The 49,420-nt window shown below is 61.7% G+C and carries 60 protein-coding genes (1 of these 60 only partly in view); 27 read left to right on the forward strand and 33 right to left on the reverse strand.

Annotation, left to right across the window (positions count from 1 at the left end):
- The 5 genes from Q1A85_RS05515 to lgt all read right to left on the reverse strand — a co-directional run.
- Positions 1 to 313, reverse strand: partial view of a Hint domain-containing protein gene (locus Q1A85_RS05515; protein ID WP_299686203.1) — the beginning only. The gene continues 503 nt to the left of window position 1, outside the view; 313 of the gene's 816 nt are visible here — the first part of the coding sequence; it begins with the start codon at positions 311 to 313; the stop codon falls past the left edge of the window.
- Between the two features lie 165 nt (positions 314 to 478).
- Positions 479 to 628, reverse strand: coding sequence for a hypothetical protein (locus Q1A85_RS05520; RefSeq protein WP_299686205.1), 150 nt, complete (start codon positions 626 to 628; stop codon positions 479 to 481).
- Positions 629 to 847: 219 nt separating this feature from the next.
- Positions 848 to 1,603 carry a peptidoglycan editing factor PgeF gene (pgeF, locus tag Q1A85_RS05525; RefSeq protein ID WP_299686207.1) on the reverse strand — a complete coding sequence of 252 codons (756 nt, stop codon included), beginning with the start codon at positions 1,601 to 1,603 and terminating at the stop codon, positions 848 to 850.
- The gene (locus Q1A85_RS05530) at positions 1,600 to 2,661 is read right to left on the reverse strand and encodes an SAM-dependent methyltransferase (protein ID WP_299686209.1); all 1,062 of its coding nucleotides are present in this window, start codon (positions 2,659 to 2,661) and stop codon (positions 1,600 to 1,602) included. Before Q1A85_RS05530 ends, pgeF begins: the two co-directional genes overlap by 4 nt.
- Positions 2,658 to 3,557, reverse strand: a complete 900-nt coding sequence (gene lgt / locus Q1A85_RS05535) for a prolipoprotein diacylglyceryl transferase (RefSeq protein ID WP_299686211.1) — start codon at positions 3,555 to 3,557, stop codon at positions 2,658 to 2,660. Before lgt ends, Q1A85_RS05530 begins: the two co-directional genes overlap by 4 nt.
- A 95-nt stretch (positions 3,558 to 3,652) precedes the next feature.
- Here lgt and Q1A85_RS05540 point away from each other — a divergent pair, with 95 nt between their 5' ends.
- The 5 genes from Q1A85_RS05540 (at position 3,653) to Q1A85_RS05560 (ending at position 6,874) form a co-directional block, all read left to right on the forward strand.
- Complete coding sequence (locus Q1A85_RS05540; protein ID WP_299686213.1) at positions 3,653 to 3,895, forward strand: accessory factor UbiK family protein; 243 nt, start codon at positions 3,653 to 3,655, stop codon at positions 3,893 to 3,895.
- 353 nt (positions 3,896 to 4,248) lie between these two features.
- Complete coding sequence (locus Q1A85_RS05545) at positions 4,249 to 4,749, forward strand: YbjN domain-containing protein (protein WP_299686215.1); 501 nt, start codon at positions 4,249 to 4,251, stop codon at positions 4,747 to 4,749.
- Between the two features lie 31 nt (positions 4,750 to 4,780).
- Complete coding sequence (gene proC / locus Q1A85_RS05550; protein WP_299686217.1) at positions 4,781 to 5,590, forward strand: pyrroline-5-carboxylate reductase; 810 nt, start codon at positions 4,781 to 4,783, stop codon at positions 5,588 to 5,590.
- A complete protein-coding gene (locus Q1A85_RS05555; protein WP_299686219.1) occupies positions 5,583 to 5,921 on the forward strand; it encodes a tRNA-binding protein in 339 nt (112 codons plus the stop codon). The genes proC and Q1A85_RS05555 overlap by 8 nt, the downstream gene beginning before the upstream one ends.
- Positions 5,922 to 5,956: 35 nt before the next feature.
- Positions 5,957 to 6,874, forward strand: coding sequence for a D-glycerate dehydrogenase (locus Q1A85_RS05560; RefSeq protein ID WP_299686221.1), 918 nt, complete (start codon positions 5,957 to 5,959; stop codon positions 6,872 to 6,874).
- A gap of 12 nt (positions 6,875 to 6,886) precedes the next feature.
- On the opposite strand, the gene Q1A85_RS05565 is transcribed toward Q1A85_RS05560, so the two are convergent.
- Positions 6,887 to 7,468 carry a thymidine kinase gene (locus tag Q1A85_RS05565; protein ID WP_299686223.1) on the reverse strand — a complete coding sequence of 194 codons (582 nt, stop codon included), beginning with the start codon at positions 7,466 to 7,468 and terminating at the stop codon, positions 6,887 to 6,889.
- A 424-nt stretch (positions 7,469 to 7,892) separates the two neighbouring features.
- On the opposite strand from Q1A85_RS05565, the gene Q1A85_RS05570 reads away from it, so the two are divergent.
- The 3 genes from Q1A85_RS05570 to Q1A85_RS05580 all read left to right on the forward strand — a co-directional run bounded on the left by Q1A85_RS05570 (position 7,893) and on the right by Q1A85_RS05580 (position 11,044).
- Complete coding sequence (locus Q1A85_RS05570; RefSeq protein ID WP_299686225.1) at positions 7,893 to 8,351, forward strand: hypothetical protein; 459 nt, start codon at positions 7,893 to 7,895, stop codon at positions 8,349 to 8,351.
- A complete protein-coding gene (gene arsH, locus Q1A85_RS05575) occupies positions 8,338 to 9,069 on the forward strand; it encodes an arsenical resistance protein ArsH (protein ID WP_299686227.1) in 732 nt (243 codons plus the stop codon). The genes Q1A85_RS05570 and arsH overlap by 14 nt, the downstream gene beginning before the upstream one ends.
- A gap of 82 nt (positions 9,070 to 9,151) precedes the next feature.
- Positions 9,152 to 11,044 (forward strand): patatin-like phospholipase family protein, encoded by a 1,893-nt coding sequence (locus Q1A85_RS05580; RefSeq protein ID WP_299686229.1) that lies wholly within the window; start codon positions 9,152 to 9,154, stop codon positions 11,042 to 11,044.
- Here Q1A85_RS05580 and Q1A85_RS05585 read toward each other — a convergent pair.
- The 6 genes from Q1A85_RS05585 to Q1A85_RS05610 all read right to left on the reverse strand — a co-directional run bounded on the left by Q1A85_RS05585 (position 11,041) and on the right by Q1A85_RS05610 (position 18,549).
- On the reverse strand, positions 11,041 to 12,168 hold the full coding sequence (locus Q1A85_RS05585; RefSeq protein ID WP_299686231.1) for a beta-ketoacyl-ACP synthase III: 1,128 nt from the start codon (positions 12,166 to 12,168) through the stop codon (positions 11,041 to 11,043). The genes Q1A85_RS05580 and Q1A85_RS05585 overlap by 4 nt on opposite strands.
- Before the next feature lie 65 nt (positions 12,169 to 12,233).
- Positions 12,234 to 13,286, reverse strand: a complete 1,053-nt coding sequence (locus Q1A85_RS05590; RefSeq protein WP_299686233.1) for an ABC transporter ATP-binding protein — start codon at positions 13,284 to 13,286, stop codon at positions 12,234 to 12,236.
- A gap of 3 nt (positions 13,287 to 13,289) precedes the next feature.
- Positions 13,290 to 14,555, reverse strand: coding sequence for a hypothetical protein (locus Q1A85_RS05595; protein ID WP_299686235.1), 1,266 nt, complete (start codon positions 14,553 to 14,555; stop codon positions 13,290 to 13,292).
- Positions 14,552 to 15,766, reverse strand: coding sequence for a carbohydrate ABC transporter permease (locus Q1A85_RS05600; RefSeq protein ID WP_299686237.1), 1,215 nt, complete (start codon positions 15,764 to 15,766; stop codon positions 14,552 to 14,554). The genes Q1A85_RS05595 and Q1A85_RS05600 overlap by 4 nt, the downstream gene beginning before the upstream one ends.
- 117 nt (positions 15,767 to 15,883) lie before the next feature.
- Positions 15,884 to 17,116, reverse strand: coding sequence for a sugar ABC transporter permease (locus Q1A85_RS05605; protein WP_299686239.1), 1,233 nt, complete (start codon positions 17,114 to 17,116; stop codon positions 15,884 to 15,886).
- Positions 17,117 to 17,190: 74 nt separating this feature from the next.
- Positions 17,191 to 18,549, reverse strand: a complete 1,359-nt coding sequence (locus Q1A85_RS05610; RefSeq protein ID WP_299686240.1) for an extracellular solute-binding protein — start codon at positions 18,547 to 18,549, stop codon at positions 17,191 to 17,193.
- Positions 18,550 to 18,825: 276 nt separating this feature from the next.
- Here Q1A85_RS05610 and Q1A85_RS05615 point away from each other — a divergent pair, with 276 nt between their 5' ends.
- Positions 18,826 to 19,839: a LacI family transcriptional regulator gene (locus tag Q1A85_RS05615; protein WP_299686242.1), complete on the forward strand. Its 1,014-nt coding sequence runs from the start codon at positions 18,826 to 18,828 to the stop codon at positions 19,837 to 19,839.
- On the opposite strand, the gene Q1A85_RS05620 is transcribed toward Q1A85_RS05615, so the two are convergent.
- The gene (locus Q1A85_RS05620; protein ID WP_299686244.1) at positions 19,840 to 20,856 is read right to left on the reverse strand and encodes a Gfo/Idh/MocA family oxidoreductase; all 1,017 of its coding nucleotides are present in this window, start codon (positions 20,854 to 20,856) and stop codon (positions 19,840 to 19,842) included.
- 81 nt (positions 20,857 to 20,937) lie between these two features.
- Here Q1A85_RS05620 and Q1A85_RS05625 point away from each other — a divergent pair, with 81 nt between their 5' ends.
- From Q1A85_RS05625 to Q1A85_RS05645, 5 genes are all read left to right on the forward strand, one after another.
- Entirely contained in the window at positions 20,938 to 21,240 is a 303-nt protein-coding gene (locus Q1A85_RS05625; RefSeq protein WP_299686246.1) for a putative quinol monooxygenase, read from the forward strand.
- Positions 21,241 to 21,437: 197 nt separating this feature from the next.
- Positions 21,438 to 22,214, forward strand: coding sequence for a 3-hydroxybutyrate dehydrogenase (locus Q1A85_RS05630; protein WP_299686248.1), 777 nt, complete (start codon positions 21,438 to 21,440; stop codon positions 22,212 to 22,214).
- A 29-nt stretch (positions 22,215 to 22,243) separates the two neighbouring features.
- The gene (locus tag Q1A85_RS05635; RefSeq protein WP_299686250.1) at positions 22,244 to 23,338 is read left to right on the forward strand and encodes a patatin-like phospholipase family protein; all 1,095 of its coding nucleotides are present in this window, start codon (positions 22,244 to 22,246) and stop codon (positions 23,336 to 23,338) included.
- 4 nt (positions 23,339 to 23,342) lie between these two features.
- Positions 23,343 to 24,218, forward strand: coding sequence for a cupin domain-containing protein (locus Q1A85_RS05640; protein WP_299686252.1), 876 nt, complete (start codon positions 23,343 to 23,345; stop codon positions 24,216 to 24,218).
- Between the two features lie 4 nt (positions 24,219 to 24,222).
- Entirely contained in the window at positions 24,223 to 25,437 is a 1,215-nt protein-coding gene (locus Q1A85_RS05645) for an MFS transporter (RefSeq protein ID WP_299686255.1), read from the forward strand.
- Here Q1A85_RS05645 and Q1A85_RS05650 read toward each other — a convergent pair.
- Genes Q1A85_RS05650 through Q1A85_RS05660 form a run of 3 tightly spaced genes read right to left on the reverse strand, consistent with a single transcriptional unit; the run spans position 25,434 to position 26,835 of the window.
- The gene (locus Q1A85_RS05650; protein ID WP_299686257.1) at positions 25,434 to 26,195 is read right to left on the reverse strand and encodes a hypothetical protein; all 762 of its coding nucleotides are present in this window, start codon (positions 26,193 to 26,195) and stop codon (positions 25,434 to 25,436) included. The two genes, Q1A85_RS05645 and Q1A85_RS05650, sit on opposite strands and share 4 nt — an antisense overlap.
- Before the next feature lie 3 nt (positions 26,196 to 26,198).
- Positions 26,199 to 26,705 (reverse strand): ribosome maturation factor RimM, encoded by a 507-nt coding sequence (gene rimM, locus Q1A85_RS05655; RefSeq protein ID WP_299686259.1) that lies wholly within the window; start codon positions 26,703 to 26,705, stop codon positions 26,199 to 26,201.
- Positions 26,698 to 26,835 carry a hypothetical protein gene (locus Q1A85_RS05660; protein ID WP_299686261.1) on the reverse strand — a complete coding sequence of 46 codons (138 nt, stop codon included), beginning with the start codon at positions 26,833 to 26,835 and terminating at the stop codon, positions 26,698 to 26,700. Before Q1A85_RS05660 ends, rimM begins: the two co-directional genes overlap by 8 nt.
- Positions 26,836 to 27,109: 274 nt before the next feature.
- Between Q1A85_RS05660 and Q1A85_RS05665 the strand changes: the two genes are divergently transcribed.
- Positions 27,110 to 27,571 (forward strand): GNAT family N-acetyltransferase, encoded by a 462-nt coding sequence (locus Q1A85_RS05665; protein WP_299686263.1) that lies wholly within the window; start codon positions 27,110 to 27,112, stop codon positions 27,569 to 27,571.
- Between the two features lie 74 nt (positions 27,572 to 27,645).
- Here the strand turns inward: Q1A85_RS05665 and rpsP are convergent, their stop codons facing one another.
- From rpsP to Q1A85_RS05720, 11 genes are all read right to left on the reverse strand, one after another.
- Positions 27,646 to 28,053 carry a 30S ribosomal protein S16 gene (gene rpsP / locus Q1A85_RS05670; protein ID WP_299686265.1) on the reverse strand — a complete coding sequence of 136 codons (408 nt, stop codon included), beginning with the start codon at positions 28,051 to 28,053 and terminating at the stop codon, positions 27,646 to 27,648.
- Between the two features lie 48 nt (positions 28,054 to 28,101).
- Positions 28,102 to 28,398 carry a chorismate mutase gene (locus tag Q1A85_RS05675; RefSeq protein ID WP_299686267.1) on the reverse strand — a complete coding sequence of 99 codons (297 nt, stop codon included), beginning with the start codon at positions 28,396 to 28,398 and terminating at the stop codon, positions 28,102 to 28,104.
- A gap of 96 nt (positions 28,399 to 28,494) precedes the next feature.
- On the reverse strand, positions 28,495 to 29,097 hold the full coding sequence (locus tag Q1A85_RS05680; protein ID WP_299686356.1) for a GNAT family N-acetyltransferase: 603 nt from the start codon (positions 29,095 to 29,097) through the stop codon (positions 28,495 to 28,497).
- 238 nt (positions 29,098 to 29,335) lie between these two features.
- The gene (locus Q1A85_RS05685; RefSeq protein ID WP_299686269.1) at positions 29,336 to 29,863 is read right to left on the reverse strand and encodes a GNAT family N-acetyltransferase; all 528 of its coding nucleotides are present in this window, start codon (positions 29,861 to 29,863) and stop codon (positions 29,336 to 29,338) included.
- Positions 29,860 to 30,021: a hypothetical protein gene (locus Q1A85_RS05690; protein ID WP_299686271.1), complete on the reverse strand. Its 162-nt coding sequence runs from the start codon at positions 30,019 to 30,021 to the stop codon at positions 29,860 to 29,862. The genes Q1A85_RS05685 and Q1A85_RS05690 overlap by 4 nt, the downstream gene beginning before the upstream one ends.
- A complete protein-coding gene (locus Q1A85_RS05695) occupies positions 30,018 to 30,539 on the reverse strand; it encodes a GNAT family N-acetyltransferase (protein ID WP_299686273.1) in 522 nt (173 codons plus the stop codon). The genes Q1A85_RS05690 and Q1A85_RS05695 overlap by 4 nt, the downstream gene beginning before the upstream one ends.
- Positions 30,536 to 31,054, reverse strand: coding sequence for a GNAT family N-acetyltransferase (locus Q1A85_RS05700; protein ID WP_299686275.1), 519 nt, complete (start codon positions 31,052 to 31,054; stop codon positions 30,536 to 30,538). Before Q1A85_RS05700 ends, Q1A85_RS05695 begins: the two co-directional genes overlap by 4 nt.
- The gene (locus tag Q1A85_RS05705; RefSeq protein ID WP_299686277.1) at positions 31,051 to 31,383 is read right to left on the reverse strand and encodes an NIPSNAP family protein; all 333 of its coding nucleotides are present in this window, start codon (positions 31,381 to 31,383) and stop codon (positions 31,051 to 31,053) included. The genes Q1A85_RS05700 and Q1A85_RS05705 overlap by 4 nt, the downstream gene beginning before the upstream one ends.
- Positions 31,380 to 32,876 carry a signal recognition particle protein gene (gene ffh, locus Q1A85_RS05710; protein WP_299686279.1) on the reverse strand — a complete coding sequence of 499 codons (1,497 nt, stop codon included), beginning with the start codon at positions 32,874 to 32,876 and terminating at the stop codon, positions 31,380 to 31,382. Before ffh ends, Q1A85_RS05705 begins: the two co-directional genes overlap by 4 nt.
- A 216-nt stretch (positions 32,877 to 33,092) precedes the next feature.
- Positions 33,093 to 36,230 (reverse strand): efflux RND transporter permease subunit, encoded by a 3,138-nt coding sequence (locus Q1A85_RS05715; RefSeq protein ID WP_299686281.1) that lies wholly within the window; start codon positions 36,228 to 36,230, stop codon positions 33,093 to 33,095.
- Positions 36,231 to 36,242: 12 nt separating this feature from the next.
- Positions 36,243 to 37,325 (reverse strand): efflux RND transporter periplasmic adaptor subunit, encoded by a 1,083-nt coding sequence (locus Q1A85_RS05720; RefSeq protein ID WP_299686282.1) that lies wholly within the window; start codon positions 37,323 to 37,325, stop codon positions 36,243 to 36,245.
- A gap of 138 nt (positions 37,326 to 37,463) precedes the next feature.
- Here Q1A85_RS05720 and Q1A85_RS05725 point away from each other — a divergent pair, with 138 nt between their 5' ends.
- Positions 37,464 to 38,069: a TetR/AcrR family transcriptional regulator gene (locus tag Q1A85_RS05725; RefSeq protein WP_299686284.1), complete on the forward strand. Its 606-nt coding sequence runs from the start codon at positions 37,464 to 37,466 to the stop codon at positions 38,067 to 38,069.
- On the opposite strand, the gene Q1A85_RS05730 is transcribed toward Q1A85_RS05725, so the two are convergent.
- The 3 genes from Q1A85_RS05730 to Q1A85_RS05740 all read right to left on the reverse strand — a co-directional run bounded on the left by Q1A85_RS05730 (position 38,066) and on the right by Q1A85_RS05740 (position 39,724).
- Positions 38,066 to 38,572, reverse strand: coding sequence for a hypothetical protein (locus Q1A85_RS05730; RefSeq protein WP_299686286.1), 507 nt, complete (start codon positions 38,570 to 38,572; stop codon positions 38,066 to 38,068). The genes Q1A85_RS05725 and Q1A85_RS05730 overlap by 4 nt on opposite strands.
- Positions 38,569 to 39,039 carry a hypothetical protein gene (locus Q1A85_RS05735; RefSeq protein WP_299686288.1) on the reverse strand — a complete coding sequence of 157 codons (471 nt, stop codon included), beginning with the start codon at positions 39,037 to 39,039 and terminating at the stop codon, positions 38,569 to 38,571. Before Q1A85_RS05735 ends, Q1A85_RS05730 begins: the two co-directional genes overlap by 4 nt.
- Before the next feature lie 112 nt (positions 39,040 to 39,151).
- Complete coding sequence (locus Q1A85_RS05740; protein WP_299686290.1) at positions 39,152 to 39,724, reverse strand: NAD(P)H-dependent oxidoreductase; 573 nt, start codon at positions 39,722 to 39,724, stop codon at positions 39,152 to 39,154.
- Positions 39,725 to 39,847: 123 nt separating this feature from the next.
- On the opposite strand from Q1A85_RS05740, the gene Q1A85_RS05745 reads away from it, so the two are divergent.
- Positions 39,848 to 40,732: a LysR family transcriptional regulator gene (locus Q1A85_RS05745; RefSeq protein ID WP_299686292.1), complete on the forward strand. Its 885-nt coding sequence runs from the start codon at positions 39,848 to 39,850 to the stop codon at positions 40,730 to 40,732.
- Positions 40,729 to 41,607 carry a DMT family transporter gene (locus Q1A85_RS05750; protein WP_299686294.1) on the forward strand — a complete coding sequence of 293 codons (879 nt, stop codon included), beginning with the start codon at positions 40,729 to 40,731 and terminating at the stop codon, positions 41,605 to 41,607. The genes Q1A85_RS05745 and Q1A85_RS05750 overlap by 4 nt, the downstream gene beginning before the upstream one ends.
- A gap of 64 nt (positions 41,608 to 41,671) precedes the next feature.
- On the opposite strand, the gene Q1A85_RS05755 is transcribed toward Q1A85_RS05750, so the two are convergent.
- A complete protein-coding gene (locus Q1A85_RS05755; RefSeq protein ID WP_299686296.1) occupies positions 41,672 to 42,001 on the reverse strand; it encodes a metalloregulator ArsR/SmtB family transcription factor in 330 nt (109 codons plus the stop codon).
- Positions 42,002 to 42,027: 26 nt separating this feature from the next.
- Positions 42,028 to 42,237: a hypothetical protein gene (locus tag Q1A85_RS05760; protein WP_299686298.1), complete on the reverse strand. Its 210-nt coding sequence runs from the start codon at positions 42,235 to 42,237 to the stop codon at positions 42,028 to 42,030.
- A gap of 105 nt (positions 42,238 to 42,342) precedes the next feature.
- Between Q1A85_RS05760 and Q1A85_RS05765 the strand changes: the two genes are divergently transcribed.
- From Q1A85_RS05765 to Q1A85_RS05790, 6 genes are all read left to right on the forward strand, one after another.
- Positions 42,343 to 43,224, forward strand: a complete 882-nt coding sequence (locus Q1A85_RS05765) for a LysR family transcriptional regulator (RefSeq protein ID WP_299686300.1) — start codon at positions 42,343 to 42,345, stop codon at positions 43,222 to 43,224.
- A gap of 427 nt (positions 43,225 to 43,651) precedes the next feature.
- Positions 43,652 to 43,993: an AtpZ/AtpI family protein gene (locus Q1A85_RS05770; protein WP_299686302.1), complete on the forward strand. Its 342-nt coding sequence runs from the start codon at positions 43,652 to 43,654 to the stop codon at positions 43,991 to 43,993.
- Between the two features lie 13 nt (positions 43,994 to 44,006).
- The gene (locus tag Q1A85_RS05775) at positions 44,007 to 44,756 is read left to right on the forward strand and encodes a F0F1 ATP synthase subunit A (RefSeq protein WP_299686304.1); all 750 of its coding nucleotides are present in this window, start codon (positions 44,007 to 44,009) and stop codon (positions 44,754 to 44,756) included.
- Between the two features lie 56 nt (positions 44,757 to 44,812).
- The gene (locus Q1A85_RS05780; protein WP_015496525.1) at positions 44,813 to 45,037 is read left to right on the forward strand and encodes a F0F1 ATP synthase subunit C; all 225 of its coding nucleotides are present in this window, start codon (positions 44,813 to 44,815) and stop codon (positions 45,035 to 45,037) included.
- A gap of 114 nt (positions 45,038 to 45,151) precedes the next feature.
- Positions 45,152 to 45,679 carry a F0F1 ATP synthase subunit B' gene (locus tag Q1A85_RS05785; protein ID WP_299686306.1) on the forward strand — a complete coding sequence of 176 codons (528 nt, stop codon included), beginning with the start codon at positions 45,152 to 45,154 and terminating at the stop codon, positions 45,677 to 45,679.
- Between the two features lie 4 nt (positions 45,680 to 45,683).
- Positions 45,684 to 46,259 carry a F0F1 ATP synthase subunit B gene (locus Q1A85_RS05790; RefSeq protein WP_299686308.1) on the forward strand — a complete coding sequence of 192 codons (576 nt, stop codon included), beginning with the start codon at positions 45,684 to 45,686 and terminating at the stop codon, positions 46,257 to 46,259.
- Positions 46,260 to 46,327: 68 nt separating this feature from the next.
- On the opposite strand, the gene Q1A85_RS05795 is transcribed toward Q1A85_RS05790, so the two are convergent.
- The gene (locus tag Q1A85_RS05795; protein WP_299686310.1) at positions 46,328 to 47,692 is read right to left on the reverse strand and encodes a cytochrome P450; all 1,365 of its coding nucleotides are present in this window, start codon (positions 47,690 to 47,692) and stop codon (positions 46,328 to 46,330) included.
- 111 nt (positions 47,693 to 47,803) lie between these two features.
- Here Q1A85_RS05795 and Q1A85_RS05800 point away from each other — a divergent pair, with 111 nt between their 5' ends.
- From Q1A85_RS05800 to Q1A85_RS05810, 3 genes are all read left to right on the forward strand, one after another.
- Complete coding sequence (locus tag Q1A85_RS05800; protein WP_299686312.1) at positions 47,804 to 48,400, forward strand: hypothetical protein; 597 nt, start codon at positions 47,804 to 47,806, stop codon at positions 48,398 to 48,400.
- Between the two features lie 61 nt (positions 48,401 to 48,461).
- On the forward strand, positions 48,462 to 48,965 hold the full coding sequence (locus Q1A85_RS05805) for a hypothetical protein (protein WP_299686313.1): 504 nt from the start codon (positions 48,462 to 48,464) through the stop codon (positions 48,963 to 48,965).
- 84 nt (positions 48,966 to 49,049) lie between these two features.
- The coding region (locus tag Q1A85_RS05810) for a GTP-binding protein (RefSeq protein ID WP_299686315.1) at positions 49,050 to 49,420 on the forward strand (371 nt) is incomplete at its 3' end.

The raw sequence follows: 49,420 nt of genomic DNA on the forward strand, positions 1-49,420 counted from the left end.
GCAAATCCTCGACCGCGATGTCTCCATCCGGTGCTGACAGAACCGCGCCGCGGCTGAACGCGGAAAAGGCGGATTCGAACAGTGGCAGGGCCGGGGCCTTGAATGTTGAGATGCTGCGCGAACCATCCGCGCGCATCGCCGCCACTTCGAATGTACGAAACGGTGCGGTGCCGGGGTCCGAAATTGGCGCAGCGTAAGATGTCTGGTCGATGCGCGGCGTGCGCATGGCAGCAGCAGGTGTCATGTGTAACCTCGTCAGTCCGGTCACATCCGCGTCGGCCCCCACCGACGACGACAGATGGATCATCTCCATGTGTCATAGTTCTGCCATCATAATTCGTGGATTTGCCGCAAATTGTCAAAAACTGCTAGACATTCAGCGAAAAAGGCGCACCAATGGCGCGCCTTTCGGGGGATTGTTGAACTGGTTTACGCCAGTTCGCCACAATTTGATTCTGTTTTGTCGCGTATCGGAGGCTCAGGCGGCCTTGGCGACGACGAATTCAGGTTTGGCCGGTGTGCGTTTGGCGATGAACGCGGCGCGACGGGCGCCGCGGGCCCACGGCATCTGCGGCGTTTCCTCGGCGGCGGTTGCGACCACGGACTTGATAAAGCGTTGCTTGGCCATGTCTTGGCTCCCTTTGCCCTGTCTGTCAGAGCGGTTGCGTTTCGTTAACCAAGGTATGACGTGCCATTCGGGCAGGTTTAGGGCCGCGCGCAAGATTTTTTGTGGATCAATCCCGCATATGTCGCGCGGAATATGGCAACGGAGCGGCCTTGTTTTTATGACCGCATCACGGAGCTGCGGCAGATTGGAGGCATTGTCCGCCCCATTTGTGCCCTGATCTCAGAGTGTGATGGCTGCGATCAGGCGACCGTAGTCGGGGTCGCGGTCATGTACGGAGCGGCGGTAGGAGTAGAACCGTTGGGGATCGTAATAGGTGCAGTGACGTGTCCATTCGGCGTGGCCCACCCCCGCTGCGCGCAATCGGGACAAGCCGTAGCCCGGCAGGTCGAAATGCATCCGGTCCCCGTCGCCACCGGCGAAAAAGCGGGCGGTTTCGGGGTCTTCGTCCAAAAAGCTCTCGAAAAACTCCGGGCCGACCTCGTAGGCGCGTTGACTGATAGACGGACCAATCACCGCGTGGATGCCGTCACGCGGTGCTCCTAGTGCGACCATGGCGTCAACGGTTGCTTCCAACACGCCGGCCTGCGCACCTTTCCAACCAGCATGGGCGGCGCCGATCACACCTGCATCCGGCGCGGCAAAAAGAACCGGCATACAGTCTGCGGTCAGAACGGACAGCGCCAGACCGGATGTCGCGGTCACCACCGCGTCCGCCTTGGGTTTCGGGTCGAGCGGGCCAGCGGCTGTCACGACATGGGCAGAGTGGATCTGGTGGACGCCGACAAGGTGGTCGTGCGCAACCTCCATGGCGTCGGCCACGCGGGTGCGGTTAATGGCGACGATCTCGGATTGATCCGAACTGCCTGTGCCGCAATTGAGCCCGGAAAAGATACCCGAGGACGCGCCACCTTTGCGGCTAAAGAACCCGTGGCGCAGCGGGCTGAGGCTGTCGGCGGTTAGAATTTCCAAGGTCATGCAGACAATCCGGGCGGTGGGGCAGCGGTGGCGGGGTAAAGGCCCAGCACCTTAAACAGGTTTCCCATTTCGTCCGGATGCGTCAACCGCCGATGCGCGGCGATGTGCAATTTCAATGCCTCGCCCTCCAATGTGCCGGCCAACGCTTGGGCGCGCTGCGTGATGCCCAAGCGTTCGAGGAACACGCCTTGGGGTGTCAGGCGCGTGTGGGCGGCTGGGGCTGCGGATGCGGCGAGCGCTTCGAAATCCACGTGGGCGGTCAGGTCGGCGGTGCCGGGCGCATCAAGCACGCCAACCGGTTGATGATCGCGCACCGCTTGCAACGTGTCGCCCAGCGACCGCCAGTCGCCGTAGTCGATAATCAGGCCAATGCCGCCATGGGTGTCGATGCGCTGCGCCAGTTCCGACAGGATTGCATCTGCGGCAGGGCAGGTTTCGACCAGATCGCCATCGGCTGTATCCGCAAGCCGGTTGTCAAGGCGCGGTTGCGGGCCCTGCGGGGCAAGGCCAAAGCCAAGCATATCCTGTTGTACGCCGACGCATCGTTCGCGCCAGCTTTTGCCGTCACGGATGAACTGGCGGATGGGCAGCGCATCGAAGAATTCGTTTGCGACGCACCATAACGGACCATCGGGCAGGTCAGCGGCGCTGTCGATCCACGTAACCTCGTAGCCCTCAAGCGTCTCGGCCTGTCTGTCGCGCAGTGTTGGCGATACTTCGACCAGAACGATCTGCGCTGCGGCCAGAAACCCCGGAACCCGTGCCGTCGCGCGCAACGCGTCGGCCATCAGCGTGCCGCGTCCCGGCCCCAATTCGGCCAGCGTAAAGGTCGAGGGCGCGCCCTGATCCATCCACGATTGCGCAAGGCAGAGACCAATCACCTCACCGAACATCTGGCTCATTTCCGGGGCGGTGATGAAATCGCCTTTGGTGCCGAAGGGGGTGCGGGTGGTATAGTAGCCATATTCGGGATTTAGCAGCGCCTCGGCCATGTAGTCGGCAACGGTGAGCGGGCCACCGGTTGCAATCCTGTCCAGCAGGCGCGCCTTCAGGCTCATGCCGATTGCACCGCCCCACGGCGGCGGGCGCGGGTGATCAGCCAAAGGCCCAACAGGATCATCGGCAGGGACAGAATCTGCCCCATGGTCAGGCCGTATCCGCCCACATGCCACGCAAGACCCAGCGGATTGCCGGGCGAGATAAACTGCGCATCAGGCTGGCGCACAAATTCGATCAAAAAGCGGCCAACGCCATAAAAGGCAAAGAAAGTGCCGCAGGTCAGCCCGGGCCGTTTCAGGGCGTCACGCCGCCAAACCATCCACAAAAGGACGATCATCAGCACCAGACCTTCGAGGGCCGCCTCATAAAGCTGTGACGGATGGCGGGCACAGATACCTACGATATCTGGACAGAACTGCGCCGCCTCACCGGGAAAGGCCACGCCCCACGGCAGTTCGGTCGGTCGGCCCCACAATTCGGCATTGATAAAATTGGACATGCGACCCAACAGAATGCCGGGCGGTGTACCCAGTACGATGGCGTCGGCAACGCTGAATTGGTCATAACCGCGCCGGGTATAGAGATACGCGGCCAGAACTACCCCCAAAAGGCCGCCATGGAAGGACATGCCGCCCTGCCAGATATAAAGGATTTCGACCGGGTTTTGCAGGTAGTAGTCCGGCTGGTAGAAGGCAACATAGCCCAGGCGCCCGCCAAGGATCACGCCAAGGATGATCCATGTCAGCATGTCTTCGATCTGCTGGGGCGTCATGGTGGGCGTGTTGTTTGGCCACAGACGCGGTGTCTTGGCCGCCATGACCACCATCCGCCAGCCGATCACGATCCCGGCGATATAGGCCACGGCGTACCAGCGCAGAGCGAGGTCCATGCCAAAAAGCGTAACCGAGAAAATTTCGGGCGAAATGTCGGGAAATGGGATCATGAGGGGTGTCATCTGCGTCTGAATGCCTCTGGCTGTCCGGGACTGTCAACCTTGCGGCGCACCCTGTTGAGGCCCATATAAGGCATTAGCGAAGGAGTGACGACACCATGCAGGCCCGAGGCAAGATTTTCGACGATATCTCGCAATTGATGACGAACGCGATGGGCGTGGCCCAAGGCGCGCGCGAAGAGGCCGAGACGGCAATGAAGTCGATGGTGGACCGCTGGCTGGCGGATCGCGATTTCGTCACCCGCGAAGAATTCGACGCGGTGCGCGCCATGGCACAAAAAGCCCGTGAGGAGAACGAAGCGCTCAGAGCCCGGCTCGACGCGCTTGACGCCAAGGACTGATCCAGCGGCGGCGCTGCCGCGCCATTCCAGATTTTGCCAGTGTTTCGTGATCGCCCGGTTTTCGGGCGGTGCGCGTGTTGCGACGTAGAAGGGGGCTCTGCCCCCGGCTGCGCCTCCCCCGGGATTTTTTGGGGACAGAGACTGGGACCGTTTGCGTGATGCTTTATTTTGCGCGACGTGCAGCTTTGTCCCCAACTTATTGCGGTTATCCCCAAATAAAGGGTTGCCAGATGGTAGTGGCCCGGTCACCATATCTGGTAGAGGCACGGGGGATAGCCCCGGCTTCTAGAGCAGGCACCGAGCGCTAGGGGCGCTGCCAGCCCCCTTCGCCAGAGCGAATAAGAGGTGGCACCATGGCACTTTCCGAGCAGTATCTGGAAGACGACATTCATCCGATCGACATTGTCGAACATCTGGCGGCCCATCACGAATGGGATTTTGACCGGATCGCGGATGATCAGATCGCTATGGCGGTCGAGGGGCAGTGGCGCACCTATTCCATCACGCTGGCGTGGTCCGGGTATGACGAGACGCTGCGCATGGTGTGCACCTTTGAGATGGAGCCGCCCGCAGAACGTATGTCCGCCCTTTATGAACTGCTGAATATGGTCAACGATCAGTGCTGGGCCGGGGCCTTTACCTACTGGCCCGAGCAGAAGCTGATGGTGTACCGCTATGGCCTTGTGCTGGCGGGTGGGCAGGTGGCTTGCCCGGATCAGATCGACACGATGATCGGGGCGGCCGTGATGAGCGCAGAGCGCTATTACCCTGCTTTGCAGCTGTTGATCTGGGGCGACCGGACACCTGCGGATGCGTTGCAGGTGGCCATTGCAGAGGCCTACGGGCGCGCATAACCTCAGCCCCCGAAGCCAAGGGGGGCAAATCATGAATGACAGTCGGATCGCGGCTCGGGGCATTGTCCTTTTGGGTTGCGGAAAGATGGGGTCGGCAATGCTGCGCGGCTGGCTGGCGCAGGGATTGCCCGATGCCTCGGTCTGGGTCGTGGACCCGGTGCCCTCGGATTGGGTGTTGTCGACCTGTGTCCACATCAATGCAGATTTGCCGGATGATCCGGCTGTGGTTCTCATTGCGGTAAAGCCGCAGATGATGACGCACGCCCTGCCGGGCATTGCGGACCTTGGGGTAGATGACACGGTTTTTGTGTCGATCGCAGCGGGCACGCCGATTGCGGCCTTTGAGGCAACGCTGGGTGCGCGGGCGATTGTGCGGGCGATGCCGAACACCCCTGCCGCCATCGGGCAGGGGATCACAGCGATGTGCGCCAACGGCAAAGGTCAGGCGTTTCTGGGCGAAGCGGAGGCGCTGCTGTCTGCGATCGGAGCGGTTGTGCGCGTGGACGACGAGGGCCAGATGGATGCCGTGACCGGCGTCAGCGGGTCAGGGCCTGCTTATGTGTTCCATTTGATCGAGACATTGGCGGCTGCGGGCGTCGCGCAAGGACTGCCAGAGGCGTTGGCCTTGCAGTTGGCCAAGGCGACGGTCGCCGGTGCGGGCGCGCTGGCGCAGCAGTCGGAAGAAACGCCTGGGCAGTTGCGGGTCAACGTGACCAGCCCAAACGGCACGACGCAAGCGGCACTTGATGTGTTGATGAACGAGGCGCGGGGGTTTCCTGCGCTGCTGAATGAGGCCGTGGCAGCGGCGACAGAACGGTCAAGGGAGTTGGCGCGTGGATGAGATCAGCTTTGACGACTTTATGAAGGTCGACATTCGTTCGGGCCGGATCGTGCGGGCGGAGCCCTTTCCCGAAGCCCGAAAGCCCGCCGTCAAACTGTGGATCGATTTTGGTCCCGAGATCGGAGAGAAGAAAAGCTCGGCCCAGATCACGGTGCATTATGATCCCGAAACGCTTGTGGGTCAGCAGGTAATGGCAGTGGTAAATTTCCCGCCGCGGCAGATCGGACCGGTGCGGTCGGAGGTTCTTGTGCTTGGCTTTCCGGATGAAGACGGCGCGATTGTGCTCGCGCGGCCGGACAAGAACGTGCCCGACGGGGGGCGGCTGCATTGACGCGGGTCTGGATCACGCGGCCTTTGCCCGGCCCGGTGTTGGACGCCGCCCGGGCATTGGATGCAGAGGTGGTGGTGCGCGAAGAGACCGGGCCGCTGGCGGATGCGGAGTTGCGCCGCGCATTGCGCGACTTTGACATTGTGCTGCCGACGCTGGGCGACATGTTTTCAGCGCAGGTGTTTGCGGATGTCGGCGGCGCACGTTGCCGGTTGCTGGCGAATTTCGGGGTTGGGTACAATCACATCGACGTTGCTGCGGCACACGCCGCTGGTATCGCAGTGACCAACACACCCGGCGCAGTGACCGACGCCACGGCGGACATCGCACTGATGCTGATGCTGATGAGCGCGCGGCGCGCGGGTGAAGGAGAACGTATGGTGCGGGCGGGGCAATGGCCCGGCTGGCATCCGACGCAGATGCTTGGCCTGCACATGTCCGGCAAGCGTGTCGGCATTGTGGGGCTGGGCCGGATTGGTCAGGCCATTGCACATCGCTGCCATTATGGGTTCGGGATGGAGGTGCACTATACCAGCCGTTCCGAAAAGAATGTGCCGTTTCCGGCCGTGCGCGCACCCGACCTGATGGCCTTGGCGGAAGGGGTCGATTTTCTGGTGATCGCGGTGCCGGGCGGTGCAGAAACGCATCATCTGATCGGGGAAGATGTGTTTAACGCGATGGCGCCGCATGGGCATCTGGTCAACATATCGCGTGGCGACGTGGTGGACGAGGCAGCACTTGCATCGGCTTTGACCGAAGGCAAGATTGCAGGCGCCGGGTTGGACGTTTACGAATTCGAACCGCAGGTGTCTGAGGCTTTGCTGGGAATGGAACAGGTCACGCTGTTGCCGCATCTGGGGACGGCCGCGTTGGAAGTGCGGACGGATATGGGTCGCATGGCGGTGGCAAACATCGCCGCCTTCCTGAACGGAGAGACGTTGCCCAACCCGGTGTGAGTGGATCTGGACTCAACCAGTTTCCATCGCGGCGCGCCAGTGCCGACGACACAGCGATACATAGGTTTCGTTGCCACCGATCTGCACTTGAGCACCGTCCTGAAGAACACGGCCCTCGGCATCTTGGCGCACGACCATTGTCGCCTTCTTGCCGCAATGGCAGATTGTGCGCACCTCGCGCATCTCATCGGCAAGGGCCAGCAAAGTGGCGGAACCGGGAAACAGCTTGCCCTGAAAGTCGACACGCAGACCGTAGCACATCACCGGAACGCCCAGATCATCCACCGCGCGGGCCAGTTGCCAGACCTGTGCGTCGCTCAGAAATTGCGCCTCGTCGACAAAGACGCAGGCGACCGGGCCGCGTGCCATCCGGTTGCGGATCGTCTCGAACAGATCATCAGACGGGCTGAACGTGTCGGCCTCTGCCTCGATGCCGATGCGGGACGCGATCTGGCCTGCGCCTGCACGGTCGTCAAACCCGGCGGTCAGCAGGTAAGGTTCCATGCCCCGCTCACGGTAGTTGTATGCGGCCTGAAGCAGCACCGTCGATTTACCGGCGTTCATGGTGGAGAAGTGAAAGTAGAGTTTTGCCATGCGCGCGTTCCTAAGCGGCGGTGCAATGAGGAGCAAGATGGCAGCGCCGGGCAAAGGCGGGCCTGGCGATGGCAAACTCAACGACAAGTCCATCGCCAGGCCGAAGTTGGGTTCTCGTTAACTGGCCGCGTTCGGGATGTTTGGGTCACCCCGTTGGGGATGGCACACGGCCCACCGCTTGTTATGTCCAACTGGATCACGGCACCGACTGCAGCTTGCGCCGCCTGCCTTACCCCCGGTTGGGCAGAAGTGCCTTGTGATCCTCACCTGCACCGATGCTGGGGGCACCGGTTACTCTTGAAGCCCCGAAAACCGTTGGGACGATTAACCAATGACATTTGCAGCGGGGCCAATTAATGGGAAAAGACCGTGCAGGTTCCCCAAACCTTGGGTTGTAATGGTGACAGGCAAAGAGGGCGCAACAATGGCGGCGACTGGCAGCTATCTGAAGAAACACACCGAGGCGTTGGTCAAGGATGTGGGCATCGAACCGGCCTGCGTGCTGACCGGCAAATCCAAGGCGACGCTGGGCCGATACTATTCGGACAACCCCGAACACGCAGACCGGTTTATGCCCGTCGATGCCGTTGTGGCGCTGGAGAAGGCGGCGAAGTACCCGCATGTCACAAGCGCCTTGGCAGAGTTGCAGGGCATCACGCTCAGCCACGATGATCGTCGCCCCAACTCGGATCGGTCGGGCGGCGTGAACTCGGACGTTATCGCGCTGAGCCAGCGCTTTGCCATGTTGATGACCGAATACCAGCAGTCGATCGAAGACGGTGTGATCACCGTGAACGAGGCCAAGCGGCTGCTCAAGGAAACGACGCTGCTGCAACAGGTGTTGATCGACATGAAACTTCATCTGGAGGATGAAAGTGGCTGACACACCCGGCGAAGACATCCCGGCGCTGCGCTTGGAGGCCTTGCCCGGGATTGACGTGGAGGCGCTGCGCGCGCCGGATGATCCGGGCCACCCACCTCGTATTTTGCTGCTTTATGGCTCATTGCGCGAGGCCAGTTTTTCGCGCCGGTCGGTCGAGGAAGCCGGGCGTATCCTGCGCCATTTGGGCTGCGAGACGCGGATTTTTGACCCCAAGGGTCTGCCGCTGGTGGACGGTGATGAGGCCAGCCACCCCAAGGTGCAGGAACTGCGCGATTTGGCGATCTGGTCCGAAGGCATGGTGTGGTCCAGCCCAGAGCGTCACGGGGCCATGACCGGCCTGATGAAAACGCAAATTGACTGGCTGCCGCTGTCGTTGCAGGGGGGCATTCGTCCGACCCAAGGCAAGACACTGGCGCTGATGCAAGTGTGCGGCGGCTCGCAAAGTTTCAATGCGGTCAACCAGATGCGAATCCTTGGCCGCTGGATGCGCATGGTCACCATCCCCAATCAGTCGAGCATCGCCAAGGCGTGGCTGGAATTTGACGGCGCGCGCCTGCCCGAGGGTCCGTTTTACCGACGTGTGGTTGATGTGATGGAAGAACTGGTCAAGTTCACGTGGATGGTGCGCGGGCGGGCGCCGTATCTGGTGAACCGCTATTCAGAGCGCATCGAAAGCGTTTCTGACGTGCACGCGCGGGTGTCGAGCAAAGACAGCTAGGGTGCAAATTCACGTGACGTAGCCGGTGGCACGGGCTTGCGAGCCCCGCTTTGTCGATGCACTCTCTGGTTGGGAGTATGGTATGAACCGGCTGGATCGTAACAGTGATTTGCTACAGATGCTGCGCGCCGTCGATGGCTTTGCCGCGCTGGATACTGATGTCCTTCAACACGCCTTGGAACTGGCTGATGTGGAACATATCCCGCGTGGCGCGGCGCTGATCCGCGAAGGCGATGCCGCCAATCGCCTGTTCCTTGTCATCAGTGGCCGGTTCACCGTGTTTTCGGGCGCGCTGGCCATTGCCGAAATACGCCCCGGTGAGCCGGTGGGCGAACTTGCCTTCTTTGCGGGGGGCACACGCACGGCGAGCGTGATTGCAGCGCGTGACAGTTCCGTTTTGTGCCTGACACGCGAGGCCTATGACACGTTGTCCGCTCAGACCCCCGCATTGGCCAACGGTATTCTCGCCGCGCTCAGCCAGCGGCTGGCGCGTACCGTGCGGGGCAGTCCCGCCCTGCGCCCAAGTGCCGGGCAGGTCTGTGCGGTGTTGCCGGGGGCCAATCGCCCGCTGGCGGCGGCCTTTGTGCAGGGGCTGCGCAGGGCCTTTGCCGCAGCGCCGAACTGGAAGGTGCTGGACGAGACCTCGCGCCCCGACGCGCTGCGCCACGACCTTGAAGAAACAGGACGCTGGGTACGGTCGATGGAGGCCGCGCACGATACGCTTATTCTGCTCTGTACGGATGCGGATGGTGATCCGGTCTGGCGCAAAGCGGTGACCAACAACGCCGACACAATCGTCGTTGCACTGCCAAAAGGGGCGCAGTTCGGACCACTGGACGCGCCATCCGCGCTTGAACGGCAGGTCTATCAGGCCAAGATGGAGGCCAACGTGCAGTTGGTTCTGTATCGCGACACCGAAACGGACAGCCGCGCGCAGACAGTCAAATGGCTGAATGACCGGATGGTCGGGTTGCATCATCACGTGGCGCTGGACCAGCCGAAGGATTTTGACCGGTTGGGCCGCTTTGTGCGCGGCGAGGCGGTGGGGCTTGTGCTCTGCGGTGGTGGGTCGTTTGGCACCGCCCATCTGGGGGGCATCAAGTACCTGCAGGAACACGGCTATAGCTTTGACTTTGTCGGGGGCACCAGTGTCGGGTCCGCTATGGCGGGCGCTTTGGCCATGGGTCTGGACCCCGATCACGTGATGGAGCAGTGCGAAGATATCTTCATCCGATCCAAGGCGATGTCGAAGATCACGTTGCCCCGCTATTCGCTGCTGGATCACCACACGCTCGATGATGCATTCCTGCGCCATTACGGCACGCAAGACATTGAGGATCTGCCGCTCAACTTCTTTGCTGTGGCAACCAGCCTGACGGACAATGACGTGCGCGTCATGCGCACCGGTCCGCTGTGGCGGGCCATTCGCGCCTCAACCGCGATCCCCGGTATTTTCCCGCCGATGCTGAACCCTGATGGGGAGGTGCTGATTGACGGCAGCCTGATCGACAATGTGCCCATCGAGGCGATGCGCCAGTTGAAACCGGGGCCGAACATCATCCTGAACTTCCTGCCCGACAAGGCATGGCGGGTGATGGCGAAATACGAGGACTTGCCAAACCGTGCGCAGGTTGTCGCCAGCCTGTTGCGCCGCCCCAAGAAGGACGCGCCGCGCCACCCCAGTGCCTTTGCCATTTTGGCCCGGTCGATGGTGGTGAACGCCCGCAAATTGCTGACCGAGATCGACGTCGAGGATGATGTGCTGCTGAATTTGTCGGTGCTCAAGGGTATGAGCTTTCTCGACTGGAAACGGGGGCGCGAGCTGTTCGAGGCGGCTTACAAGCAGATGGACATGGCGATGGTACGCGCTGACGAGGTGTCTGGGGGTGGCGATGCAGGTTGCATCGAGCGTCTCAAATCAGCGGCAGACCACATCAACGAAGTGGGCGATGGGTTGGGTCTGACGACCCGCTAGCCTTTGCGTTCCACGACGACCGAACCCACCGAATACCCCGCACCAAACGAACAGATGACGCCCACATCCCCCGGTGCCATATCGTCCGAGTATTTGGAAAACGCGATGATAGACCCGGCAGAGGATGTGTTGGCGTAATCCTGAAGGATGTTGGGCTGTTCGCTTGGTGCCGGATCACGGCCCAGAACCTTTTTGCCGATAAAGTCATTCATCGACTTGTTGGCCTGATGCAGCCACAACCGTTTGATATCGTTGGCCTCCAGCGCCTCATCGCTCATGTGGTCGCCGATATGTTTGGCCACGAGCGGGAGCACTTCTTTGAACACCTTGCGCCCGTTCTGCATGAACTGCATGTCGCGCCGGTCCTTGACCCCATCGGGGCGCGAGCGGCGCAGAAAGCCATTGTTGTTGCGGATGTTGTTGGAAAACACCGTGGCGCAGCGGGTGGAGCGGATCGCGAAATGTGGTCCCGTGGCGTCCTCTTCGCGTTCGACCAAAGTTGCCGTGGCCACATCGCCAAAAATGAAGTGACAGTCGCGGTCGCGCCATTCCAGATGCGCCGAGCAAATCTCGGGGTTCACCACCAGCGCCGAGCGGATGGAACCGGACCGCACCATGTCCGCTGCCGCCTGCAAGCCGAACGTCGCTGACGAACACGCCACGTTCATGTCAAAGGCAAAGCCGTCGATGCCCAGCAGATCCTGAATCTCAATGGCGATCGCAGGATAGGCGCGTTCATGGTTTGACGCCGCACAGATCACCGCATCCACATCCGCCGCCGTTTTGCCCGCCTGAGCGAGCGCCTTGTTGGCGGCGTCCACCGCCATTTCGGCCATGATCCCCGGCTCATCGTCGCTGCGCTGACGCAGCAGGGGGTGCATCACCTCCGGGTCCAGCACACCCGATTTGTCCATCACATAGCGCCGTTCGATGCCGGACGCCTTGAGGATGAATTCTTCGGACGAATGGTCCTTTGCTTCCAGCGTCCCCGCCGCAATCTCGTCTGCGTGAACTGCGTTGTAGCGGTCGGCATAGGCGTTGAACGCTTTGACAAGCTCTGCGTTGGAGATCGACTGTTCGGGCGTAAAAACGCCGGTGCCGGTGATAACGGGAGAGAATGCCACGCGCGTGCCCCTTCAGGCTTATTGAGGTTCGGGCAACGTAAATGCGCGTGGGCGTCCCCGCAAGCCTAAGCCGTCACCGTCACACAGTCCGCGTCAAAGAAATGCGTTTGGTCTGCGTCAAAGCTGAGCCCGTGCGTGTCGCCCACGGTCAGGGCCGCATCCCCAGAGATGCGCACGTTGATCGGCCCCGCCGCACCGCAATCAAAAAGGACAAACGTGTCCGCGCCCAGGAACTCGACCACGTCGACCACGCCGTCGACCTCTCCGGTGCCTGCGGCACCGGTGGTGATGTGTTCGGGGCGGATGCCCATCTGTGTGGCGGGTCTGCCAAGGCCATAACTGCCGCCGCGCCCACCCGCCACGCTGTAGGTGTTTGTATCGGTCGTGCAGGGAAATACGTTCATCTTGGGGCTGCCGATGAACTGCGCCACAAAGACGTTGCCCGGGTGGTTATAGAGCTCGCGCGGCGTGCCGACCTGAATGATGCGCCCTGCATCCAGAACCACAATCCGGTCGGCCAGCGTCATCGCCTCCACCTGATCATGTGTGACGTAGATCATCGTGGCATCAAGGCTCTGGTGCAGCTTGGAAATTTCGTGCCGCATCTCGACCCGCAGGGCGGCATCGAGGTTCGACAGCGGCTCGTCAAACAGGAACGCGGTGGGATCACGCACAATCGACCGCCCAATCGCCACCCGTTGGCGCTGGCCACCTGACAGGTCCTTGGGCCGCCGGTCGAGGTACTGGTCCAGCTTCAACGTATCCGCCGCAGCGTTCACCTTGGTGTCGATCTCGACCTTGGGCGCCCCCGCGGTCTTGAGCGAGAAGCCCATGTTGTCGCGCACGGACATGTGCGGATACAGCGCGTAGGACTGGAACACCATACTGAGCCCACGTTTCGACGGCGGCTGGTCCGTCACGTCCGTGCCGTCGATATCCAGCGAGCCACGGCTGATATCCTCAAGCCCGCCGATCATCCGCAGCAACGTGGACTTGCCGCAACCGGATGGGCCCACAAAGACGACAAATTCACCATTCTGGATGGCAAGGTCCACGCCTTTGATGACCTGCACCTCGCCAAACCACTTTTCGACAGCATTGAGGGTGATCGCGCCCATGTCTCACGCGCCTCCTGCATTCGGGGACGCCCAGCCCAGCCACACGGCCGCCGTCCAGGTAAACGTGCCACCGCCCGCTGGTGCGCCGGTGAGCGGGTCAAAATATTCGGCAAACCCGTGTTCAGCGATCATATCGCCGGTCAGCACACGCAAATCCTCGCCCAAACCATAGCCCCGCTCGGTCAGGCCAAGGCCAATCATCATGTTCATGATCGCCCAGACCGGCCCGCGCCAGTATCGCTTGGCGTCGAACCTGTCATCACTGGGGGCGAGCGACGGCACTCCGTACTTGGCCATGCCCAGCACATCTGCCAATCGTTCCGCCATTTCGGGCCGGTCTACGCCCGCATACCAGCACAGGAACGACGCATTGCTGAGCGCGCCGGACCAGGTGCCGCCAACCACATCGCGGGAATCATATGCGCCCAGCTTTGGGTTCCACAGGCTCTGCGCGCCCTCTTCGAGGGTCGCGATCCAGCTCTGCAATTCCGACACGTCCCTGCCCATGTCGCGGCCCATCGCCTCCAGATCGCGGGTCGCCCGCAGCAGGATAAAGGTCATGGTCGGGTCCGCCACCCGGAACGGCGTGTCCCTGAGCATCGCCGCCTCGTCCCAGCCCGCCGCAGCACCCCGCTGAACCAACCAAAGGTAACGGTCATAGTCGTATTTTGTAGGCCGCATGGCACTGTCCACATGGGTCGTGTCGCGCCGGACGTATGTGCCAACGCCGTCTGGCGTGATGGCGGCCATCGCGGCGTCCCAATCCGGTGCGTTGTCCCGACCGGCCTCCCACGGGTGCGTGATGCACACGGCCCCTTTGTCCAGCCGCCAATCCATGAACCAGCGATGCCAGCCCACCATCTTGTCATAAAGCGCGGCTATCCGCGCAGCGCCGCGCTTCGGGTCCTTGGCGAGGATCAGCCGCGCCATGGTTGCCGCCACCGGCGGCTGGCTGATGCCCGAAGACGGGATCGGCCCCACGCCCTGCCACACATCCGGGCCGGGAAAATACCCGTCATCCTGCGCGTGAAACAAGATATGTGGGACCATGCCCCCCGCCCACTGCCCGGCAAAGAGCGTCTCCAGCTCGGTCCATGCGCGGTCCACGTCGAATGCTGCAAACCCCATGGCGGCAAAGGCGCTGTCCCAGTTCCACTGGTAGGGGTACAGACCCGCAGTGGGGATCGTGTACCCGCCCCGGTCATTGCGCGCGAGGATGCCTCGTGCCTCTTCGTCACGTGCGTCGGTGGTGCTTGCGTCCAGCATCATCCCTTTACTGACCCTGCGGTCAGCCCCTTGGTCATGAACCGCTCCAGCCCCAGAAACAGGGCCATGATCGGTATGGTGGCAATAACCGCACCCGCCATCAGGTGCTGGCGCGGAATCTCCGAGGAGTTGAGCATCGCAACCCCCCGTGTGAGCGTGAAAATGGACGGATCATCCAGCAGCATGAACGCCAGCAGAAACTCGTTCCACGCGATCATAAAGACATAAAGCGACACCGACACCATCGCGGGCAACGACAGGGGCAGGGTGATCTTGAGGATCACCTGCAACCGGCTCAGCCCGTCCATCAGGCCCGCTTCTTCGACCTCGACCGGCAGACCGCGGAAATAGCCCTGCAACATATAAAGCGCGACAGGGATCGTGGTGACCGGGTAGATCAGGATCAGGCCGGGGATGGTGTTGCGCAGGCCCGTCATCGAAAAGGCGATGTAGATCGGCAGCGCCAGCACGATCATCGGCACCATGTAGATCAACAGGATCGACCGCGAAAACGCCGCCCGCCCCTTGAACCGCAGCCGCGCCACGGCATAGGCGCCCGGCACGGAAAAGGCGAGCGTGATCAGCACGGTCAGCACCGACACGTAAAAGCTGGTCCACAGGTAGCTGCCAAACCCGAACTGGCCGAAAAGCTCGGTATAGCTCGTAAACAGGTCCCAGCCCCGGCTCAGTTCAATGGAAAAATCCAGCGGATTGCGCAGCAGCGCCTGTTGCGACTTCAGGCTGGTCATCACCATCACGTAAAACGGGATCAGCACGATCGCGGTAAAGATGATGTATCCAAAACCGGTCAGAAACCGGATCACCGCATCTTCGAATGCGTGCCGGGTCAGCGTGCCGGGATGGGCCTCCACCAGCATGACCTTTAGCGGCCAGATGCTGAACACGCCAAAGGATATGGCAGCCGCAAGCCGCCACTGCATCGGTACATCTTCACCAAAGACAAGCGGCGTAACAGGTGTGAACAGCAGCGCCACAGCAACCAGAACAAAGCCGGCAAACAGCACCAGACGGTCCCGCACATAAAGCGCCGCCAATCCCCCGCTCAGACCCAGTATCAGGCACCCGATCCCGCCGGGCCGAAACCCCAGACCCGAGGCAAAGGACAGCGTGACGGACACCGTGATTGCCATCACAAAGGCCCAGACAATCCCGATCAGACCAGCCGTCACATGACCCTCACGCAACATGTGCATGTGCGTCCCCTTCTTCTCTTGGACAAATACTCTGGGGTGAGGCCGCAGGCCGAGGGGCAACGCCCCTGTCGCCGCCCGCCGCAGGCGCGACGCAAACTTGTTTTGCGTCTCCCCCGCTCACAACCCTTCCTCCTGGCTGATGTATTTGAAAAAGAACACGCTGAACAAAAGCAGCGTGGCAAAGATCACCACGGCCACGGCCGCACCTGCGCCGATATTCGACACGGCAAAGGCCTGTTCATAGACGTTCACCGTCAGGGTCCGCGTGCCCGCATTGCCCCCTGTCAGCAGGAAAATGTCGTCGAATTTATTGAACGTCCAGATAAAGCGCAGCAGGAACAGAACCGACAGAATGCCCAGCAACATCGGCAGCGACAGATACCAGAACTTCTGAAACGGGCTCGCCCCGTCCATGTCCGCGGCCTCGTACATATCCGTGTCTATCGACTGCATCCGCGCGAGGATGAACAGGAACGACAGCGGGAAATAGCGCCAGATTTCGAACACGGTCACCATGATCAGCGCCAATGGCCGCTGACCAAAGAAATTGATCGGCCCCGCTGTTACGCCCATCTGGATCAGGAGCGCGTTGAGCGATCCTGAAAAGGGATCCAGCAACGTCACCCAAGTGAACGCAACCGCGATGATGGGTGAGACGTAAGGAAACAGGTAAAGACCACGCAGCACGCCCTTGCCTCGGAACGACTTGTTCAGCAGCATCGCGGCGAACAACCCGACAACCAGCGCCCCCACGGTGCCGAACACTGTGTAAAAGATCGTGGCCCACAACACCGACAGGAATTCATCTCCGTCAAAGATGCGGGCGAAGTTCTCCAGCGTGAATTCGGTATTGGTCAGAATATTGTCGCCGGTGCCGTAGCCTGCTGGCGCGGACCCTTCGACGATCTCTTCGAGTGCCTCCGCGTCTCCGTCCAGCGCCACCGGGATACGCACCCGTTCGTTGAACCCGCCGGGCACATCACCAAATTCGCACCGCAGTTGCAGCCCATCAACGGCACAGAACTCGGGCAACTCCAGAATTGCGACGCCGTCGTGCAGCGTATCCGTAAAGCCCAGCCCGGTGATCTCTTTCTGCTGGGACGAATTGCGCACCCGGTATTCAACCACCATCTGCCCCGACCGTTCGCGCAGGCTTTCCCGGATCATGGGCGCAACAGGGCGCAGATCGGCAAGGCCCACAGGCTTGAAGCTGATCCAGAAGATCGACAGCAACGGCAGGATGATCACGAGGCTCACGATAAGGATCGTGGGCAGCAGCAGGCTCCAGGCCAGCCGCGCCTCGCGACGCTCAAGCGCACCGCGTGTCGTGGGTGGGGTGGGGGACGTCATGGGCGTCTCGGATGCAAAGAGGAGGAGGAGAGAGGGCAGGCGCACCCGCCCTCTCTTGTTTGCCGCGTTTGCGTTTAGTTGATCGCGGCCAGTTCGGTGTTCATGGCTGCAATCGCCGCCGCCGCATCGATCTCATCATCGATGTACTGGCGCACGATGCGGTTGATCGCTTGGCTGTTGATCATCTTGGACGCCAGCGCGAGCTGGTTTTCCGCGACACCCCAACGCTGGGCCACTTTCAGACCACCCACAATCTCATCCAGCATTTCCGCTGCATAAAGATCCTTCATCGGGGCCTTGCGATCTACGCCCACAGGAATTTCTGACCACGCAGCGGAAAACTTGCCCGGCTCATCCGCAGTGCCGGTTCGCACGGGGAACTTGCCTTCGGCGGCGATGGAAAGAGTCTGCATATAGCCGTCATTCATCGAATATTCGACAAAGGCCTGCGCGGTGTCCGTGTCCGCGTCCGATGTAATGCCGAAATACCGAACGTCACCCCATGCCGCTCCGTCGGGGTTCGACGGGCCGGCAAAGTTGGTCACGATGCCAGTGGCCGCCGCCAATTCGCGCGTGGTCGGGTCATCGTTGATTGTGGGGGCCGCGCTGTCGCGCAGACCGGCCAGCTCATCAAGGATAAAGGGCGACCAGATGATCATCGCAGCCTGACCTGCAAAATACAGTTCGCGCGATTGTTTCCAGTACAGCTCACCCGGAGGCGACGCCTTGGCGATGGCCTTGTAGAAATCCAGAACCTCGGTGGTTGCCTCAACGTCCAGTTCCTGCGCCCCATCCGCACCCACGGGCGACACGCCGTTGGCGAGGAATACGTGTTCGAGCACTTGGCTCATAAAGTTCTCGTCCACCTTGGTCGCGGCCACAAAGCCGTACATGGATGGCGGGTTGTGCAGCGCATCCAGCGCGGCCTGCACATTTGCAAATGTGTTTGGCGGCTCAAGGCCCTTTTCGGCAAAGAGGTCGGCACGATAGACCACCATCTGCGTCCAGCCGTCCACTGGCACGGACGCGATGTCGCCGTCATAGGCGGCCATGGACAGCGGACCCACGGCGAACGTGTCACGGCCAAGGCTGTCGACCACTTCGGTGGCCGCTTCGGTGTCGAGAATGCCCGCCTCGGCCCAAGGAAGTGCGTATTGCAACGGATGGTAAATCACGTCCGGCAGATCACCGGCGGCAAACGCGGCTGTCGTGCGCGTGCCCAGATCGGTTTCGGAGACGGGGATAACCTGAACGGCATTGCCGGTGGCCTTTTCGAACGCAGCCGCCATTTCTTGTTGTTTGGCCAGCCGCTCGGGCTGTTCTTCCGTGGTCCAAAAGCGGATGTCGTCGGCCATTGCGGCGGACGCGGTCAGCACAAGGCCAACCGCCGTGCCCAAAAGCAAACGCCCTGCAGGGGCTTTGGTGAATGTCATGAGTCTCTCCTCCCTCACGTAATCTATTGGATGTCCGACGGCGCCGGTCACTGCCGGATCTAAAGACATCCATATCGTGCGCTGAATAATTGCAACGATGCAACAAATTTTTGGATAAGACGAAAACCACCATAAATCCCCTATTATATGGATATTTCTGCGATGCAGCGAATCCGAAACTCAGCAGGATTGCAACGATACAATTGATTCGCTCTTGTGCCGGAAAGTGTGGCATGTACCATCTGCACATCCTGAAACCGGACCCGTTACGCGCACATGGCCGATCAACGCCGCAAGCCCCCGACGCTCAAGACGATCGCGGAACTGACAGGCCTGAGTCTGTCGACCGTATCGCTGTCACTGCGTGACGGCAGCCGGTTGAAAAAGGAGACGCGGGACAAGATCGCGGCAGCCGCAGCAGAGGTTGGGTACGTGCCAAACCGTGCGGGCGTGCGCTTGCGCACAGGGCAGACCAATGTGCTGACCTTGATCCAGTCCCCCGCCAACAACACCATTGATTACACCCGGCAAATGATCGAAGGCATCGGCGCGCATCTGAGCGATACGCGCTTTCACCTCAATGTCATACCCGAGCTTGACCCGGCCAACCCCGAGGCGTCTGTGCGCTATGTCTTGCAGAACCGCACGGCGGATGGGCTGATCCTTACCCATACAACGGCACGTGACCCGCGTGTCCAATTGCTGACGGATGCGGGCTTTCCCTTTGTGTGCCACGGACGGACGGAGTTCTACACGCCCCACGCCTATCACGATTTCCATGTGGAGCGGTTTGTCGAACTGGCGGTACAGCGTTTGCACGAAAAGGGGCGGCGGCGGTTCCTGTTGGTGGCCGAGGATGACGGAACCACCAATTTTGCCAAAATATCCGGTGGTTTCCACCGGGCTGTGGCGCGCTGCGGCAACCTAGGAGAGGTCGCGACCGACACAGGTATTCTTGTGTCGCCCAACACGGCGCGCGCCTTTGGTCAAAGCCTTGCAGCGCGGCCAGACCGGTTCGACGCAATCATCAGCAACAACGAATTGGCCACGCTCGCGCTGATGGGCGGGATGGCGGATGAGGGGCTGCGGCTGGGTCGCGATTACGAGCTGATTTGCCGTCAAACGACCGAATTGCTGCCGCTTCTTTATCCCCAGATTGATACGTTGGGAGAGGACCTCGTGGCGACGGGTCAGGAACTGGCGCGGCTCTTGATCGCGCGGGTGTCCGGCGCGCCAGTCGAAACATTGCAGACCTTGCATGAACCCAAACCCGTCTGGCGCAGCGGGTGATCAGGCGGTGACAGTCACACGCTGGCCTGCGTCGGTAGAGCGATAGATGGCGTCCTTGACCGCAATCACCGACAGGTAGTCGCGCGCGAGATTCTCGACCGTGCCCGCGCCCTGCATGGCTGCAACCACATGGGTGTTGAGCGCATGGACGCAATCGCCGCCAAATCCATCCCATGTGTCCGGGGCCAGCACCTCGACCGTCTTGCTGCCGCCAAAAGCACGGCGCATCACCTGTCCATCGCCAGTCAGGGTGAGCACTCCGCCCGTCCCTTCGATCAGCGCCTCACCCATGGTACGGCGCGTGTTATCGGCGGCGTGATCCAGCAAGCGGTTGCCATCAAAAAGCGCCCGTACCCCCGAACCGTGATCGAAAATGACGTGACCTGCGTCTTCGCCTGCGATCACCGGGTTGATGCGACGCAGATCGGCATAGACACTGTCCGTCGGCCCAAAAAGGTATTGGAAGGTGTCGATCCAGTGCACCGCAGTCTCATGGATCAAAAAACGCGGCATCTGCTGGAAATAGGGCTGCCGGTCCAGATAGGCGCGTGGGCCTTGCCCGTCGCCGGGCCGCAGACGAAAGGTCGCATTCAAGACCTTGCCAACAGCGCCTGTGTCAATCTCGGCCTTGATGGCGCGATACCACGGTTGAAAGCGAAAGTTCTCGTGAATGACAAGCGTCGCACCTGCCGCCTCGGCTTCTGCTGTGATGACCTGCGCTTGCGCCATGTCCGTACAAAACGGTTTCTGGCAGATGATCCACTTGATGCCCGCAGCAAGGGCGGCGCGGACAGTTTCGGCATGGGCGGGCGGCGGCAGGATGATGTCGAGCAGATCAGGCGTTGTCGAATCCAGCATCGTGCCCAAGTCCCCAAATGCGGGCACGCCGGTGGCCGCGGCGCGTTCAATGTTTTGATCACAGGCACCCACAACTGCGACATTCTTCATCCGCGCCCAACTGCCAAAGTGAAACTGGCTGAAATAGCCTGCGCCGACGCAGGCAACGCGAATGGTCATGGCATGGTCCAAATCGTGGATTGAGGTGCTGCCCGTCTCCTATACGGTGGCGTGGGACAAAGCGCAAAACGGGGGAAAACCATGGCCTATGTGGTGACAGTGACGTTTCGGATCGTGCCGGGGCAGATGCAGGCGTTTTTACCCCTCATGCGTAACAATGCCCTTGCCTCTGTTCGGGACGAGCCGGGATGTTTGCAATTCGACGTCTGCACGGATGGCGATCAACCCGATACTGTATTTTTGTATGAGATTTACACCGACCGCGCGGCCTTTGATGCCCACTTGAAGACGCCGCATTTCAAAGCACTGGATGCGGCAACACCCCAGATGGTGGTTGGAAAAACGCTCGTGACCTTTGATCAGGTGGACCGGAACCCGGCATGATCTTGTAACAAAGACCACCCAACGGGCCACAAACCGGAGGATTTCCGCCGGATTCGGGCAAGAATGCTGAAACAAGTGTCGTTGATCCTCACGTGCAGGCGATTTGCGGCGGTGCAGCATTGTGGCCGTTACCTTCAGGCTCTACCTCTGGTCACACGCAGCCCGCGTTGCTGCGATCAAGACAAGAGGGAAAGACCATGACACGCACCGCCATTATCACTGGCTCCACCAGTGGCATCGGGCTCGGCATCGCCGAAGCCTACGCGGCCCAAGGGTTCAACGTGACGCTGAACGGGTTTGGCGACGCGGACGAGATCGAGGCGACGCGCGCAGAACTAGACGCCAAGGCGGAGGGAACTGTGGCCTATCACGGCGCCGATATGACCAAGCCTGACCAGATTGCTGACCTTGTGGCGCAGACCGAGACGGATCTGGGCGCAGTGGACGTGCTGGTGAATAACGCAGGCATTCAGTTCGTATCGCCCATCGAAGAGTTTCCAATCGAAAAATGGGATGCGATCATCGCGATCAACCTCAGTTCTTCCTTTCACACCATCCGCGCCGCCCTGCCGGGCATGAAGGCGCGCGGATTTGGCCGGATCATCAACGTGTCCTCGGCACACGGTCTTGTCGCGTCGCCATTCAAATCGGCTTACGTGGCGGCCAAACACGGCATTGTCGGCCTGACCAAGACCATCGCACTGGAGGCCGCACAACACGGCGTGACCGTGAACGCGGTCTGCCCCGGCTACGTCCTGACGCCGCTGGTCGAGGGGCAGATCCCCGACACAGCCAAAGCGCGCGGCATCACCGAGGAAGAGGTGAAGCGCGACGTGTTGCTGGCCGCACAGCCGACCAAGGAATTTGTCACAACAGAACAGCTGGGCGCGCTTTGCGTCTTTTTGGCAAGCGACGCAGCAGCATCCATCACCGGCACGTCTTTGCCGGTGGATGGCGGCTGGACCGCGCAGTAGCCGCAATACACACAGCCAGGAGAGCACACATGTCCAAGGCAGAAGGCCGTGGCAAACGCCACGAGAAATCAGTGAACCTCGCCCTGCAGGGCGGGGGCTCGCACGGGGCCTTCACTTGGGGCGTGCTCGACCGGATGTTCGAAGAGGACCGGCTGTGGATCGAGGCGATCAGCGGCACCTCTGCTGGGGCCATGAATGCCGTTGTCGCCACGCAAGGCATGTATGATGGCGGGGCCGCTGGCGCGCGGCTCGCGCTCAAGGACTTTTGGAACGCGGTCAGCATCGCAGGGCAGGCCAGCCCGATCAAACGCACGCCTTTGGACAAGTGGGCGGGGTCTTGGTCACTGGACGCGTCACCCGCGTACCTGATGTCCGACCTGCTCAGCCGCATGGCATCGCCCTACGACCTGAACCCTCTGGGCTTTAACCCGTTGCGCGATGTTGTCTGCGAGTTCATCGACTTTGACAAGGTCGCGGGATGCAGCGACATGGGCCTTTATATCTCGGCCACCAACGTAGAGACCGGACGCGCCCGCGTGTTCCACCGCGAGGAAGTGACGCTGGACGTCGTCATGGCCTCGGCTTGCTTGCCCACGATGTTCAAGGCGGTGGAAATCGACGGCGTACCCTATTGGGACGGCGGGTTCATGGGCAATCCGGTGTTGTTTCCCTTCATCGACCACTCGCCGTCCGCCGATATCGTGATCGTGCAGATCAACCCGCTGTTGCGCCAGGGCACACCGCGCCGTGCGCGTGACATTCAGAACCGAGTGAACGAGATCACGTTCAACGGTTCATTGCTGCGCGATTTGCGCACCATCGACCTGATCCACCGGCTGATCGATGACGGGGCGCTGTCGGATCAGGAATACCGTGTGATGAACCTGCATATGATCGACGGGTGTGACGACATGCTGGCGCTGGATGCATCGTCCAAGCTGAATTCGGAATGGGCGTTCCTTGAACACCTCCGCGACTTGGGCCGCGATCATGCAGACCGTTGGCTGACCCAGAATTTCGACAAGATCGAAGAAGAAAGCACGCTTGATCTGCGTGCGATGTTTGATGACTTCGGCGCGCCGCACAAGGCCAACGTCGTCGAGTTGAAATCCAGAAAGGGATGATCCCATGAACATTCGGACCGTCGCACTCGGGCTCGCTATCGCGGCGCTCGGAACGACCGCTATTGCCTTTGAACTGAGCGATGTAAAAACCCGCGTTCTGAACGGGCTGGAGGGACCTTCGGGGGCCAACAATATCTCGAACGTTGCGATCGCCAATGCGCCCCTGGCCGACGAAGGGCTGGGCCAGATTGCAGGCTACAACCTGCGCACCCGGTCATGGACCATTTCGGGCGATATGGGGATCGTGCCGATCCACAGCCACGCAGACCGCCCTGCCATCGTATTTACCCTGACGGGTGAGATTTACGAATATCGCAGTGACGCGGACGACCGCTTGCTGCACAGCGCAGGCGGTCTGAGCCTCGAAGAAGGCGATGTGACCCACTGGTGGCTGAACGAGGGGCCCGAAGATGTGCGTCTGATCGCCTTTGACGTGTTCAAGGCGCGCGGCACACCGGAGGTGGCCAAAACGCCGATCCCGCAAACCTTTGACCAGCCAGCGCAAAAGGGTGCGGTTCTGGAATTGCTGGGTGTCGTCGACATTGAGGCGCATTATGGTGGCGAAAAGGGCGATGGCCTCGCCCTTTCCACGTACCGCGCCGTGATCGAACCGGGCGGTGTCCTGCCCAGCTTTGTTGCGGCGGGCGAGCCGTTGCAGGTCTGGGTCTGGAAGGGTGCCGTGTCCGAGCATCGGTCAGACGCCGATGCGCCGGTTACACTGGCCGCAGAAAACGGCGCGCATCTGGGCGGTGGCGCGCAGGCCTATTGGGAGAACACAGGTAAAGTTCCTGCCGAATTGTTCTTTGGCGTTGTAGAACCTCTGAGTGAGACCGAAGGCGTGACGCAGGTCGGTGTTCTGGCGCATCACAGCGGAGACTAGGCCCATGTCCACCGCAGCGCAGATGACCGGAATGGCCCGGGAACTGGCCGAAAAATCGCCCGAGGATCGCCAAATGGTGATCCGCCGGTCAAGCATGATCGCGCTGATTGCATTCCTGACTCTGATCGATTTGTTTGGCTCGCAGGCACTGCTGCCCACATTGGTCGAAACCTACGGCGTGACGCCTGCGGCGATGGGGTTTGCCGTGAATGCCTCGACCATTGGAATGGCCTTTGCCAGCCTCGTCGTTGCCATCTTCGCGCGCAAGATCGACCGCAAACGCGGCATATGGATGTGTCTTGCGCTGCTCTGTATTCCCACGATCCTGCTGGCGCATACGGATGATCTGACAACCTTTACGCTGTTACGGGTGGCGCAGGGCGTATGCATGTCGGCGGCATTCACGCTCACACTGACTTACCTGAGCGAAGAATGTTCCATCACGGCTGTGGGGGGGGCCATGGCGGCCTATATTACGGGCAACGTCGCCTCGAACCTCTTTGGCCGTTTGCTCGCATCGGAACTGGCGGGCAATCTGGGGCTTGCAGAAAGCTTTTATGGCTTTGCCGCGTTGAACCTTGCCGGAGCCGTGGCGGCGTATCTCTACATCGGGGCGCGGGACAGTCATGGGCGGCAGCCCAAGGACGCAGGGTCCGTCATCGAAGCATGGAAGGATCACCTGACCAATCCGCGCCTTGTGGCGATGGTGGGCATCGGGTTCATCTTGCTCTTCGTTTTTGTGGCGACATTTACCTATGCCAATTTCATCCTGAGCGAAGCCCCCTTTGCCCTGCCGCAGACGATGATCGGATTGGTGTACTTTGTGTTTGCCCCGGCGATCCTGACCACGCCGCTTGCTGCGGCATCGGTCAAACGGTTCGGCGCGCGGGTCAGCTTTCACGGGTCGATTGCCGTGTCCCTGCTGGGTTTGCTGCTGCTTTTGACGCACAGCCTTGTGCCTTTTCTCGCGGGTCTGGCGATGGTCGGGGCGGGGCTGTTTTTCGCTCAATCCGTGGCCACTGGGTACGTGGGCCGCACAGCGACCCATGATCACGCCGCCGCCAACGGCCTATACCTTGCCAGCTATTACCTTGGCGGCATTGCCGGGGCATTTGTCATCGGACAGGTGTTTTCGATGGCCGGGTGGGGCGCTGCGGTCTGGGCGTTGGTGGCGCTGACCGGGCTCGCCGGGCTGCTGTCGCTCAAGATGCAGCGCTAGGTCAGCCGGGATTTCCGCTCGCGCAGTTCGGTGTCGGTCAAGGTCGACTGGTTCAGCGCCAGAAGGGCGTCCCGCTGCCTGCGCGACAGCCCCCGGTTTGCCCGTGCAACCGGGGTAAGGGTGGCGCGCTGATCGGCAGGCACACCAGCACAGGCCAGCAATGCGTCTGCGGGACCAAGCCGGGCACCGCCGGTATCCTCAAGCGCAAAATGGCGCACATTCACATCCGGCAGCGCGCCCTGCACCTGCGCCACGATACCCGTCAGATCCGCCGACCCCGCATAGACGAGCGCATAATGATCCGCTGCAATGGTGATGCGCGTCGCACGCAGGTGCTGTGCATAGCAACTGGCCAGCCATGGGCCCGCATCACGTGTGGTGTAGGCAAAACTGACCTCAACCCCCGGCAGCGCTGCGTCCCATGCCTCTGTCATGGCGGCGGCAAGGGCGGGGGCCGCGTCATAGGCTTTCAGATTGTGCCGCCCCGGCATGTGACCGCTGAGATCCTCGGAACTGAGCAGGATCGTATCGCGGCGCATCGTCTCTGCGAGCAGGGCGGCCTCATATTGGACAAAGCCCAGGTCGACGGCATCCCGGCTGACCGAATAGGCGCGCGCCGCTTCGCACAGGCCAATCATGTGCGGACGCAGGATGATCTGCATGTCCGGCAGGGCGTTGCGGTTGCGCTTGAGCAGTCGCTGGATCGACGTCGTGCCGGTCTTGTGAAAGCCCGCATGGACGATCAACCGGCGCGGCATTGGTCAGAAAAGGCCTTCGGGCGGATCGGCCACGATGCGTTTCGCGGCAAGGTCCACCGTGGGCACCGCCGCTTGGGTAAAGGGCAGCAAAACCGTCGCAGTCGCACCGGGCGCGTGGATTTCGAGCAGGTCACTGGCCCCGTGGTTCTGGACTGATTTAACCCGACCCAGTGGCGCGCCACCGGTGTCAAACACCTCAAGCCCCACAAGGTCGGTGTAGTAATATTCGTCATCCGGCAGATTGGGCAACTGGTCGCGCTTGGCGTACAGCTGAGTGCCTTTGAGCGCATCCGCCTCTTCCTTGGTCGCGACGTCGGCAATGCGTCCGGCAAACCCGTTCTTGATAGGTCGTACGATGGCAAGGGCAAAGCTGCGGCTACCGTCTTCGGTCGTGAGCGGGGCATAGTTTTCGATATCTTCAGGGACGGCGCAGAACGATTTGATCCGCACCTCGCCCTGCACGCCATAGGCCCCGCCGATGGAGCCGACGCAGATCCGGTCGTCACTCATTCCAGCACACTCCGTCGCGCAGGGTCCCACCCGCATCCGCGCACAGGGTGGCTGCGTTCGAGCGTTCAAAAAACAGCCCCAACACAAAGGCGAGGGGCAGCAGGATGGCAAGGCGGATCAAACCGAACATGGGCCCCTCTTGGCGCGTAACAGGTTTGGGCATTTGCGCCACAACCGGACGGATTGTCCAGTCTGTGCTTGCCCCAAACCGGGTACGGCCCCAAGATCGAGATCTGCGCCATGGTGCGCAGTATGGAGATTTTATGTCGGTGTAAGCGCGGGCTTTGCCCATGCGATCATGTGGAAGGCGCAGAGGCCATTGGGTGGCCCTTGTTGTCGCGCGTGATCGAAACCGCCCCCTTTGGGGCACATCCAACAGACTGAAAGAAATAGAAAGGATGGCTATGCCAGACCCTTTTGACACGCGCGCGCCGCGCGTATCTGACATTACGGCCCTCGCTGAAATTGCTGATGCAACCCTGTTCCCCGGAGAGATGATGGACGGCATGATCGCCCCCGCGCTCGACGGTTCAGGGAACGACATCTGGCGGGTGGTAACCGGCGATGACGTGCCTTTGGGCTTTGCCTTTGCACAAGCTGAGGCGATGACCGAACGGACATGGAACCTGCGGGCAATTGCGGTTGCACCTGATGTGCAGGGCACAGGGGCCGGAACTGCGCTGCTTGCCGCGATGGAGGCGGCCTTGTGTGATGCACGGCTGATCGTGATCGACACCACGCAGCGCCCCGAACAGGCCCGTGCGCGACAGTTTTACGTGGCGCGCGGATACACGCAGGTGGCTGTGATCCCGGCATTTTTCGGTCCGGGCGAGGACAAAGTGACCTTTGTCAAAGCGCTCGGCTGATCCGTGATCACAAAAGGAAAGCGCCCGCCCGGAAAGATCGGGGCGGGCGCGTTTTTCTTGAGTGTGTCAGAGATTTACTCTGTTGCCGCTTCTTCTGCAGGAGCGTCTTCGGCGGGGGCCTCTTCGGCAGGGGCTTCGGCGGCTTCCGCTGCTTTGGCGGCCTTCTCCTCGGCGCGGTCCTTGGCTTTTTGACCGGGCTCACCTTTTTTCAGGTTGGCGCGCTCTTTCTTGGCCAGCACACCGGCAGCTTCGAGCATCCGCGCGATCCGGTCCGTGGGTTGTGCGCCTTGGTCGAGCCAGTATTGCACACGCTCCATGTTCATCTTGACGCGCTCTTCGCTGTCTTTGGGCAGGAGCGGGTTATACGTACCCAGTTTCTCGATGTAGCGGCCATCGCGGGGCATCCGGCTGTCTGCGGCAACAACGCGATAAAAGGGGCGTTTCTTGGAGCCGCCACGGGCGAGGCGAATTTTCATAGCCATTTTGGTTTTTCCTTTGTTTTCAGTTTTGTATCCGGGCAGTTGCCCATGTCAGGATTGATGTTTGCGGTGGTGTTGGATCACCTCCGCGATGATGAAGTTCAGGAACTTCTTGGCAAATTCCGGGTCCAGATCGGCCCGGTTTGCCAAATCTTCGAGCCGTGCGATCTGGGCCGCCTCGCGGGCCGGATCAGAGGGCGGAAGGTCGTGCGTGGCCTTGAGTTTCCCCACGGCCTGCGTGTGTTTGAACCGCTCGCCCAGCGTGTAAACGAGGATCGCGTCGAGGCGGTCGATGCTTTCGCGATGCTCTTTCAGCAGGTCAGCGGCACGGGTTGTGGCGTCGGTCATGTGCGTGCTCCGGTGGTGCAAAACGGCTGTGCGCCACCGGTGCGCAGGATGTGCGCGCGGCGTACAGGGCGACGGTGCAAGAGGGGCTGGGCAGTATTAGTCAAGAGCCCATCCTTTCGGTTTGAACATTGGGTCGGCGTAGTGGCTGATTTCCATCTCGATCCCGTGGGCCAGTTGGCTGTCCTTGAGGGCCGCCGGTGCGGGATGCCGGTAGACGGCGTCGGAGCCATCGATGGTGGGAGCGGTGTGATCCTTGACCGCGCCCAACCGTTCGGCCAGCCGGATGCTGTCGAGATTTTTGGGGTCGATGTAACTGACGGCGCCATCCCACCCATGGGCGTAATAGTGGCTGCGCACGGCGTGCGTCGCCTCAAGCGCATAGCCCTTGCCCGCCTTATCCGGCCAAATGATCCACGCGATTTCGCGTTCCGGCCACTTGGCGGGCTGCCAGCCACCGGCCATGCCGTAGGTTTCGCCGGTGTTCCGGTCGTGAATCATCCACATGCCGAAGCCGCGAATTTCCCAGTGGCCGATTTCGGCGGCATATAGCATCCACGCCTCGTACGCGTTGAGCGGCCCACCCATGAAGCGGGAGCGGAAGGAGGCGAACGTCGCCTTGAAGTCGGGATAATCCTCAGCCGTTGGGCCACGCAGGATCAGGCGGCGGGTGCCGATTTCCGGGATGTCGCGGTGTCCCATGATCAGACCTGTCCAGTCCGGCGGCAGCATACGGGTGCGTCGGTTTCGCCGGGCAAAGCGTGCCGCTTGGATGTGTGCCAAAGGGTCACCGCACCTCTTTGGGCCAGACGTGATCCGGCGGACGCGCTGACGCGCGACGACATATTGGCGGCATTGGCGGCGTGAGCCCGCTGCACCGGAGCATGGGCCCGTGGCGGAACGGCCCTCCGGGGGGGATATTTGAGGGACAGAGACGGGGTCACGTCAGCGCCTCCGGACCGGGATGCCGCCAGATTTGCATAGCGCCGTAGCGTTCATGGGTGAAGTCGCCATCATATGTCGCGCCCAAGCGTTTGGCGACGCCGCGCGAGGCGTCGTTGCCATTGGCGATGAGGCTGATGGCCGTGGTCCATCCGAGGGCCGTGTACGCATGATGACGCGCGGCGATGGCCGCCTCGGTGGCGTAGCCCTTGCCAGTTGCGCCGTCGAAGAGGTCCCAGCCCAGTTCTTGTTCCGGGAAGCCTTCGGGGTGCCAAAGGCCCACGGTGCCCACTGGTGTCCGGGTGTCGTTTTCGATCACGGTCCAGCGGCCAAAGCCGCGCAGGATCCAGTGGCCCGCCTCTTGAGCAAGGTTGCGCCATGCCAATTCACGGGTTTGCGGACCGCCCACGAAAGACGAGCGGGCAGAAGCGTAGAACCCTGCCAGTGCGTCGAAATCGCTGAGCTGTGGCGCGCGAAGCGTCAGGCGTTCGGTCTGGAGCGTGGGCGCGGAGAACTGGACGGTCATTGCGGGCATCCCCCTGCGTGGTGATAGGCGGTGTGCGCATGGCCAAACCGCCATTTTGCGCGGTCCGATTGCAGCAGGGCGCAGGACGCCTGCGCATCGGGGGAGGTGTGCGGGTGCAGGTGGGTGGCAGTGCCGATTATGTTGACGACGATGGTCATGGGTGCGGGTGCCTGTAGATGACCACCGGGTAAGTGGTGTCGGGCTTGGGCGCTGCATCATCGCGGATACCACCGACGCGTTCGGCCAGAGCGATAGAGGCGGCGTTGTTCGGGTCGATGTAGCTGACTGCGGTGTCCCAGCCCAGCGTGTCATAGGCGTGGGTGATGCAGGCGCGGACCGCCTCACTGGCAATTCCGCGCCCTTCGTCCGCGGCGTTGAACAGGACATAACCGACCTCACGTTCGGCCCAGCCATGGGGGAACCAATGGCCGAACATGCCAATGATGTCGTCGCTGTCGTGGCGTGTGGCTGCGAACATGCCGAAGCCACGCAGCGCCCAGTGTCCCATATTGGTCGCGAGGTGGCGCCATGCGGCCTTGGCCGTCATTGGCCCGCCGGTAAAGGCGGCACGGTCAGACTGGAAATACGCAACGAAGGCCTCGGCGTCCGACGGCTGAAAGCCGCGCAGGCGCAGGCGGTCCGTCGTCAGGGTGGGCGTGCCGGAGAGGGTGATCATGCGGGTCTCCGATGGCGGTAGACAGCGGTTTCTGCTGCCGTTTCACCGGCAGGTAGCGGCGCCGTTGCGTCATGGCGCGCGCCCAGCCGTTCGGCCAGCGTGATGGAACGCTCATTGTCCGGATGGATGTAGCTGACCAACGTGTCAGCGCGGTCCTGCGCCCACCACCAGTTCAGCGCGGCGGTCGCGGCCTCGCTGGCGTAGCCGTGGCCCTCAAACGGTTCGAGCAGGGTCCAGCCCAGCTCCGGTTCCGGAAAGTGGTGGGGTTCGTTGATGCCGATTTGCCCCATAAAGGCGCCGTCATCGTTGCGGACCAATCCCCACGACCCGATCCCCTTGAGCGACCAACTGCCCACTTCGGCTGCAATCCAGTACCACATTTTTTTGGCAGGCACCGGGCCGCCCATGTAACGGGCGCGGTCGGTCGCAAAAAGATCGTAGAGCGGCTGGAAATCGGCCATCTCGTGGGCGCGCAGGGTCAGGCGCGCGGTGGTTATGGTGGGGGCCTGCGTCATAGGCCAAGTGCCGTCGGGCTGGCACCGTCGAGCACCGGGCGGGTGAAGGTGCGGTCAAAGCTGAGAATGCAGCCGGTGTCTTGGGCATGGGCATAGGCGCGTTGGCATTCGGTGTCCTGCGCCATCTCGGTGCGGTAGGTCTCGTAGGCGGCGAGCGAGGGAAAGGAGAACATCGCCCATGCCTTGTTGTTGGCCCCTTCGGCGGGCAGGAAATAGCCGTGATGCGTTCCGCCCATGCGGTTCACGAGGTGAATCCACGCGCGGGCGTAGACCTCGAAGGCATCGACCTTGGCCGGGTCGATCACATATGTGATGAGCGCCGTGATCATTTCTTTTTCCCAAAGCCGGAAAGGCCGGGGGGCAGGCCCATGCCACCGCCCAGACCCGGCAGGCCGCCCGGCATCTTGCCACCCATCTGCTTGGCCGCCGCTTCAAGCTGTTTGGGGTCGACACCGTCCATACCGGGCATCCCGCCCTTGCCCATCATGGCTTGCATCGCTTTTTTCATCATACCGCCTTTGCCTTTGCCCAACTTCTTCATCATGTCGGACATCTGGCGGTGCATCTTGAGCAGTTTGTTGAGGTCGCTGACCTCCATACCGGACCCGCGCGCGATGCGTTTTTTGCGGGAGGCTTGCAGGACCTGAGGCGCGGCGCGTTCCTTCTTGGTCATGGACTGGATCATGGCGATCTGTTGCTTGAGCACCTTGTCGTCAAAGCCTGCGTCGGCGACCTGTTTCGACAGTTTTCCCATGCCGGGCATCATGCCCATCATGCCTTCCATGCCGCCCATCTTGATCATCTGTTCCAGCTGCATTTTCAGGTCATTCATGTTGAACTGACCCTTGGCCATGCGCTTCATCATGCGCTCGGCCTGTTCGGCTTCGATGGTTTCCTGTGCCTTTTCAACGAGGCTGACGATGTCGCCCATGCCAAGGATGCGGCCCGCGATGCGGTCGGGTTCGAAGGTTTCGAGCGCGTCCATTTTCTCGCCCAGACCCACGAACTTGATGGGCTTGCCGGTGACGGCGCGCATCGACAAAGCGGCACCGCCGCGTCCGTCGCCGTCCATCCGGGTCAGGACCACGCCCGAGATCCCGATGCGGTCGTCAAAGTTCTGCGCGGTGTTTACCGCATCCTGACCAGTCAGGCCGTCGACCACGAGGATCGTCTCGCGCGGGGTTGTGACATCGCGCACCGCCTCGACCTGCGCCATCAACTCTTCGTCGATGGACAGGCGACCGGCGGTGTCGAGCATATAGACGTCATAGCCGCCCATGCTGGCTTGGGTCTTGGCGCGTTTGGCGATGGCGACGGGGTCCTCGCCCTTGACGATGGGCAGGGTGTCGACGCCGATCTGGGTGCCGAGGATCGCCAACTGTTCCATCGCTGCGGGGCGGTTCACGTCGAGGGATGCCATGAGGACGCGCTTGCCGTCCTTTTCCGTCAGGCGCTTGGCCAGCTTGGCGGTGGTTGTGGTCTTACCGCCGCCCTGTAGTCCGACCATCAGGATGGGCGCGGGCGGGCTGTCGATTTTCAGCGCACCGGGTTCACCTTCACCGGTCAGTGTGTCGACCAGTGCGTCATGCACGATCTTGACCACCTGCTGGCCGGGGGTGACCGACTTGGTCACGGCTTGCCCGGTGGCGGCCTCTTGGACGCGCTTGATGAAATCACGCGCCACGGGCAGGGATACGTCGGCCTCAAGCAGCGCCACGCGCACCTCGCGCAGGGCGGTTTTGACGTCGTCCTCGCTCAGCGCGCCTTGCTTGGTCAGGCGGTCGAAGACGCCGGACAGGCGTTCGGAGAGATTTTCAAACATGGGCGATCCCTTTCGACCGTTGACGTTTGCCCGCAAGGTAAGCACGGGCGGCTCAGAACCCAATGGCCCAAACGGCAAGCGCCCCCGTGGGCGCAACGCGCTGACGGAGGGCGATCCCGGGTATGACCCATGGGACCGGAAGGTTTCACACTTCCGGATGTTGCGTGCCGATTAGGCTCTGGCCCGCGCAGAGTCAAGCAGGCTGGCCCCTTGCGGTCATTCTGCCGCGAGTTGCAGCACGCCTTTGTGTGCGTCTGTTTCGGGTTTCGGTGCTTTTTCCGCCATGTCGGGTTCGGACAGCGGCACACGTCGTGCCACCAGCGCAAAGACCGGCGGGGTAAAGAAGAACGACACCACCGTCGACAGCAGCACGCCGCCTGCGATGGCCACGGCAAAAGGCGGCCAGAACGCGCCTCCGTCCAAGATCAGGGGGAGGAAGCCGCCAAAAGTCGTCACGGTGGTCGATATGATGTGACGTGCGCTGTCGTTCACGACGCGGGCCATGGCGCGGCGGTCGCCGCTGGCGGCCTCCGGGTCTGCTTGAAGACCGGTCAGGATGATGATGGCCGCATTGATCGACACGCCAATGGAGCCGATAACGCCGATAATGGCCACAATGCCAAAAGGATACTGCATAATCGCCAGCGACAGGATCGAGAGGCCCGCAGCCAGCACACACACCACCAACGCCACTGCCGTCAGGCGGAATGAATTGAAGGTCAGCGCGATAGACGCAATGGTCAGCGTCACGATCAGCCCGACAGAGGCCATGAGATTGCCCACAGTATCGGCCCGCGCGTCGCTGTCACCGCCAAGTTTCAGCGCATAGCCTTGGGGCAGTTCAAATCCCTGGTCATCCAGTGTGGCCAAAACGTCCTGAAGCGCCTCTTCGGGCAGGACATTGGGCACAAGGAAGGCTTGGATTGCGTTTTCCCGCTGGCCGTTGCGACGGGTGATGACGCTTTCGGCAGGCTCCAGAACGGGCGTTGCCAGTTCGCTGAGCGGCACAGCGGGAAAATCGCCGGTGGCCGAAATCGTGGCCGCCCCCGGCACAAGGATCGGCATATCTGAAATCGCGGTGAGGTCGGCGCGCAAACCGTCGCCCATGCGCACCCGAACCGGTAGCTGTTCAGTCCCCTCGACAAGCGAGCCGCCGGTGACGCCGGTCAGGGCGGCATCAAGCTGGGCCGCCACATCCGTGACGTTCAGGCCCAGCAGGCGCGCTTTGGTCTCGTCAATCTCGTAGCGGATCTGCGGAGCGCCGCCGTTCACGCCCGAGCGGACAGAAGTGACAAGGTCAAGGTTTGCCACCGCCGCACGGACCGTGTCGCCAAGGCTTCGCAGCACGTCGAGGTCTTGGCCCACGATGCGCAGCTCGACCGGGGCGGCGACAGGCGGGCCTTGGACGATGCCACGTACGACCACCTGCGCCTCGGGGAAGGCTGCGCCGAAATCCTCTTGCAGCGTGGCCACGAGGCGGGCGGCGTCCGCTTCTGTCTCGGTCGTGATCATGGCTTGTGCAAAGGCCGGTTCGCGCGACCGGCCACCGGTGATATTGTAGTAAAAGGCGGGTCCCGATTTGCCGATGGTCCAGTAGACCGAATTCACGCCAGCGTCGGCGCGCAGGATCGCATCCATGGCCAGTGCCGTGTCACGTGTCGTGCCGATGCCGGTGCCAGGGGGCATGTCGACCTCGAGATAGAATTGGTCGCGATCCACGCCCGGAAAGAACTGTGCCGTGAGTGTGGGAAAGCTGGCAAAGCCCAGAACAGGGAGGATGAGCGAGATCGCGATGGCCTTCACCGGGTTGGTGACGGCGAGGTAAATGAGCCCTTCGAAAGCGCGGCCCATCAGGCCGGTTTTCTTGGGCGCGCTGCGGGCGGGCAGGACCCGCGCCGCAAGGGCCGGAGTAACCGTCAGCGCAACGGCAAAGGACCAGCACAGCATCAGCACCACCGCAATGGCGATAGAGCCGACAAAGTCGCCCGCCGGGCCGGGCAGCAGGATCATCGGCGTAAAGGCCAGCGCCGTGGTGACGGTGGAGGCCAGCAGGGGCGCGGCCAGCCTGCGCACCGCGTCCCCCGCCGAGGCCTCGCGCGACATGCCTCTGGCAAGCCGCTTGCGCACCTCGTCCACCATCACGATTGCCGCATCGACCAAAAGGCCCAAGGCGACGATCAGACCGGTGACCGACATCTGGTGCAGGGGGAGACCCATGAAATTCATTGTGGCGAGCGTGGCCAGCGACACGACCGGCAGCACAAGTGCAACGATCAGTGCCGCCCGGACCCCGAGGGTCAGGAACAGCACAGCAACCACCAGACTGACGCCAATGGCCATGTTGGTGGCCACGTCCTGCAATCGGTCCACGGTATAGCCCGATTGATCGAACAACATCTCTTCGGCGATGCCCAGCGGGACAGCGTCGGCACCTATCGCCAACTCGTCGCGCACAAAGCCCATCCAGCGGTCGATCTGCACGCCGTCCTGCGCCAGCACACCGATCAGCACGGCAGGGCGGCCATCTGCGATGGCCAATTCTTGGGCCGGGGTACGGGCACCGCGGGTAATCGTGGCGATGTCGGACAGGGTGACGGTGGCCCCTTGGGGGTTTTCGCGCAGCACCACATCGCGCAGCCGCGACAGGTTCTCGATCTCGCCCGAGATGGTGATTGAAAGATCAGCAGTGCCTTGCAATCGGCCCGACTGCACCTTGCCATCCGCCGCTTGGATCAGACGCGAGATGTCGGCGGCGGTGAGGCCAAGGGCGGCGGCCTGCGTGGGATCGATGCTGACCAAAACCTCTTCTTCCGGCACGCCGAACCGTTCAACAGCACGGGTGGCCGGGATGTTGCGCAGCCGGTCTGACAGCGCTTCGGCATGGCGGTTCAACAGGGCGATCGGCACGCCTTCATGGTCGGCAGCCACCGCGATTACGGCGGAATAGGCCGAGATGCCTTCGGCATTGAAGTCAGGCGCCAACACACCTGCAGGAAAATCCGTCCGCGCGCTTTCCACGGCGTCACGGGCCTGCGCCCAAACCTGCTCGATGGTCTCTTCGTCAAGGGTTTCCAGCAGCTCGACCGATACGACGGACACGCCTGTGCGTGACACGGACGTCACCTCGGCCACTTCTTCGATCTCGCGCAGCTCTTCTTCGATTTCGGCTGTCACCAGCGCCTCGACCCGCGCGGGGTCGGCACCGGGAAATTGCGTGGTGACGGTGGCAAAGAGGTTGGTGATTGTCGGGTCTTCCTGACGGCCCAGCGACAGGAAAGACGACAGGCCCGCCGAGATCAGTACCAGAAGGATAAGCGCAACAAGACGGGGCTGGCGGAAGGTGAGCGTTTCCATCGGTGTGGCCCTTTACAGCGTTTCGGCGATCTGGACGGTCTGTCCAAGCGTGACGCGCTGTGGTCCTTCCTCGATCATGCGGGTGCCGGGCGGGAAAGACCCCTGCACATATGCTTTGTCAGAGGTTGCGTGGATGACCAGTACGCTCGCCCGCCGCACGACATTTTCGGCATCGACGACAAGGAGGGTCCACTGACCCTTGTCGCCTTCCTTGAGGCTGCGCAAGGGCACCCATGTGCCCCTTTCGGACACAGTGCTGGTCAATTCGAGCCGGGCGGTCTGTCCAAGTGCAAGCGGCGTGTCCGCCTCGATATCAAAGAGCGCGGTGCGGGTCCGTGTCACAGGATCAACGTCAGGTCGGAACGAGGCAAGAGAGGCCGCATAAGAGGTGCCGTTCACGCGGATGCGCGCTGTAGCGAGGGACCCTTCATCAATGCTCAGCGGCAGGCCCACGCGGATCTGCGGCACGCCGGTTTCGACCACTTCGACCAGCACCTGACCGGCGCCGACGGCCTCGCCCCCGTCCAGCACGCGGCGCGTGATGCGCCCGTCAAAGGGGGCAAACAACTGCGCCTTTTGCAGCTGGATGTCGATAGAAGTCAGGGCGGCGTCAATCTCGCTGATGCGGGCGTTCAGTTCGTCGCGGGTGGCCATGGACTGATCCAGCCGTTCTTGGCTGGCAAAGCCGCGGTCGCGCAGCGCTTCGCTGCGTTCGACGGTTTGCAGGGCAAAGGCCAGTTGCGCTTCGACTGCTTTGCGCGCGGCTTGTTGGCGGGTGCGGTCGGCGCGCAGCAGGTCGATGTCCTGCCGCGCAATCAACTGGCCCTGTTGCACGGTGTCGCCTTCGTCCACCAGCACAGCATCAAGACGCCCGGCCAGTTCAAAGGACAGCGCCACGGTCTTGCGCGGCTCGACCTGTCCGACAAAGCTGCGCGGCACGGAATACCCTTGTTCCTCGGCCAACATGCGCACACTCACTGCGATCAGCGGCGCCGGGTCTGGCGGCGGCGCGTCAGCTGCGCGCGCGGCCAGCAGGCTAGATCCGGTCTGCACGGCGTACCCCGCGCCCGCAATCACAGCGGCAGTGGTGGTCAAAATGAAAACAAACCGGACGGCGCGTCGGAAAATGGAAGGGCGAGGCATGATGACACCTGTCAAAGTTAGCGTCTCTTACATATGTAAGTGGCTCTAACTTTGACAAGGGAAAAAAGTGCGGTAAGCCGGGCAGCAGACATGGCCAAGACAGTGAAATCAGAAAAAACCACCTATCACCACGGTGACCTGCGCGCCGCGTTGGTCGAGGCGACGCGGCAATTGATCGAAGAAAAGGGCATCGACCATTTTTCCGTCTCTGATGCGTGCCGACGTGCAGGTGTGTCGACAGCGGCGCCCTACAAACACTTCAAAAACAAGGGCGAAATGATCAATGCGGTCATGCTGGAAAGCATGGACCGGCACAAACACGAGATGTTGGCCGCAGTGCAGCCATACCCCGAAGGATCGCTGGACCGTATCCGTGCGTTGGGGCGGAACTATGTCGGATTCGCTCAGCGGGAGCCGGGCATCTTTCTGTTGCGCTTTGGGCAGAACCCGGACCCGCATTTGCCCGAAGTCGAGGATTTGGGGCAGGACACCTACGACATTGTGCAGCATGAGGTGGCCAAGATACTTGGCGAACCGGGCGTGACGGACAAAGTCAAACAGCGGTCGTTCATGCTGTGGAGTTTCGTGCACGGGCTGTCGATGCTGACGATGAACCCCGAACTGGCGGAAAAGGGCGGCAACCTTGATGTCGAGGAATTGCTGAACGAGATCGGCTGGCGCGTCCTGCGCGATTAAGCGTCTTTGCCCTTTCCGATCCAGCGATTGATGGCATTCACCGCGTTGCGGGGACCTGTCCCGTTTGTGCTGACATTGGTCAGCGGGTGTTCGCCCGCGCTCATGCCTCCGGACAGGACAATCACGGCTTTTGACATGGGATCACCGTCGCGGGACTGCGATGTTTTCAGCACGGCGTGATCGAGATGGGCTAGGTCGTGTACCACTTCGGTGTAACCGCGCATGTCGCGGGTGCGGAACGTAATGGTGCCTGTCGCGCGGTCAAAGATGACTTGGGTGCGCCGGATGAAAAGGCGCATCGCGATGGTGCACATCACGATGGCCACGATGGGGATCAATGCGCCCATGAACACAAACAGCATCACGCCCTGCGCAAACCCAATGCTGACAAACAACAAGCCCATGCCGCTGGAGGCTATGATCATCACGACCAGGACCAAACTCATCAGCCACGGTTTGCGTTCAAAGATCAGTTGTGAGTCGGTTTCGCGTTTGATTTTCATGACGCCTCTTGTCGGCGCGCGGTGCGCAGCCAGTCGTTGATGGTCTCTGTTGCACGCGCGGTGGCGGCACTGGTGGAAAACGCTTCGACCAGTGGGTAAGGCGGAGTGCGGTCGTGGAAAGTCAGCGTCGGCCGGGTGGTGTCGGACAGTTCTTCGATCTCGGCGCGGCGCACGATGTGCAGGGGATGGACGGCGCAGCGATAGGCAAAAAGCGTGCGCCGCTGCAAGGTGACAGTGCCTGCTATGCCGTCAAAAATCGCCTGATCGCGTTTCACCGCCAACGCAAAAATGCTCAACGGGATGGCTGCACCGACCAGCACGGTCAGCAGCCCCGCCAGTTGACCTGCAAAGAGCAGCGCCAAACCGGCAGAGGCGCACGCAATGATGCAGATGATCAGCGCCGCCCCGGTGAGCCAGGGCGCATGGGCCAGGATCAACTGGCCGGGCAGATTGCGCACGATCGTCATAGCACCAGCGTAACGGGAGGGGCCGGGTGCCGTCCAGCGGGGCCGGAGGCGGCTGCGCGAAGCCCCCCGGTGTCTGGAACCGGGGGGCATAGTCTTTGAGCCGTCGGAAAGATCAGGCGGCGAGGCGGTCGATGGCCGTGTGTGCCGCGGCAATGGCAGACGCGCCATTGGCCACAACTTGGTCCGCGGCGACGAGTTCGACATCCGTAATGCCGACAAAACCCAGCACCTGCCGCATATAAGCGGTGGCAAAATCCACATCGCTGCCCACTGGCACGCCGCCGGTCGACACGGCAAGGATCGCACGTTTGCCGTTCAACAGTCCGACGGGGCCATTCTCGGTATAGCGGAACGTGACACCGGCCCGCGCGATCAGGTCGATCCACGCCTTGAGGGCTGCCGGAACCCCAAAGTTATACAGCGGAAGGCCGATGACGATTGTGTCAGCCGCTTTGAGTTCTTCGACCAGTCTATCGGAAAGTGCCAGCAGGTCGCGCTGGACATCATCGCGTTCGTCAGCGGGGGTGAAGTTTGCGCCAACCCAGGCTTCGGTGATCTGGGGCAGAGCGTCTTTGAGATCGCGGCGGATGACGTCGCCGCCCAGCTTGGCCACGATCCGTGCCGTGAGATCGCGTGTAACGGAGCCTGCGACGCGGGCGGAACTGTCGATGTGAAGAATGGTCATGGTGTCGGGTCCTTGGGAATGCGGAAATTATCTTGGCTGTGGTGAGATATTTGAGACTTGCGTTTTCGAACGCAACGCCGGTAAATCAACAGTATCTGTTTGTTGGCGCACAGAGGGACGCACATGGACAACTGGGATGAGATCAAGACGGCCTACCAAGTGGCCCGCATGGGCACGGTCAGCGGCGCAGCGGATGTGTTGGGCGTGCACCACGCTACGGTGATCCGCCATATCGATGCACTGGAGACCCGGTTGGGGGTAAAGCTGTTTCAGCGACACGCACGGGGCTACACCCCAACCGAGGCGGGCGATGACCTGTTCCGCGTGGCACAGGCCACGGACGACCAGTTCAGCCAGTTGGCGGGCCGCATCAAGGGCCGCGGCAACGAAGTGTCCGGAGAATTGGTTGTCACATCGCTGGTCAACCTTGCGCCGCGCATGGCGCCGGTGCTGACTGATTTTCAACTGGAGCACCCGGACGTGATTGTCCGCTATCTGACGGGCGAGCGCCTGTTCCGGCTGGAATATGGCGAGGCGCATGTGGCGATCCGTGCAGGCAACGCGCCAGACCAGCCGGATAATGTGGTCCAGCCATTTGTGCGCCAGTCTGTCGGACTGTATGCGACGCGGGGCTATGTCGAGCGGTACGGCCAGCCCGGTGACATCCACAAAGACCTGAGCGGTCACCGGTTCATCTGCAATGACGACGAGGACAATCGCGCACCCTTCAATCGCTGGCTGCGGGCGCACGCGCCCGAGGACGCGATCACCTTCCGCTCGACGGACGTGCGCGCGCTGGAACAGGCGGTTCTGGCAGGTGCGGGCATCGGCTTTCTGCCGGTGATGGAGGCGCGGGCGAACGACGATCTGGTCGAAATCCTGACCCCGCAGGAGGATTGGTCATCGCCACTGTGGCTTGTGACACATGTGGATTTGCACCGTACAAACAAGGTGCAGGCCTTTCTGAGCTTCCTCAAGGAACGGTCCAAGAGCTGGCACGTTCTGTGACGCCGTCGCTGCAAGGCCATGCCGCGATGCTGCTGTTCTCGGCGTTGGTTGCGGGGTCGTTTTCGCTGGGCGCACAGGCCGCGAATGAGATTGCACCGGCCGCCTTAAACGCGGCACGGTTCTGGTTGGCGGCGTGCATCATCGGCGCGGTGGTGGTTGCAACAGGCGGTGCGCCGCGTGCCGCCCTGCGCGCGCCGTGGCGCTATGCGGTGCTGGGCGTGCTGTTCGGCATCTATTTTTATCTGATGTTCGAGGGGCTCAAAACCGCGCCGCCTGTGAGCGCAGCGGCTGTGTTCACCTTGACGCCTGTGATGGCGGGGGCGTTTGGCTGGGTGCTGCTGCGGCAGGTGACGACGCCGCGCATGGCGCTGGCGCTGTCCATCGGGGCGGCAGGGGCCCTTTGGGTGATCTTTCGGGCGGACTGGTCAGCCCTGATGGCATTTGAGGTGGGGCGGGGCGAGGTGATCTATTTCTTTGGCTGTGTGAGCCACGCCATTTACACGCCGATGGTGCGCAAGCTGAACCGGGGCGAAAGCCCGTTGGTGTTCACCTTGGGGGTGTTGCTGGCTGGGGCGGTGTTTCTGACCGTGTTCGGCTGGCACGATCTGCTGGCCACGCCGTGGGTGGCCCTGCCGGGCATCGTCTGGGTGACACTGATCTACATCGCCATATTTGCATCGGCCTCGACCTTTGTGCTGTTGCAGTTTGCGACGCTGCGGCTGCCATCGGCCAAGGTGATGGCCTACACCTACCTTACACCCAGTTGGGTGATCCTGTGGGAAGTGGCGATGGGCAACGGGGTGCCCGGGGCGTTGATCTGGATCGGGGTTGGGCTGACCGTACTGGCCCTTGCGCTGCTGTTGCGCGAAGAGTGAGGTCGGCGGGTGCTCTGTTTTGCCCCTATGCGGGTCAAAAGGCGCCCACCCACCGACCCGGGGTCTACGGGTCGGGCGGCAATTCAGCGGCAAGGAAACGTTCGAAAGCGTCGAGGTTGACCGGCTCAAACTGACCGAAGCCCTGCATCCACACGGACGCGGCCTTGAGCGCATCGGGGTCCAGTTTGCACCACTTTACGCGACCACGCTTTTCTTGCTGGATCAGCCCGGCGCGGGTCAGGATCGTCAGGTGCTTTGAGATTGCGGCCAATGACATGTCGAACGGTTCGGCGACATCCGTTACGGCCATGTCATCCTCAAGCAACATGGTCAGGATCGCCCGACGGGTTGGATCAGCAAGCGCTTGGAATGTTGTGTCGAGTGGATCGGCCATGCCAGCGTCATAGCAGGGCCGCCGCGTCAGAGGAACGGGTGACGGCTGTCGCGGGACGGCCAATGGTGGGACATCAGTTCCTGTTCATGCGGCGTCAGGCCTATGTCGCGCGCGATATGCGGCGTCATCGGCGGCAATGCGGACCCTTTGATTGATTTGGGCTTGTGCCGCTGCTGCCAGATTTTGGCACAAGTGGAGAGGGCGCGCAGGAGCGCGTTGTGACGGGTGAGAAGCATGGTGGGCCTCGTTTGTTGAGGTGCTGCCCGATTTTGATGCAAAACTGCGCTTGTCACAAACAGAGTTGTTTGACATCACTTGTGCAATTTATGCACAAGTGCACCATGTCCCGCACGTTGCCCCCACTCAACGCGTTGCGCGCCTTTGAGGCGGCTGCCCGCTATGAGAGCTTTAGTCGGGCCGCAGAAGAACTGGGGGTGAGCCATTCTGCGATCAGTCGTCACGTGCGCGGCCTTGAGGCGCGGTTGGGCGTGCATCTGTTCCGCGATGCGTCACGCGGCGTGGCGCTGACCGCGGAAGGCGCGCATTATCTGGCGCGCATCACTCCGGCTTTTGACGTGATTGGCGAGGCGACAGAGGGCTTGGCCGATGCGCCAGCAGGCCGTGTGGTTGTCAACAGTGAGCCAGTGTTTGCCGCCAAGATCGTGGTGCCGTTGATGGCAAAGTTTCAGCGCGATCTTCCGGATGTAGAGTTGCGCCTTGTCGGGTCGAACGACCTGGCCGATCTGGATCGGTACGAGGCGGATCTTGCGATCCGCTATGCAAAGACGGGACGGCTGAACGAGCCTTCGGATTTGCTGAGCGACGCGCCGATCTATCCGTTTGCGGCGCCGGGTTACCTCAGGGATGATGTTTTGCGCCCGGAGCACTTGACAGAAGTGCCACTGTTGCGGGATCGGGGCCCAAACATCTGGATAGATTGGACGGCCCATGCGGGCTTTGACGTGGACGTGCCGGACCCGCCTTGGCGGATGCGGGCGGCCTTGGCGTTGGAGATGGCGGTGCACGGGGCCGGCGTCTACCTTGGTGCATCGGACGTCACGCATCTGGACGAGACTGCGGGTCGGCTGGTGCGGGTGTCGGATGTGGGCTTTCGGCAGGGGTCGTTTCATTTGCTGACCAGCGGGCAGGCCGGACGACGCAAGGCTGTGCGGTCCGTGCGGGCATGGTTGCTGGACCACACGACGGCGTTGCGCAGTGGGTGAGCGTCAAATCGATATGCTATTGTGCCGCCTGTTCAGCCGGGCAAGACGGGCGGAACAGGAATTGCAATCGCGCTACGTGAGGATCGGGACACTGGCATGTTTGCGGGTCCGCTTGTGTCGGCCTGTGCCGGGACGGTGATGGCGCATTGGCGCAGCTGGCTGCCACTTGTCGCGAAGCACCAACAGCGCCCAATGCCTCCGGCTTGCGCGCCTTGCGCGACAATCGTCAACCAAATGGTTGAATATGGCCTTTTGGCCGTTGCGACCGAATGGGCCGGGTGCGACCGGTTGTCCTGCTTGCGTCCTGTTCGAAAAAACGTTGCAAAATGAGTGGCTTATCGCGCGGTACACGAGTGTTGCCCGCGCGTTGACTCATCCGGACGCACGGCATATCCCAACCGCAAGCCAAAACGTGGGACAGAGGTGCGTGACCGACCCGGAAGACAGCGACAGATTGCAGGCCCTTCAGGCCCGCATTGACGCTGCAAAAGAGGTCCACGCCCCGAAACCCCGCACACCGGATCCTCACTCTCAGGCGCAACTGGCCTGGCGTATGGTGATTGAGCTGGTGGCCGGTCTGGGGATTGGGTTTGGGGTCGGGTACGGGTTGGATGCGCTGTTTGGCACCTCTCCGTTTCTGATGATCATATTTATCTTTCTGGGCTTCGCGGCCGGCATCAAAACGATGATGCGCAGCGCGCAAGAGGTTCAGAGAGAACGGGAAGCGGCAGACGCCGCAGAGGATCGCGACCCGAACGGGTCGCCGTGACGGAGAGAGCCGGATGGCAGATGATGCAAAAGCAGGCGGTGGCCTAAGCTTTAAGCCCATGGACCAGTTCGAGGTCAAATCGCTGTTTGGCGGTGAGATCGGGACGTTCACGCTGACCAATGTGACCTTCTGGCTGGTCATGGCCGTGCTGGCGGTCATCGCATTGATGGTTCTGACTACCTCCAAGCGCGCTGTTGTGCCGGGCCGGGGTCAATCCATCGCTGAACTGCTGTATGGCTTTGTTTACAAGATGGTCGAGGATGTGACGGGCAAAGACGGGATTAAATATTTTCCCTACATCATGACGCTGTTCATGTTCATCCTTTGCGCCAACTTCCTCGGCCTCATCCCGATGTCGTTCACCACAACCTCGCATATTGCTGTGACCGCGATACTGGGCTTTGGCGTGTTTATCGCCGTCACGGTATTGGGTTTCGTCAAGAATGGTGCGTCTTTCCTGAGCTTGTTCTGGGTGTCGAGTGCGCCACTGGCGTTGCGTCCGATTCTGGCCATTATCGAGATCATTTCGTATTTCGTGCGTCCGGTCAGCCACTCCATTCGTCTGGCGGGCAACATGATGGCGGGCCACGCGGTTCTCAAAGTGTTCGCAGGATTTGCGCAAGTGGCAGCCATTGCGCCCTTGGCGATCATCGGTGTGATGGCGATCTACGGGCTTGAAGTGCTGGTGTCGGCCATCCAGGCCTACGTCTTCACGATCCTCACATGCGTGTACCTCAAGGACGCATTGCACCCGCATCACTAACAAAAGCCGGGCTGAAGCCCGGCCTACGTAAACTTCCAATCGTAAGGAGAATTCTCATGGAAGGTGAACTCGCACATATCGGCGCAGGCCTCGCAGCAATCGGTTCCGGCGCAGCCGCAATCGGTGTGGGCCACGTGGCTGGCAACTTTCTTGCCGGCGCATTGCGCAACCCATCAGCCGCAGCCGGCCAGACCGCGACACTGTTCATCGGCATCGCCTTTGCAGAAGCGCTGGGGATCTTCTCGTTCCTCGTCGCTCTGCTGCTGATGTTCGCCGTCTAAGTCACTTCTGAGACGCATTCCTTACGGTCGGGCGGCGTGATACGGTCACGCTGCCCGGTGTAACGGCTCGCATTTCGACCCTGGCTCTAGGGTCCACTCAGGGGAACGACCGACATGGCAACCGAAACAACATCCGCAGCCGAGGCCGCAGGCCCCGGTATGCCACAGCTGGACGTCACGACCTTCGGCAACCAGATTTTCTGGCTGCTCATCGCTTTGGTCGTGATCTATTTCGTGCTGTCGCGCGTGGCGCTGCCCCGCATCGCGGGCATCCTAGCCGAACGGCAGGGAACCATCACAAACGACCTCGCCGCCGCTGAAGATCTCAAGGCGCGGGCGTCCGAGGCCGAAGCCGCCTATGACAAGGCGCTGGCGGATGCGCGGGCCGAAGCCCAGAGGATCGCGGGCGAGACGCGGGCCGCCATTCAGGGCGATCTGGATGCCGCCATCGCCAAAGCCGATGCAGAGATTTCCGCCAAGGCGGCCGAAAGCGAAAAAGCAATTGGCGACATTCGCGCAGGCGCGCAGGAGGCAATCAAGGAAGTGGCTGCTGACGCTGCCAAGGATATTGTTGCCCTGATGGGTGGCAAAGCGGACGCGCGCAGCATCACCGCTGCCGTCAACGCACGGATGAAAGGTTAAGATCATGCGGTATCTCACCCTCGCATCCGCCACAGTGCTGATGTCCAGCCCGGCATTCGCCGCGTCCAAGAACCCGTTTTCTGCGGAATTCTGGAAGCTCAGCAACACGGACTTTATCGTCCTTGTCGCCTTTATCCTGTTCATTGGTGTGCTGTTCTACTTCAAAGTGCCCGGCATGATCACCAAGATGCTGGATGACCGCGCAGCGGGCATTCAGGCTGACATTGACGAAGCGCGGTCGCTGCGCGAAGAGGCGCAGACATTGCTCGCCTCATACGAACGCAAGCAGCAGGACGTTCAGGCACAGGCCGACAAGATCGTCGCGCAGGCCAAGGTTGACGCCGAAGCAGCAGCAGATCAGGCCCGCGAAGAGTTGAAGGTGTCAATCGCGCGCCGGTTGGCTGCTGCCGAAGACCAGATCGCCTCTGCCGAGGCCGGTGCGGTCAAAGAGGTGCGGGACACGGCGGCTGTTGTGGCTGTCCAGGCTGCCAAAGACGTAATCGCCAAGCAGATGACCGCAGACAGCGGCAATCAACTGATCGATGACGCCATCGCGCAGGTTGACGCCAAGCTGCACTGAGCGCGTTTGAAAACCTTATCTGCAACGGCCTCGCCTGATCGGCGGGGCCGTTTGCATTTACGCCCATTTCACTGCGCGGCTTCGGCGGTCAGCCACACCCCGCCTTCGGGCCGCAGGGTCAAGATCATCACTGGGTCGGGCGCATGTCCGGGCACCGTGTGGAACCGCAATCGGCTGAGCAGGGTGGCGAGGATCAGCACTGCTTCTTGCAGGGCAAAGCTGGCACCGATGCAGATGCGCGGCCCGTCGCCAAAAGGCAGGTAGGCAAAGCGGCGGATCGCCCTGCGATCCAAAAACCGGTCTGGATCGAACGCATCGGGATTGTCCCACAACAGATGCGAACGGTGCAGCGCATAGATCGGGATCATCACAGTATCGCCTTTGCGAATGTCCACGTCGCCCAAAACATCCTGTGCCATGGCCGTGCGCGACACCAGCCCGGCAGGCGGGTAAAGGCGCAGCGCCTCATCAAGGATCGCGCGGATATAGGGCAGTTTGGGCAGGTCGCTCGCTGCGGCGGTTCGGCCTTGCAGAACGCCTTGCGCTTCGGCGCGGGCGCGGTCCTGCACATTGGTGTCGAACGCCACAAGATACATGGCCCATGCCAGAGACAGCGCCGTGGTTTCATGGCCTGCCACGATAAAGGTCAAAAGGTTGTCGCGCAGTTCGGACGTGGTCATAAATTGACCGGTGTCGGGGTCCTCTCCGGCCATGAGCAGGTCCAGAAGGTCGGGCGTGGTGCGAGGCCCCTCACGCCGCCGCGCCTCAATGGCGCGGTCTGCCAGCGCGCGGGTCTTTACTATGGTTTGCCGCGCAAAAGCCCGCCCCGGACGGGGCACCCAAGCGGGTGCACCCATGATGTCGAAAAAGGAGATGCGGGCCGCCTCGGTGAGATAATCCTCAATGGCGTCATGGATGGCTGCGCGGTCAATCAGCTCCTTGCCTGAAAATGTCACCTCTCCGATCACATCAAAGGTCGTTGTGACCATCTCGTCCAGCATATTGACTGGCCCTTGCGCGGCGCCGATCCGATCTGCACACCGTCCCGCAGCCTCCGACATGACAGGCCCAAGCGCCGTGACGTTGCGGTGACTGAACGCGGGCGCTGCGGTGCGCCGCTGCCAGCGCCAGTCGGCCCCTTCGGCCACGAACAGCGACTCGCCGATGGCGGGCCGCAACAAGGTTTTGGTCACCACAGACTTGGGATAAATGTCCAACCGGTCCCGCAGCATGAGGCCGATCAGATCGGGGTCCATCACCATATGCCAGCGCTTGCCGGTTTGGCCGGACAGGATCGGCAGGCGTGTGGCGGCTTCTGGCACAATGGCCAGCACATTCTGACGCACCGCGCGCAGGCTTTGCCAGATACCCAGCGGTTTGGTGCCAAGGGCAACGCGTACGGGTGTGCGGGGCGCAATTGGGGCCGTGGGCATAGGTGCCTCCTGATCATGGGCATTTTGGCCTGCTTGCCCTGCGGTGGCAATTGCACGGCGCCTTACGCTAGTCTATCCGTCGACAAGGACAAACGGGATGTAGGGTATACGATGACGCGATTGCTTGCCGCCATGATGATGGTGCTGACGCTAGGAGCCTGTGCCGGCAACGCAGATCTGGATCAACCACCGGTCCCGCTTGGTGATTTCAGTCTGACGCACAACATTGTCGTAGCCCCCAATGCGCAGCGCGGCCCGTTCAGTCGGCCCGCCACGGACGAAGATTTGATCGAGACCGTGCGCAACGCAATTGCTGAACGGTTTGATCGCTATGACGGGGCAAGCCGCTATCATTTCGGTATATCGGTCGAAGGCTATGTGCTTGCTGTGCCGGGCGTGCCGCTGGTGGTGTCTCCGAAATCGGCGTTGATCCTGAACCTTACCGTCTGGGACGACGCAGCAGGCAAGAAACTCAACGAAGAACCGAAACAGATCACAGTGCTTGAGACGTTCGGCACGGGCACGATTATCGGATCGGGTTACACCCTGTCCGCCGAAGAACAGCTTCTGCAACTGAGCCAGAACGCCGCCAAATCGGTCGAACGCTACCTTGTGCGGCAGATGAAGGAAGAGGGCTGGTTTATGCCGGATCCCGCCGCTGTGGCGGCAGACGCTGAGGATCCGGCAGCTGATGCCAGCGCGGGATAATCGCGATGTTGATCGCGGGTGGCTGCGCGCGTTTGCAACTGGGTGCGCTGCCCTCGTTCTGATGTGTGTGTTGGGGGCGTGCGATGCACCAGTGGCGGACAGCCCCGAGGCGCAGGCACCAATTGCTGCCAATACCGTACGTGTAGACGTTTCTGGTTTTGCCGCCGTTGAGGGGCGTACCGTTGCCCTGTCGCCCGCGCGGGTTGGACAGGACATCGCTCAGGCGCTTGCGCAACAATTGAGGCAGACCGCGGATGGTGCTGTGATAGCCGACATCACGTTGGACCTGACCAGCGTCCGGTTGACGTCGCGCGGCGCGGCCTTTGCCTTTGGCGGTCCCAGCCGGATTGCAGGTATCCTGACTGCGCATGACGCCCGCACGGGTGCGGTGATGTTCGGCCCCACGCCGGTGGTGGGCACCTCGGAAACGCTGCGGCTGCCCGGGGTAATCGGCGTGGCCACCAGCCCCTCGCCAACGGACGATTATCGTCAGACGGTGCTGGGTTTTGCCGTCGCGGTACAGCGCCTGCTCAATGCCCGCTCTGTCCCTGCCATCGACGCTTGATTTTCCCCTGCAATGGCAATACATGCCGCGCGGAGTGAATCCGGGCCTCAGCAGGTCCACAACTGAAAAAGGGCGTCTGACAAGATGGCAAAGGAAAAGTTTGAACGTACGAAGCCGCACGTAAACATTGGCACGATTGGTCACGTTGACCACGGCAAGACGACGCTGACGGCGGCGATCACGAAGTATTTCGGTGACTTCCAGGCCTATGACCAGATTGACGGCGCGCCCGAAGAAAAAGCGCGCGGGATCACCATCTCGACCGCGCACGTGGAATACGAGACCGACGCGCGTCACTACGCCCACGTCGACTGCCCCGGCCACGCCGACTACGTCAAGAACATGATCACCGGTGCCGCCCAGATGGACGGCGCGATTCTGGTTGTGAACGCCGCCGACGGCCCGATGCCGCAAACGCGCGAGCACATCCTGCTGGGCCGCCAGGTGGGCATCCC

The organism is uncultured Tateyamaria sp. (assembly GCF_947503385.1).
Classification (GTDB): domain Bacteria; phylum Pseudomonadota; class Alphaproteobacteria; order Rhodobacterales; family Rhodobacteraceae; genus Tateyamaria.

Coding starts and splice junctions, on each gene's coding strand:
- Q1A85_RS05520 (WP_299686205.1), bottom strand. CDS start 628: ATGGCCAAGCAACGCTTTATCAAGTCCGTGGTCGCAACCGCCGCCGAG.
- pgeF (WP_299686207.1), bottom strand. CDS start 1,603: ATGACCTTGGAAATTCTAACCGCCGACAGCCTCAGCCCGCTGCGCCAC.
- Q1A85_RS05530 (WP_299686209.1), bottom strand. CDS start 2,661: ATGAGCCTGAAGGCGCGCCTGCTGGACAGGATTGCAACCGGTGGCCCG.
- lgt (WP_299686211.1), bottom strand. CDS start 3,557: ATGACACCCCTCATGATCCCATTTCCCGACATTTCGCCCGAAATTTTC.
- Q1A85_RS05540 (WP_299686213.1), top strand. CDS start 3,653: ATGCAGGCCCGAGGCAAGATTTTCGACGATATCTCGCAATTGATGACG.
- Q1A85_RS05545 (WP_299686215.1), top strand. CDS start 4,249: ATGGCACTTTCCGAGCAGTATCTGGAAGACGACATTCATCCGATCGAC.
- proC (WP_299686217.1), top strand. CDS start 4,781: ATGAATGACAGTCGGATCGCGGCTCGGGGCATTGTCCTTTTGGGTTGC.
- Q1A85_RS05565 (WP_299686223.1), bottom strand. CDS start 7,468: ATGGCAAAACTCTACTTTCACTTCTCCACCATGAACGCCGGTAAATCG.
- Q1A85_RS05570 (WP_299686225.1), top strand. CDS start 7,893: ATGGCGGCGACTGGCAGCTATCTGAAGAAACACACCGAGGCGTTGGTC.
- arsH (WP_299686227.1), top strand. CDS start 8,338: ATGAAAGTGGCTGACACACCCGGCGAAGACATCCCGGCGCTGCGCTTG.
- Q1A85_RS05580 (WP_299686229.1), top strand. CDS start 9,152: ATGAACCGGCTGGATCGTAACAGTGATTTGCTACAGATGCTGCGCGCC.
- Q1A85_RS05590 (WP_299686233.1), bottom strand. CDS start 13,286: ATGGGCGCGATCACCCTCAATGCTGTCGAAAAGTGGTTTGGCGAGGTG.
- Q1A85_RS05595 (WP_299686235.1), bottom strand. CDS start 14,555: ATGATGCTGGACGCAAGCACCACCGACGCACGTGACGAAGAGGCACGA.
- Q1A85_RS05600 (WP_299686237.1), bottom strand. CDS start 15,766: ATGCACATGTTGCGTGAGGGTCATGTGACGGCTGGTCTGATCGGGATT.
- Q1A85_RS05605 (WP_299686239.1), bottom strand. CDS start 17,116: ATGACGTCCCCCACCCCACCCACGACACGCGGTGCGCTTGAGCGTCGC.
- Q1A85_RS05610 (WP_299686240.1), bottom strand. CDS start 18,549: ATGACATTCACCAAAGCCCCTGCAGGGCGTTTGCTTTTGGGCACGGCG.
- Q1A85_RS05615 (WP_299686242.1), top strand. CDS start 18,826: ATGGCCGATCAACGCCGCAAGCCCCCGACGCTCAAGACGATCGCGGAA.
- Q1A85_RS05620 (WP_299686244.1), bottom strand. CDS start 20,856: ATGACCATTCGCGTTGCCTGCGTCGGCGCAGGCTATTTCAGCCAGTTT.
- Q1A85_RS05625 (WP_299686246.1), top strand. CDS start 20,938: ATGGCCTATGTGGTGACAGTGACGTTTCGGATCGTGCCGGGGCAGATG.
- Q1A85_RS05630 (WP_299686248.1), top strand. CDS start 21,438: ATGACACGCACCGCCATTATCACTGGCTCCACCAGTGGCATCGGGCTC.
- Q1A85_RS05635 (WP_299686250.1), top strand. CDS start 22,244: ATGTCCAAGGCAGAAGGCCGTGGCAAACGCCACGAGAAATCAGTGAAC.
- Q1A85_RS05640 (WP_299686252.1), top strand. CDS start 23,343: ATGAACATTCGGACCGTCGCACTCGGGCTCGCTATCGCGGCGCTCGGA.
- Q1A85_RS05645 (WP_299686255.1), top strand. CDS start 24,223: ATGTCCACCGCAGCGCAGATGACCGGAATGGCCCGGGAACTGGCCGAA.
- Q1A85_RS05650 (WP_299686257.1), bottom strand. CDS start 26,195: ATGCCGCGCCGGTTGATCGTCCATGCGGGCTTTCACAAGACCGGCACG.
- rimM (WP_299686259.1), bottom strand. CDS start 26,705: ATGAGTGACGACCGGATCTGCGTCGGCTCCATCGGCGGGGCCTATGGC.
- Q1A85_RS05660 (WP_299686261.1), bottom strand. CDS start 26,835: ATGTTCGGTTTGATCCGCCTTGCCATCCTGCTGCCCCTCGCCTTTGTG.
- Q1A85_RS05665 (WP_299686263.1), top strand. CDS start 27,110: ATGCCAGACCCTTTTGACACGCGCGCGCCGCGCGTATCTGACATTACG.
- rpsP (WP_299686265.1), bottom strand. CDS start 28,053: ATGGCTATGAAAATTCGCCTCGCCCGTGGCGGCTCCAAGAAACGCCCC.
- Q1A85_RS05675 (WP_299686267.1), bottom strand. CDS start 28,398: ATGACCGACGCCACAACCCGTGCCGCTGACCTGCTGAAAGAGCATCGC.
- Q1A85_RS05680 (WP_299686356.1), bottom strand. CDS start 29,097: ATGGGACACCGCGACATCCCGGAAATCGGCACCCGCCGCCTGATCCTG.
- Q1A85_RS05685 (WP_299686269.1), bottom strand. CDS start 29,863: ATGACCGTCCAGTTCTCCGCGCCCACGCTCCAGACCGAACGCCTGACG.
- Q1A85_RS05690 (WP_299686271.1), bottom strand. CDS start 30,021: ATGACCATCGTCGTCAACATAATCGGCACTGCCACCCACCTGCACCCG.
- Q1A85_RS05695 (WP_299686273.1), bottom strand. CDS start 30,539: ATGATCACCCTCTCCGGCACGCCCACCCTGACGACGGACCGCCTGCGC.
- Q1A85_RS05700 (WP_299686275.1), bottom strand. CDS start 31,054: ATGACGCAGGCCCCCACCATAACCACCGCGCGCCTGACCCTGCGCGCC.
- Q1A85_RS05705 (WP_299686277.1), bottom strand. CDS start 31,383: ATGATCACGGCGCTCATCACATATGTGATCGACCCGGCCAAGGTCGAT.
- ffh (WP_299686279.1), bottom strand. CDS start 32,876: ATGTTTGAAAATCTCTCCGAACGCCTGTCCGGCGTCTTCGACCGCCTG.
- Q1A85_RS05715 (WP_299686281.1), bottom strand. CDS start 36,230: ATGGAAACGCTCACCTTCCGCCAGCCCCGTCTTGTTGCGCTTATCCTT.
- Q1A85_RS05725 (WP_299686284.1), top strand. CDS start 37,464: ATGGCCAAGACAGTGAAATCAGAAAAAACCACCTATCACCACGGTGAC.
- Q1A85_RS05730 (WP_299686286.1), bottom strand. CDS start 38,572: ATGAAAATCAAACGCGAAACCGACTCACAACTGATCTTTGAACGCAAA.
- Q1A85_RS05735 (WP_299686288.1), bottom strand. CDS start 39,039: ATGACGATCGTGCGCAATCTGCCCGGCCAGTTGATCCTGGCCCATGCG.
- Q1A85_RS05740 (WP_299686290.1), bottom strand. CDS start 39,724: ATGACCATTCTTCACATCGACAGTTCCGCCCGCGTCGCAGGCTCCGTT.
- Q1A85_RS05745 (WP_299686292.1), top strand. CDS start 39,848: ATGGACAACTGGGATGAGATCAAGACGGCCTACCAAGTGGCCCGCATG.
- Q1A85_RS05755 (WP_299686296.1), bottom strand. CDS start 42,001: ATGGCCGATCCACTCGACACAACATTCCAAGCGCTTGCTGATCCAACC.
- Q1A85_RS05760 (WP_299686298.1), bottom strand. CDS start 42,237: ATGCTTCTCACCCGTCACAACGCGCTCCTGCGCGCCCTCTCCACTTGT.
- Q1A85_RS05765 (WP_299686300.1), top strand. CDS start 42,343: ATGTCCCGCACGTTGCCCCCACTCAACGCGTTGCGCGCCTTTGAGGCG.
- Q1A85_RS05775 (WP_299686304.1), top strand. CDS start 44,007: ATGGCAGATGATGCAAAAGCAGGCGGTGGCCTAAGCTTTAAGCCCATG.
- Q1A85_RS05780 (WP_015496525.1), top strand. CDS start 44,813: ATGGAAGGTGAACTCGCACATATCGGCGCAGGCCTCGCAGCAATCGGT.
- Q1A85_RS05785 (WP_299686306.1), top strand. CDS start 45,152: ATGGCAACCGAAACAACATCCGCAGCCGAGGCCGCAGGCCCCGGTATG.
- Q1A85_RS05790 (WP_299686308.1), top strand. CDS start 45,684: ATGCGGTATCTCACCCTCGCATCCGCCACAGTGCTGATGTCCAGCCCG.
- Q1A85_RS05795 (WP_299686310.1), bottom strand. CDS start 47,692: ATGCCCACGGCCCCAATTGCGCCCCGCACACCCGTACGCGTTGCCCTT.
- Q1A85_RS05800 (WP_299686312.1), top strand. CDS start 47,804: ATGACGCGATTGCTTGCCGCCATGATGATGGTGCTGACGCTAGGAGCC.
- Q1A85_RS05805 (WP_299686313.1), top strand. CDS start 48,462: ATGTGTGTGTTGGGGGCGTGCGATGCACCAGTGGCGGACAGCCCCGAG.